At 68.5% G+C, this 57,671-nt stretch carries 49 protein-coding genes (2 of these 49 cut by a window edge); 17 read left to right on the top strand and 32 right to left on the bottom strand.

The features are described from left to right. From U5A56_RS18055 to U5A56_RS18030, 6 genes are all read right to left on the bottom strand, one after another. On the bottom strand, positions 1-1,993 hold the 5' portion of the coding sequence (locus U5A56_RS18055) for a type II and III secretion system protein family protein (protein WP_321923773.1). It extends 2 nt beyond the left edge of the window; the window shows 1,993 of its 1,995 coding nt (coding positions 1-1,993); it begins with the start codon at positions 1,991-1,993; the stop codon is cut by the window's left edge — 1 of its three bases falls inside, at position 1. A gap of 113 nt (positions 1,994-2,106) precedes the next feature. Continuing rightward, positions 2,107-2,943: a Flp pilus assembly protein CpaB gene (gene cpaB, locus U5A56_RS18050; RefSeq protein WP_321923771.1), complete on the bottom strand. Its 837-nt coding sequence runs from the start codon at positions 2,941-2,943 to the stop codon at positions 2,107-2,109. A gap of 35 nt (positions 2,944-2,978) precedes the next feature. After that, a complete protein-coding gene (locus U5A56_RS18045) occupies positions 2,979-4,379 on the bottom strand; it encodes an ATP-binding protein (RefSeq protein ID WP_321923769.1) in 1,401 nt (466 codons plus the stop codon). A 32-nt stretch (positions 4,380-4,411) separates the two neighbouring features. Beyond that, the gene (locus tag U5A56_RS18040; RefSeq protein WP_321923767.1) at positions 4,412-4,951 is read right to left on the bottom strand and encodes a prepilin peptidase; all 540 of its coding nucleotides are present in this window, start codon (positions 4,949-4,951) and stop codon (positions 4,412-4,414) included. A 31-nt stretch (positions 4,952-4,982) separates the two neighbouring features. After that, positions 4,983-5,189: a Flp family type IVb pilin gene (locus U5A56_RS18035; protein ID WP_044844309.1), complete on the bottom strand. Its 207-nt coding sequence runs from the start codon at positions 5,187-5,189 to the stop codon at positions 4,983-4,985. A gap of 167 nt (positions 5,190-5,356) precedes the next feature. Continuing rightward, positions 5,357-5,539: a Flp family type IVb pilin gene (locus U5A56_RS18030; protein WP_011880534.1), complete on the bottom strand. Its 183-nt coding sequence runs from the start codon at positions 5,537-5,539 to the stop codon at positions 5,357-5,359. A gap of 1,044 nt (positions 5,540-6,583) precedes the next feature. Between U5A56_RS18030 and U5A56_RS18025 the strand changes: the two genes are divergently transcribed. From U5A56_RS18025 to U5A56_RS18010, 4 genes are read left to right on the top strand one after another with little or no spacing between them, the layout of a single operon-like run. After that, positions 6,584-7,819, top strand: a complete 1,236-nt coding sequence (locus tag U5A56_RS18025; RefSeq protein WP_321923897.1) for a glycosyltransferase family 87 protein — start codon at positions 6,584-6,586, stop codon at positions 7,817-7,819. Beyond that, positions 7,819-9,198 (top strand): glycosyltransferase family 87 protein, encoded by a 1,380-nt coding sequence (locus tag U5A56_RS18020; RefSeq protein WP_321923766.1) that lies wholly within the window; start codon positions 7,819-7,821, stop codon positions 9,196-9,198. The genes U5A56_RS18025 and U5A56_RS18020 overlap by 1 nt, the downstream gene beginning before the upstream one ends. A 24-nt stretch (positions 9,199-9,222) precedes the next feature. Continuing rightward, the gene (locus U5A56_RS18015; protein WP_321923764.1) at positions 9,223-10,266 is read left to right on the top strand and encodes a glycosyltransferase family 2 protein; all 1,044 of its coding nucleotides are present in this window, start codon (positions 9,223-9,225) and stop codon (positions 10,264-10,266) included. A 15-nt stretch (positions 10,267-10,281) separates the two neighbouring features. Continuing rightward, positions 10,282-10,665: a GtrA family protein gene (locus tag U5A56_RS18010; RefSeq protein ID WP_124519900.1), complete on the top strand. Its 384-nt coding sequence runs from the start codon at positions 10,282-10,284 to the stop codon at positions 10,663-10,665. A 5-nt stretch (positions 10,666-10,670) separates the two neighbouring features. Here U5A56_RS18010 and U5A56_RS18005 read toward each other — a convergent pair whose 3' ends face one another. Continuing rightward, on the bottom strand, positions 10,671-10,880 hold the full coding sequence (locus U5A56_RS18005) for a hypothetical protein (RefSeq protein WP_321923762.1): 210 nt from the start codon (positions 10,878-10,880) through the stop codon (positions 10,671-10,673). 292 nt (positions 10,881-11,172) lie between these two features. Between U5A56_RS18005 and U5A56_RS18000 the strand changes: the two genes are divergently transcribed. Next, on the top strand, positions 11,173-12,249 hold the full coding sequence (locus U5A56_RS18000; protein ID WP_321923895.1) for an alpha/beta fold hydrolase: 1,077 nt from the start codon (positions 11,173-11,175) through the stop codon (positions 12,247-12,249). 23 nt (positions 12,250-12,272) lie between these two features. Here the strand turns inward: U5A56_RS18000 and U5A56_RS17995 are convergent, their stop codons facing one another. The 4 genes from U5A56_RS17995 to U5A56_RS17980 form a co-directional block, all read right to left on the bottom strand. Continuing rightward, positions 12,273-14,045, bottom strand: coding sequence for a histidine kinase (locus U5A56_RS17995; RefSeq protein WP_321923760.1), 1,773 nt, complete (start codon positions 14,043-14,045; stop codon positions 12,273-12,275). Positions 14,046-14,126: 81 nt separating this feature from the next. After that, on the bottom strand, positions 14,127-15,533 hold the full coding sequence (locus U5A56_RS17990; protein ID WP_321923758.1) for an HD domain-containing phosphohydrolase: 1,407 nt from the start codon (positions 15,531-15,533) through the stop codon (positions 14,127-14,129). 400 nt (positions 15,534-15,933) lie between these two features. After that, the gene (locus U5A56_RS17985; RefSeq protein ID WP_321923756.1) at positions 15,934-16,371 is read right to left on the bottom strand and encodes a hypothetical protein; all 438 of its coding nucleotides are present in this window, start codon (positions 16,369-16,371) and stop codon (positions 15,934-15,936) included. Between the two features lie 69 nt (positions 16,372-16,440). Then, positions 16,441-17,319 (bottom strand): GntR family transcriptional regulator, encoded by an 879-nt coding sequence (locus tag U5A56_RS17980; RefSeq protein WP_321923754.1) that lies wholly within the window; start codon positions 17,317-17,319, stop codon positions 16,441-16,443. Positions 17,320-17,711: 392 nt separating this feature from the next. Between U5A56_RS17980 and U5A56_RS17975 the strand changes: the two genes are divergently transcribed. The 6 genes from U5A56_RS17975 (at position 17,712) to U5A56_RS17950 (ending at position 23,600) form a co-directional block, all read left to right on the top strand. Next, positions 17,712-18,635, top strand: a complete 924-nt coding sequence (locus tag U5A56_RS17975) for an amidohydrolase family protein (protein WP_321923752.1) — start codon at positions 17,712-17,714, stop codon at positions 18,633-18,635. 35 nt (positions 18,636-18,670) lie between these two features. After that, positions 18,671-20,041 carry an NAD-dependent succinate-semialdehyde dehydrogenase gene (locus U5A56_RS17970; protein ID WP_321923750.1) on the top strand — a complete coding sequence of 457 codons (1,371 nt, stop codon included), beginning with the start codon at positions 18,671-18,673 and terminating at the stop codon, positions 20,039-20,041. 27 nt (positions 20,042-20,068) lie between these two features. Then, complete coding sequence (locus tag U5A56_RS17965) at positions 20,069-20,494, top strand: cupin domain-containing protein (protein WP_321923748.1); 426 nt, start codon at positions 20,069-20,071, stop codon at positions 20,492-20,494. Between the two features lie 15 nt (positions 20,495-20,509). After that, complete coding sequence (locus tag U5A56_RS17960; RefSeq protein WP_321923746.1) at positions 20,510-21,583, top strand: isocitrate/isopropylmalate dehydrogenase family protein; 1,074 nt, start codon at positions 20,510-20,512, stop codon at positions 21,581-21,583. A 179-nt stretch (positions 21,584-21,762) separates the two neighbouring features. Then, complete coding sequence (locus tag U5A56_RS17955) at positions 21,763-23,061, top strand: MFS transporter (protein WP_321923893.1); 1,299 nt, start codon at positions 21,763-21,765, stop codon at positions 23,059-23,061. A 245-nt stretch (positions 23,062-23,306) separates the two neighbouring features. Further along, entirely contained in the window at positions 23,307-23,600 is a 294-nt protein-coding gene (locus U5A56_RS17950) for an antibiotic biosynthesis monooxygenase family protein (protein ID WP_044844322.1), read from the top strand. Between the two features lie 97 nt (positions 23,601-23,697). On the opposite strand, the gene U5A56_RS17945 is transcribed toward U5A56_RS17950, so the two are convergent. Genes U5A56_RS17945 through U5A56_RS17935 form a run of 3 tightly spaced genes read right to left on the bottom strand, consistent with a single transcriptional unit; the run spans position 23,698 to position 27,425 of the window. Continuing rightward, positions 23,698-24,924, bottom strand: coding sequence for a porin (locus U5A56_RS17945; protein ID WP_321923744.1), 1,227 nt, complete (start codon positions 24,922-24,924; stop codon positions 23,698-23,700). 60 nt (positions 24,925-24,984) lie between these two features. After that, positions 24,985-26,310 carry an MFS transporter gene (locus U5A56_RS17940; RefSeq protein WP_321923742.1) on the bottom strand — a complete coding sequence of 442 codons (1,326 nt, stop codon included), beginning with the start codon at positions 26,308-26,310 and terminating at the stop codon, positions 24,985-24,987. 53 nt (positions 26,311-26,363) lie between these two features. Next, entirely contained in the window at positions 26,364-27,425 is a 1,062-nt protein-coding gene (locus U5A56_RS17935; RefSeq protein ID WP_321821360.1) for a lactonase family protein, read from the bottom strand. A 238-nt stretch (positions 27,426-27,663) separates the two neighbouring features. On the opposite strand from U5A56_RS17935, the gene acnA reads away from it, so the two are divergent. From acnA to U5A56_RS17920, 3 genes are read left to right on the top strand one after another with little or no spacing between them, the layout of a single operon-like run. Continuing rightward, on the top strand, positions 27,664-30,288 hold the full coding sequence (acnA, locus tag U5A56_RS17930) for an aconitate hydratase AcnA (RefSeq protein WP_321923740.1): 2,625 nt from the start codon (positions 27,664-27,666) through the stop codon (positions 30,286-30,288). 38 nt (positions 30,289-30,326) lie between these two features. Beyond that, positions 30,327-31,220 carry a GntR family transcriptional regulator gene (locus tag U5A56_RS17925; RefSeq protein ID WP_321923891.1) on the top strand — a complete coding sequence of 298 codons (894 nt, stop codon included), beginning with the start codon at positions 30,327-30,329 and terminating at the stop codon, positions 31,218-31,220. A 43-nt stretch (positions 31,221-31,263) separates the two neighbouring features. Beyond that, positions 31,264-31,998 (top strand): ABC transporter substrate-binding protein, encoded by a 735-nt coding sequence (locus U5A56_RS17920; RefSeq protein ID WP_321923738.1) that lies wholly within the window; start codon positions 31,264-31,266, stop codon positions 31,996-31,998. 168 nt (positions 31,999-32,166) lie between these two features. Here U5A56_RS17920 and U5A56_RS17915 read toward each other — a convergent pair whose 3' ends face one another. From U5A56_RS17915 to U5A56_RS17835, 17 genes are all read right to left on the bottom strand, one after another. Beyond that, entirely contained in the window at positions 32,167-33,795 is a 1,629-nt protein-coding gene (locus U5A56_RS17915; RefSeq protein WP_321923736.1) for a hypothetical protein, read from the bottom strand. Positions 33,796-33,915: 120 nt separating this feature from the next. Continuing rightward, entirely contained in the window at positions 33,916-34,911 is a 996-nt protein-coding gene (locus U5A56_RS17910; RefSeq protein ID WP_321923734.1) for a hypothetical protein, read from the bottom strand. A 3-nt stretch (positions 34,912-34,914) separates the two neighbouring features. Then, entirely contained in the window at positions 34,915-36,216 is a 1,302-nt protein-coding gene (locus tag U5A56_RS17905; protein WP_321923732.1) for a hypothetical protein, read from the bottom strand. A 3-nt stretch (positions 36,217-36,219) separates the two neighbouring features. Then, positions 36,220-37,611: a hypothetical protein gene (locus tag U5A56_RS17900; protein WP_321923730.1), complete on the bottom strand. Its 1,392-nt coding sequence runs from the start codon at positions 37,609-37,611 to the stop codon at positions 36,220-36,222. A gap of 39 nt (positions 37,612-37,650) precedes the next feature. Further along, positions 37,651-38,703 carry a hypothetical protein gene (locus U5A56_RS17895; RefSeq protein ID WP_321923728.1) on the bottom strand — a complete coding sequence of 351 codons (1,053 nt, stop codon included), beginning with the start codon at positions 38,701-38,703 and terminating at the stop codon, positions 37,651-37,653. Positions 38,704-38,753: 50 nt separating this feature from the next. After that, positions 38,754-40,574: a hypothetical protein gene (locus U5A56_RS17890; protein ID WP_321923726.1), complete on the bottom strand. Its 1,821-nt coding sequence runs from the start codon at positions 40,572-40,574 to the stop codon at positions 38,754-38,756. Positions 40,575-40,632: 58 nt separating this feature from the next. Next, the gene (locus U5A56_RS17885; protein WP_321923724.1) at positions 40,633-42,105 is read right to left on the bottom strand and encodes a S8 family peptidase; all 1,473 of its coding nucleotides are present in this window, start codon (positions 42,103-42,105) and stop codon (positions 40,633-40,635) included. Beyond that, entirely contained in the window at positions 42,102-42,923 is an 822-nt protein-coding gene (locus U5A56_RS17880) for a hypothetical protein (protein WP_321821352.1), read from the bottom strand. Before U5A56_RS17880 ends, U5A56_RS17885 begins: the two co-directional genes overlap by 4 nt. After that, complete coding sequence (locus U5A56_RS17875) at positions 42,920-43,183, bottom strand: hypothetical protein (RefSeq protein ID WP_321923722.1); 264 nt, start codon at positions 43,181-43,183, stop codon at positions 42,920-42,922. The genes U5A56_RS17880 and U5A56_RS17875 overlap by 4 nt, the downstream gene beginning before the upstream one ends. Further along, the gene (locus tag U5A56_RS17870; protein ID WP_321923720.1) at positions 43,180-44,304 is read right to left on the bottom strand and encodes a hypothetical protein; all 1,125 of its coding nucleotides are present in this window, start codon (positions 44,302-44,304) and stop codon (positions 43,180-43,182) included. Before U5A56_RS17870 ends, U5A56_RS17875 begins: the two co-directional genes overlap by 4 nt. Positions 44,305-44,373: 69 nt before the next feature. Next, positions 44,374-48,243 (bottom strand): N-acetylmuramoyl-L-alanine amidase, encoded by a 3,870-nt coding sequence (locus U5A56_RS17865; protein ID WP_321923718.1) that lies wholly within the window; start codon positions 48,241-48,243, stop codon positions 44,374-44,376. A gap of 9 nt (positions 48,244-48,252) precedes the next feature. Further along, on the bottom strand, positions 48,253-48,651 hold the full coding sequence (locus tag U5A56_RS17860) for a DUF3467 domain-containing protein (protein ID WP_321923716.1): 399 nt from the start codon (positions 48,649-48,651) through the stop codon (positions 48,253-48,255). Between the two features lie 161 nt (positions 48,652-48,812). Next, positions 48,813-49,775, bottom strand: a complete 963-nt coding sequence (locus U5A56_RS17855) for a sigma-54 dependent transcriptional regulator (protein ID WP_321821348.1) — start codon at positions 49,773-49,775, stop codon at positions 48,813-48,815. A gap of 525 nt (positions 49,776-50,300) precedes the next feature. Beyond that, complete coding sequence (locus U5A56_RS17850) at positions 50,301-51,605, bottom strand: MFS family transporter (protein WP_044846915.1); 1,305 nt, start codon at positions 51,603-51,605, stop codon at positions 50,301-50,303. A 74-nt stretch (positions 51,606-51,679) separates the two neighbouring features. Then, positions 51,680-53,158, bottom strand: coding sequence for an aldehyde dehydrogenase (locus U5A56_RS17845; RefSeq protein ID WP_321821347.1), 1,479 nt, complete (start codon positions 53,156-53,158; stop codon positions 51,680-51,682). Between the two features lie 137 nt (positions 53,159-53,295). Next, positions 53,296-53,889 (bottom strand): thiamine pyrophosphate-dependent enzyme, encoded by a 594-nt coding sequence (locus tag U5A56_RS17840; protein WP_044846917.1) that lies wholly within the window; start codon positions 53,887-53,889, stop codon positions 53,296-53,298. Then, positions 53,889-54,425: a phosphonopyruvate decarboxylase gene (locus tag U5A56_RS17835; RefSeq protein WP_321923715.1), complete on the bottom strand. Its 537-nt coding sequence runs from the start codon at positions 54,423-54,425 to the stop codon at positions 53,889-53,891. Before U5A56_RS17835 ends, U5A56_RS17840 begins: the two co-directional genes overlap by 1 nt. 96 nt (positions 54,426-54,521) lie before the next feature. Between U5A56_RS17835 and U5A56_RS17830 the strand changes: the two genes are divergently transcribed. After that, a complete protein-coding gene (locus tag U5A56_RS17830; protein WP_044846919.1) occupies positions 54,522-55,454 on the top strand; it encodes a LysR substrate-binding domain-containing protein in 933 nt (310 codons plus the stop codon). Positions 55,455-55,472: 18 nt separating this feature from the next. Here the strand turns inward: U5A56_RS17830 and U5A56_RS17825 are convergent, their stop codons facing one another. Further along, a complete protein-coding gene (locus U5A56_RS17825; RefSeq protein ID WP_321821344.1) occupies positions 55,473-56,423 on the bottom strand; it encodes a LysR substrate-binding domain-containing protein in 951 nt (316 codons plus the stop codon). 128 nt (positions 56,424-56,551) lie between these two features. Here U5A56_RS17825 and U5A56_RS17820 point away from each other — a divergent pair, with 128 nt between their 5' ends. Then, complete coding sequence (locus U5A56_RS17820) at positions 56,552-57,415, top strand: MaoC family dehydratase N-terminal domain-containing protein (protein WP_415749169.1); 864 nt, start codon at positions 56,552-56,554, stop codon at positions 57,413-57,415. A 31-nt stretch (positions 57,416-57,446) separates the two neighbouring features. Further along, on the top strand, positions 57,447-57,671 hold the 5' end (the start) of the coding sequence (locus tag U5A56_RS17815) for an acyl-CoA dehydrogenase family protein (RefSeq protein ID WP_124529571.1). The gene runs 933 nt beyond the window's last position; the window shows 225 of its 1,158 coding nt (coding positions 1-225); the start codon lies at positions 57,447-57,449; its stop codon lies beyond the right edge, outside the window.

Raw genomic sequence — 57,671 nt, 5'->3', positions numbered from 1 at the left:
AATGATCGGTGGACTGGGGTTCCGTGCTCGCCCGCGCGACCTGCGCGTGCGCGGCGGCCGGCAAGCTGTGCTTCGAACGCGGCGCAGGTTTTGCCGGCGCGGCGGAGCCAGCGGCCGCGAGACGCGCTGCAGCCGCTTCGATGCGCGCGATCCGCGCCGCGGTGACTGCGGCGGCCGCATCGGCCTGCGGCTGCGACTGCTGTTGCGGCTGCGACTGCGGTTGCTCTTGCGGCTGCGCGGCCGGCGCCGGTTCGGCGCTCACCGCCCCTGCCGCGTCGGCCGCCGCGGCCTTCTCCGGCTCCGCCGGCACCGGTGCCGGTGCATCGGCGGGCTGCGGCGCACGCGGTGCGGGCAGTGCGGCGGCCGGTGCGGCCGGCTCAGCCGATTGCGGCGCCGGAGCAGGTGCGGGAGCCGGCGTCTGCGGTGCATCCATCGCGCCGCTCGCCGGTTGTGCGCCCGCCCGGCGGACACCCTTGCGGCCTTCCATGTTGCCGGTCGCATACACGTCGGCTTCGTTCGGCTTCGAGAAGCTGTCGGTCGGCAGCGGCACGTCGGCGGTCTGCAGCGGCCTCACCAGGTGCGGCGTGATCACGAAGATCAGCTCGGTGCGGTCCTGCTGGAACGACGTGCTGCGGAACAGCGCGCCGAGCACCGGCACCTCGCCGACGCCGGGGATCGCCTTCAGCGCGCCGCTCGCGTTGTCCTTGATCAGCCCGCCGATCGCGAACGATTCGCCGTCGCCCATCTGGACCGTCGTCGACGCGCGCCGCGTCGTGATCAGCGGCAGGATCGACGTGCCGCCGATGTTGGACGCGCTCAGCGTCACGCCCGTCTGCGACAGTTCCGACACTTCCGGCGCGACCTTCAGGCTGATCCGGCCGTTCCCGAGCACCGTCGGCGTGAACTTCAGCGCGACGCCGAATTCCTCTTCCTGCAGCGTGATCGACGACGTGCCGTTGCCGCTGCTCTGCGGCACCGGGATGAAGATCTTGCCGCCGGCGAGGAACGTCGCCTCCTGGCCGCTGATCGTCACGAGATTCGGCTCCGCGAGGATCTTGACGAGGTTGTCGGTGTTCTGCACGTCGGCCGCGATGCTGAACGGCCTGTTGTTCGCCTTGTTGAACACCGCGCCGCTTGCGACGCCCGCGAGCAGGTTGCTGACGAGCGCGCCGCTCCACGAGCCGAAGCCGCCCTGGATGTTGAACGCGCTGCCCATCTGGTTGATCAGCGTCTTCGACACTTCGGCGACCTTCACCTCGAGCATCACCTGCTGCGGCGACGTGACGGCCAGCATGTTCAGCACGCCGGCGCCCTTGCCGCTGCCGTCGCCGGCGCTGTCGCTGTACGCACGGGCGATCTGCACCGCCTGCTGCGCGGCCTGCGAGTTCGATACGTTGCCCGCCAGCACGATCGTGCCGGCGGCGGTCGATACATGAATGTCGCGCTCGTTCGGCATCAGCTGCATCAGCGACGCCTGCAGGCCGCCGGCATCCGCGCCGACCGCCACGTCGATCACGCGGCACGCACCGCTGCGACCCTGCACGATCATGTTAGTCGTGCCGACCGACAGCCCAAGGATGTACAGCGTCTGCGGCGACACCATCGTCGCCTGCGCGACGGCCGGGTTGCCGATGGTCCGGTTGCGGACCGGCTCCGGCATCGGCACCAGCAGCGACTTGCCGAGCGGCACGCTGACGCTGGTCGACTCGCGTACCGCACCCACGCAGTTCGGCCCGCGCAGCGGCCCCGCCGCCGCGGCGGGCGCGGCGGCCGGCGTCGGCGTCATGCTGATGGTCATCTGCATCGGCCCCTTGGCGGCGGCCGCCGGCGCGGCGGCACCGCCCTTCATCAGCGCGGCCGATTCGGCGCCTTCCTGGGCCAGCGCGCTGTATACGGTCAGCGTTCCCGTACAGAGGATCGCGGCCATCATCGCGCCCCGTGCGATACGCGTGCGCACCGGGCCGGTACCTGAATGTTGCGGATTGATCTTCATTTCGTCTGATCCCCCGAGTGACCGGCGAGGCGCCGGTTGTCGACTTTCAAGGCCGCCGTGCCCTGACGGCGGCCGATCTGGTTAATCTGTTTATCTGGATGTGTTCTACGAATTCAGAAACATTCGACGCTGCCGTGTACCCCGGTCAGCACGCCGACGCAATCGCGGCGCGCTCCCGGTGCCGCATGGGATGCGACACGCACGCGCACGGTCTTCACCGGCGCGGGTGCGGGCACTTCGGGTACCGGCGCCTTGCCGAGCAGCGTGATCTTGGTCGCGCCGTCGGTGGTCAGCGTCTTCTGGTCGACCTGGTTGCGCAGCACGAGCGACAGCGTGCCGACGCTGCGCGCGAGATCGAGGCGTTCGGCCTGGTCGGGCGTGACTTCGAGCGTCACCGCGTTGACGACCTTCGGTGCGGTGTCGTCGCGGCTGACCTGCTGCGCGACGGCCAGCACGAGGATGTGCTCGAGCACGATCTTGGAGATGCTCTGCCCGTCGGTCTTGCCTTGCTGTTCCTGCGTGTTGACGATCACGTCGACGTAGTTGCCCGGCAGCGCGAAGCCCGCGACGCCGACCACGTCGTTCACCCGCACGGTAATCGCGCGGCTGCCGTCGGCGATCACCGCGGACAGCCCGCCCTTCGTGCCGACCGGCGCGAGCTTCGACTCGATCACCGGCTCGCCGCGGGCGAGGCTCGTGCGCACGACGCGCCCTTCGAGTTCCTTCGTGTCGGTAAACGCGCCGGTCGGCACGCTGCCCGACGGCCAGCTCACCATGTGGATCTGGTTCGGCCCGAGCGGCTCGCCCAGGTTCAGGTCGGTGGTCGCCACCGCGACCGACGTGATCGAGCTGCTGGAGGTATTCATCAACCAGCGGGACGCGAACACGACCGCGGCAAGCCCCGCGACCATCGCGACGATCAGCATCATGAGCGCTCGACTGTTTTTCATGGCAATGCTCCTCAACGAATCGTGAAAGAAACGGCTCAACCGGTTACGTGCGTGCGACCGCCGTGGTCGACAGGCGGCAGATACACGCCGTCGCGCTCGGGCGCCGTGCCGAAATAGCTGGCCCATGCGTCGTGCAGCGCGTCGTGCGTCACTTCGAGCGGATCGCCGCGATACCGCGCGCCGGCGGCGACGAGGCGCAGCAGATCCATCGGGAAGCATGCGAGATAGGCCTTGCCGGTCGGCAGGTGCAGCCGGTGCAGCAGATAGTCGAATGCGTCCTGCGTCGATACCAGGCCGAGCGACGCGCATGCGGCGTCGAACACCGCGCGATAGTGGTCGATCGACAACGCGCCGACGTGAAGCTTGGAACCGAGCCGGCGCAGGAACGCGTCGTCGGCGAACTGCTCCGGCGCCAGGTTGCTCGAGAACACCGGCCAGACGTCGAACGGCAGCACGAAGCGGTTGCCGGACTCGAGCGTCAGGAAATCGACACCGCGATCGAGCGGGCGCAGCCAGCGGTTGAGCAGGTCGCGCGGCTCGACACGCTGGCGGCCGAGATCGTCGATGATGTACATGCCCATGTTCGCCTTCATGTGCGGCGGCGCCTGGTAAAAGCCCGCCGCGTCATCGCGACGCAGGTCGAGCTCGTCGAGCGTCAGCTCGCCGCCGGACATCACGACCGGCCGCTCGCACAGGCGCCAGCGGCGATCGACCGATTGGCCGTCCGCTTGCGCTGCCGCATCGACATGCACGAGCGGGTCGTAGATCTGGATCACTTCGCCGGCAGCGCAAATGGCATACGGCACCGGCACGTGGCCGCCCATCAGCGCGCCGAGCCGCTCCGCGAGGAAGGTCTTGCCGCTGCCGGCCGGGCCGTAGATCAGAAGCGGACGGCCGGAGTTCAGCGAGGCGGCCGCCGAATCGAGGATCACCGTATCCATGACGACGCCTTCGAAGATGGCCCACACGTCGTTCTGGGCCACGCGCAACTTGCGCACCGAATGGGCGGACACGCAGTCGAGATATGCGTCGAGCGTCACCGGCGCAGGCCCGCTGTAGCTGTTGCGCGTGCGCTCTTCGAGCGCGGCCACGCGGCCCGCCTCGGTCAGGCGGAACGTCACGTCGAGGTCCGTCTTGCCGCGATGGGTCAGTTCGACCAGATGCTCGCGCACCAGGAACGCGAAGATGTCGTCGAGCACGGCGAGCGGGAGGCAGTGACGCTCGATCAGGTCGCCGTAGGACGGGCGGCCGAGCACCAGCGTCGACTTCAGCACGAGCCCGGCGATGAACGCCTGGCTCAGTCCGGTTTCCTCGAGCGAGCGCGGTGCCGCCGGCAGTTGCGCGCCCGGCTTCGCGTGCGCCTCCCGCATGGGCGACGGAAGCGGCAGGTGAGCAACCTGCGCGTCGCGTCTCGGTTCGGTGGGGTTCGTGTTCATGTTCGGTCCATCCTCGTTGCAGGTTCGGCGCGCTACGCGCACGATACGAACAGCATGCCCAGCGTGCCGGCGGCAATCGCCACGCCATACGGCAACGCACCGACCGACGCGAACTCCACGGGGCCGTCGGTTGCCCCTGCACGCGCCCCGGACGCGCGACGCGCGAACAGCGCCGCGACGTTCGCCCACATCTGGCGCATGCGTCCGCGCAGCAGCGCGAAACCGATCGCGCCGATCCCGCCGGCCAGAAAGGCGGCCAGCACGATGTAGAACGTCATCTGTGCGCCGACCCACGCGCCGATCGCGAGCATCAGCTTCACGTCGCCTGCAGCCATCCCGCGCAACAGATAGAACGGCAGCAGCAGGCCGAAGCCGGTCGCGGCGCCGGCAAGCCATGCGAGCGCGCCCGCCTGGATGCCGTGCAGCGCGCACTGGGCAATCAGCGCACCGGCCAGCCCGACCGCGACGAGCCGGTTCGGGATGCGTCGGCTCGTGATGTCCGTGCTGGCCGCGACGACGACGAGCAGCGTCACGCACAACGGAACCGGGTAAGGCAGCGCGGCAGGCAACATGGCGAACCTCGACGGGATGTAATGGTCAGGATTACTGACCCAGTGCGGTATTGACTGCCGCGGTCACGATCGACGCGATCGCGTTGTACATGTCTTCAAGCGAACCCTTCAGTACGACCACGCTTCCCAGCACGATGGTGGCGAACACTGCCGCGATCAGCGCATATTCGATCGACGTCACCCCCTGCTCGTCGGCGATCCATCGCGATACCGCTACCGCACATCCCCTGGTCCGCATGACGGCCTCCGATTCGGTTGATCAAGAGAGCGGGGAGACTCGAGCAGTGCACCGGCCGAGTCATCCGCCGTTCGGTTCATTCGACATCTGTTGGTTGGGTGTCCGGCCCTGCTCGAGCGACGGGATGACGACGAACGGGCCGGACCCGCCGTTCGCCGCCCCGCCATTCAGATCGCCGCGTTGAGGTCGTCTGCGATCGTGTTGAACACGGTCTTGAGATCGTTTCCGACCAGCGTCAGTGCTGCAACGAGGCCGACTGCGATCAGCGCGGCGATCAGGCCGTATTCGATGGCCGTCACACCTTGCTCGTCTTGGACGAAACCGCGGACTTTCTGGATGAACGTGGACATGGCTAATCTCCTTTCGCACTACTATTGGAATCCCGTTGTCGAAAAGCGACGCGGGGAGCGGGTACTACCGGCACAACGGCACAACAAATGGATTCGGATGCGGCGCTCAGCGACGGACACGGCAGGGTACGAGCCTGGCCGGGCGAACGATTGTCGGTGGGCTGATGCGTGCGATATGCATGCGCGCTGCGATCTGGCGAATGACGCGATCGAGCAGAACGGCGTAACGACCGTACCGGGCATGAATACGGATTGAACGGATGACGCAAGCGCGTCGATGCTGGTGCGGATATGCTTCGCGGCATGCAAGCCGCGACGTGCTCTGGTCTTTCATTTTTATTCCCCAAATGCTGTCATGTGATTCTTGTTGCGCGGACGATGCCGTCGTCTATTCGCTCGGTCGACGTTTCCGGCGGTTTTCATGGCCTGGGCGGCGTTTTCCCCGACGCGCCCTCGATCCGTTGCTTTCCGCAGGTGATTGAGTCCGGTCTTGTCAGCCTGTTGCTTCAACCGGTCGTTCATCACGTCGTCGACTGTCGTGCGGACCTTGACGCAAAGAGCAGGCCAGCCGGAAGGAAATCCAGACGCAGCAAGGGTTCCGGCGATTCACCCGTGAGTCGGGTTTCGGCGCGCTGCACAAAATGTTTCAGATTTGATATACGCACGCAGGCCGGCCCGGGATGCCGGCGGGGCGCCGCCGTGCTGTGCAAGGGCACCCAAAAATTTTCTCGGGATTTTCCCGAATCCGTGTAGCCCGTCGCCCGACGCGAATTCGGCATACCGCCGGACCGGCGAAAAACACGGAATGTTTCAAGCGAGAAACATCATTTGCGCCGGTACGGTTTTCTCAGACGTGAAAACCCGGTTTTCCGCGCTGTCGCTGCCGAATCGATAACTCACGATTCAGCCCGCGGTTTGCGTCACGCGATTTTTTCTCCAACAATGCATTCACCGGACAGCGCCATCGAATGCGATTCGATCCGGATACACGACAACACAAAAAGGCTGCGGCAGAGAAGCAGCCTTCACCGCAAACGGGGCATCATGTACACAGCCAATCGTGGAGTGCGCTATCGCGCCAAACGCTGTGCTCAATGGCTGACAGCCGACCGGATCATTCCGTACAGCTGCATCATGCTGATGCTGTGTGTTGGATTCCTGATCACCTGGGGCTTCGTGACGGATGCCTTCACGTCACAGACCACCGCACGACCGGGTGTCGACTTCTCCGTCTTCTGGACCGCGTCGCAGCTCGTGCTGCAAGGCCATGCCGCCGCGATCTACGATCCGGTCTTCTTCTCCCATGCCGAGGTAGCGCAATTCGGTGCCTACATAGGTCACCAGTCGCTGCCCTGGCTTTATCCGCCGACGATGCTGCTGCTCATCGCGCCGGTTGCCCTCGTGCCTTTCCTGCCCGCGTATTTCCTCTTTTTTGCGGGCAGTCTTTTATGCTATGCGTATGCGGTCCTGAGACTGTCGGGTCTGCGTGCGCACCTGCCCGCTCCGCGCGCCGCCGCGCTCGTCGTACTCGCCTACTCGGGCGTGTTCGCGTCCGTCCTGTACGGGCAGAACAGCATCCTGACCGCCGGCATCGCCGCATTCGCGCTGCATTTCCTCGGCCGACGACCGATCGTCGCCGGCGTGCTGATCGGGCTGCTCGCCATCAAGCCGCAACTGGCGGTGGTGTTTCCGTTCGTGCTGGTCGCGACGCGCTCGTGGCGCACCTTCGCGTCGGCAGCGATCACCACGGTGCTGTTCACCGTGGCCGGCATTGCGCTGACCGGCACCAGTTCCCTGCACGGCCTGGCTCAGGCGATGTCGATCGTGCGCGGCATGCATTTCACCCTTCCTGCCTACTGGTTCGTTTCGCCCACGACGTTCGCGGCGCTGCGGCTCGCGGGCGCATCGATTCCGGTCTCGCTCGCCGCCCAGGCCGCCGTGGGGCTGCTCGCAATCGCCGCCGCCGTCCAGGTCTGGCGTCGCACGGCCGACATTCGGCTGCGCGGCGCGGCGCTGGTGATCGCCACGCTGTTGACGACCCCCTATCTGTGGCATTACGAACTCGCGTGGCTCGGCATCGCGTTCTTCTGCGTGATCGCCCACGGGCTCGACGAAGGCTGGCTGCCGGGAGACCAGATCGTGATCGTGCTCGCGTGGCTGCTGCCGATATTCGAGATATTCAACCGGATCACGAAGCTGCCGCAGATCGGCCCGGTCGTGCTGCTCGCCGTCCTGTTCGTCGTCGTGCGCCGCTCGACCCTTCCATCGGGGAATGCGTGATGAGATCGCCGCGCTCCCTGCTGCACGTCGATTCGGTGCTCGACGCACACCCGGAACTGCCGATCGCCGGCCCGCGCCGGTTCCCGCATTGGCTCAATCGTGATCGGGTACGCCTCTTTGCGGCAGCGGTACTGCTGACCGAGTTGCTGTTCCTCTGCGTCTACCTCGCACGCGTGCATGGGTCGCATACGTCCGTGCCCGGGCCGCTCGCGCAGGATCTCGCGCCGATCTGGAGCGCGGCACGGCTCGCCGCGCACGGCCATGCGATCGACGCGTGGCATTTCTCGTCGCTCTTCGCGATCGAGAAACTCGCGATTCCGGCGATCAACGCTGCGGACGGCTCGCTGCCGTGGCTCTATCCGCCGACCATGCTGCTGTTCGTGCTGCCGCTCGGCTGGCTGCCGTACATGTTTGCGCTCGTGCTGTGGATCGGCGTCACCTACATGCTGTTCGCAGTGACGATCCGCGCGACCGTGCAGCGCGATGCGGCGCTGCTCTGCGCGCTCGCCTTCCCCGGCGCGTTTCTCACGGTGATCGTCGGGCAGACGAGCCTCCTGACCGCGACACTCGCCGGCTGCGGGATGCTGATGCTGAATCGTCGTCCCGTCATCGCCGGCATCTGCTTCGGGTTGCTGACGATGAAGCCGCAAATGGCGATCCTGTTCCCGCTCGCGCTGCTGTGCGCCGCTCAATGGCGCGCGCTGGCCGCGTGGGCGGCAACGATCGCCGGCGGCTTCGCGCTGTCGACGCTCGCGTTCGGCCTCGGCGCGTGGTTCGCATTCGCACACGGAATTCACGACGCAGCACAGCTCGTCGGCGCCGGCCACGCGCGGCTCGCGCGCATGCCGACCGTCTTCGCGCTCGCCACCCTCGCCGGCTGGCCCGTCTACGTCGCGCGCGGCCTGCAGCTGCTGTCGGCCGCGGCCGCCGCGATCGCCGTGGTGTACGCATGGCGCGGCGCGTGTTCGTACGCGCTGCGTGCCGCGACGCTCGCCTGCGCCTGCCTGATCGTCAGCCCCTATCTGTACGACTACGACCTGACCTGGTACGGGCTCGTGATCGCATGGTACGCACGCTATGCGTGGACGCACGGCTGGCGGCGCTTCGATCGCGAATGGCTGCTGCTGATGTGGGTGATGCCGCTCGCCGGCCTCGTGCTGGTCCCGCATCTGTCGTTCCAGTTCATGCCGCTGGTCACGCTGGCCTCGCTGGCGTTGCTCGTCAGCCGGATTGCACAAGAAAGGCACGACGTGCCGTCGATGCCCGACGCACACGACAACTCGACCGAGACCGGCTTCCCGCACCCGGTCCGCTCACACCACCGCCCGGCGCACGGACTGCGCCGCAGCGGCCGCCCGACCTTCGGCGTCGGCCGCTGACACGTCGTCACAGGGGAACCCATCATGCGCGAACCGCTCTATACACCGCTCGTCTCGCTGGTCGTACCGTTCTACAACGAAGGCGAAGCCGTCGAACGCTTCTTCGACGTCGTGATCCCGCTGATGGCCGGCCTCGACGCGATCCGCTTCGAGATCGTCTGCGTAAACGACGGCAGCCGCGACGACACGCTCGACCGCCTGATCCGGGTCAGCATGGGCGATCGCCGCGTGCGCGTCATCGATCTCACCCGCAACTTCGGCAAGGAAGCGGCACTGACCGCCGGCCTCGACGAAGCCGACGGCGACGCGGTGATCCCGCTCGACGCCGACCTGCAGGATCCGCCGAGCCTGATTCCGGTGATGCTCGAGCACTGGCGCGACGGCGCGGAAGTCGTCGCCGCGAAGCGCAGCAACCGCGCGTGCGATTCGTTCGCGAAGCGCACCGCCGCCGCGATCTACTACCGCGTGCACAACGTGCTGTCGGACGTGAAGCTGCCGGAGAACGTCGGCGACTTCCGGCTGATGGACCGCAAGGTCGTGAACGCGCTGCGCAGCCTGCCCGAGCGGCATCGCTTCATGAAGGGGCTGTTCGCATGGGTCGGCTACCGGACCGTGATCGTCGAGTACCAGCGCGATCCGCGCAGCGCCGGGCATTCGAAGTTCTCCGGATGGAAGCTGTGGAATTTCGCGATCGAAGGGATCACGAGTTTCAGCACCGTGCCGCTGCGTAGCTGGACCTACATCGGCCTCGGCATCGCCGCGCTCGCATTCCTGTACGGCGCGTTCATCGTGGGCCGCACGCTGCTGTTCGGCAATCCGGTGCACGGCTACGCGTCGCTGCTGTCGGTCATACTGTTCATCGGCGGCATCGAGCTCGTCGGCATCGGCGTGGTCGGCGAGTACATCGGGCGCATCTACGACGAGTCGAAGCAACGTCCCGTCTACCTGATTCGCCGCCGCTACCAGGCACACGGCAAGGTGATCGAACTGCCGGTCGTGCGCGATACGCGCCGCGCGGCCGCACGCCGCCGCGTCCAGCCGGCCCGCATGCGGGTCGGCGCCCGCTGATCGGTGCAGCCTGCAATGTTCGCACTGCTCTACGCCGAGCGCGTGCGGCTGGCGCGCTTCGGCCTGTCCGGGCTCTGCTCGACCGCGCTGCACGTGCTGATCGCGTCCGCGCTGTACGCGCTGTTCGATGCGACGCAAGTGATCGCGAACGCCGTCGCGTTCGTCGGCGCGACGGCGTTCTCGTATCTCGCGAATACGCTGTGGAGCTTCTCGTCGACGGTGCATTCGCGCAACCTGGTGCGCTATCTGACCGTGGCGCTGGCCGGCTTCGCCGAAACGATGGCGCTCGCGCGCGCCGCCGAACTGCTCGACGTACCGCGCGGCTGGGCCATCGTCGCGATCGCGCTGCTGATCCCGCCGACGATGTTCGTGCTGCACCGGGTGTGGACGTATCGGTAAATCCTTCACGCCGGCATTGCGACATGCGATTGCGGCGATTGCAAACGCGCCATCGATACAAGGTCCGCCGGCGCGGCCGGCTGTATGCCGTCGTGGCATCGCCGCCCCATTCCACGCAGCGCGACGAACGCATCCGCATCGGATTGCGTCGTCGGGGAGAAGGCCCGGTTCATCGCGAAGCCGGTCGCCGGATGCGCATGGACGATGTCGAGCATGGCGTTCGGGACGGCCCGCGGTAGGGTCGAAGCATTCATCGATCCGTCACGGAACCATCGCACTCGAGGCGAGCGATGCCTGCTAGCATGGCGCGTGGCCTGTCCGAATCGCGATGCCACCGGCAACATGTCGCGCGGCGCGGGTCGCGCCGTCGCCTCCGTGTCGGTCATGCCGCAGCACGTCGACGCGGACGCTTCCCGCGGCACGCATCGTGCGCGGCCATCATTCGCCCTCCACCCGACGGCCGGCTTCGCCGCATGCTGTCGCGCGCCGCCGGCACGAGATCCGTCCATGCCCAGGAAAAAATCCAGCCTCTGGCTACGGCCTTTCGACCTGTTGACCGCCGCGACGCGCGCGCGGCCCAAAAGGAAGACCGCCAAGCCGGCGCCATCGGCGAAGCGCCCCGCCACCGCACGCACCACGCGTCACGCCCGCGCGCCCGCGCCCGCCGCCCGCACATCGCCGCGCCAGGCACCCGGCACGTGGCTGCGCTCGTTTCATTCCGCGCGCCCCGCCGCCGGCCAGCTCGTCAACCATCTTGCGTACGCGCTGTACCTGCCCGCCGCACCGGCGACGACCGACGGCCTGCCCGTCGTCGTCATGCTGCACGGCTGCAAGCAGACCGCCGAGTCGTTCGCCGCTGGCACCCGTATTTGCCGCGTCGCGGAGCGCGCCGGATTTGCCGTGCTGTTTCCCGAACAGGCGAAGACCGCCCACGCCCATCGCTGCTGGAACTGGCATGGCGATGCGTCGCAGTCGGAGGCCCCGGCGATCGCATCGCTCGTCGACGCGATCGTGCGGGAGCGCGGGTTCGATCGCGACCGCGTCTATCTGGCCGGCATCTCGGCCGGCGCCGGGCTGGCCGCGCGTCTGGCGCTCGAATTTCCCGATCGCTTCGCGGCCGTCGGCCTGCACTCCGGTCCGGCCATCGCGCCGCCGTTGTCGACGATGGCCGCGATGAGCCTGATGCGCCGCGGTCTGCGCGACGATCCGATACGCGTCGTCGATGCCTGCGTCGATGGGCGCGCTTATCCGGGCATGCCGGCACTCGTCGTGCACGGGGGACTCGATACGGTCGTCGCCGAGCAAAATGCGCTGCAGCTGGGTGTCGCGTTCGCGCGGATCAATCGGCTCGTCGACGAACAGGGTGCGCTGCGCGTCGGCGAGCAACATACGTACGCGCACGACGATGCGGATTACACCGACTATCTGCGCGGCGGCACGCTGATCGTGCGGGTCTGCATCGTGCGCCGCCTGGCGCACGCGTGGAGCGGCGGCGATCCGCGCGAAGCATTCCACTCCGCGACCGGGCCGGACGCGACCGCGATGTTCTGGAATTTCTTTCGAAGGCGGCGGCGCAAGCGGTAGCGGAGCGACGCGTCGCCTGTCATTCACGCGCGTTGCCCGACTGCCGCCGCCGCGTCCGCATGGCCCTGCGCGCGCCGGATCGGCAGTCGAACGCGGAACGTCGTGCCGCGCCCCGGCTCGCTCGTCACGTCGATTGTGCCGCGATGACGCTCGACGATCCCGTGCGACACCGACAACCCGAGCCCCGTTCCCTGCCCGACCGGCTTCGTCGTGAAGAACGGATCGAAGATCCGCCGGACGATATCGGGCGTCATGCCGGTTCCGGTATCGCTGATCGCGATCGACACCTGCTCGCCGTCGCTCGACGTGCGGATCGTGATCACGCCGCGCGTCGGCATCGCATGCGCCGCGTTGACGAGCAGGTTCATGAACACCTGGTTCAGCTGCGATGGAAGACATTCGACCAGCGGCAGGTCGCCGTACTCGCGCACGATGTCGGCCTTGTACTTGAGTTCGTTGTGGACGACGTTGAGCGTGCTTTCGAGGCCCGCGTGGATATCGGCCACGCTCCACTCGCCGCTGCCCGGCCGCGAGAAATCGCGCAAGTCCTGCACGATCCGGCGCACGCGCACCGCGCCGTCGATCGATTCGTCGATCAGCGTCACGATCTCGTCGCGCACGTAGTCCAGGTCGGCCGCGCCGCGCAGCGCCGTCAGCGCGTCGCGCGCCGCGGGTTCCAGCTGCGGCAGCGCGGCTTCGTGCGCGGCGATCACGTCGAGCAGGCTGCGCACCCATGTCCTCAGCGTATTCAGGTTCGCGCTGATGAAGCCGATCGGATTGTTGATCTCGTGCGCGACGCCGGCCGCGAGCTGGCCGATCGACGCGAGTTTTTCCGATTGCAGCAGCTGCACGTGGGTTTCCTCGAGCGCGCGCAGCAGGCGCCGCTGTTCGTCCTTCTCCTGTTCGAGCCGACTCTGCGCCGCGCGGCGCTCGTCGATCTCGCTCGCCATGTTCTCGCGCGTGCGTTGCAGCATCGCCGTCGTCTGCTCGTAGCGCCGCAACGCCGTTTCGAGTTCGGCGGTACGCAATCGCACCAGCCGTTCGAGCGTGTCCGTCATGCCGCGCAGAAAGGTTGTGCGCGCATCGAAGCGGCAGACGAGCAGCGTGACGATCAGCGTCGCCGTCGTGAACAGCGCGATGGTCGTCGCGAGCCACGGCGCGTCGATGCCGTTCGCGGCGCCGCAGCGCGCGTCCGGCGCGAAATGCGCGGCCGCCATCGCCGTGTAGTGCATGCCCGTGATCGCGATGCCCATGATCAGCGCGGCACCGATGCGTTGCGCGGTCGCGTGGCGCGCCTGTTGCGCGCGCAACGTCTGCGCCATCCAGAGTGCCGCGGTCGACGCGATCACGGCCACGCCGATCGATGCCGCGAACAGCCCGGGCTCGTAGCGAATGTCCGGCGCCATGCGCATCGCGGCCATGCCCGTGTAATGCATCCCGACGATCCCTGCGCCCATCAGCGCGCCGCCCGCGAGCAGGTGCCGGCGGCTCAACCGCGCACGCGTGACGACGTTCAGCGCGAAATACGACACGAGCACCGCGATCGCAAGCGACGCGCCGGTATCCGGCAGCGCATAACCGAGCGGAATCGGCAGCGACAGCGCCAGCATCCCGACGAAGTGCATCGACCAGATTCCGGTGCCCATCGCGGCCGCGCCGCCGGCCAGCCACGCGCGCTTGAGCCGCGGGTCGTCGAGCAGCGAAATGAACGCGGCCAGGTCGAGCGCCGTATAGGAGGCCAGTGTCGCGATGACGAGCGACAGCAGAACCAGCAGCAGGTTATAGGTGCCATGCATGATCGGCGTCCCGGTCGAAATGAACGCGGTGCCGCGGCGCGCGGCCGCGCGCCCGCCGCGGCGGAGCGGCTCCGTGCAGCGTCACGCGGGCGGCGCGGCGGCGCTCGCCTGCGTCGACGCGGCCGCGCCGGTCTGCACGAGAATGTCGAACGACGTGCCCTCGCGTGCTTCGAAGCGCCGCACGAGCTCGATCTGGTGCGCCGACATCACGCTGCCCTTCGTCATCAGCAGCACGCCGCGATGCGTGCGCAGATCGTCGGCGAGCTGCATCCCTTCGCGCAGTTGTTCGGACCGGATCTCCGCGACGGACGCGGCGATGCGCAGGCTCGCCGGATCCCGCACCAGCTCGATGAAGCGCGCGACGAGCAGCGGGTCGTAACGCACGCCGGCCTGCGAATGCAGCACGTCGATCGCCTGTTCGACCGAATGCGGCGAGCCGATCTCGCCGTTTCGCAACCCCTCGAAATCGCGCGCGATCGCGACGATCCGCGAGCCGAGCGGGATCGCGTCGCCCGCCAGCCCGTCGGGCGTGCCGCGGCCGTTGAAGCGCTCGTACTGGTGCAGCACGATCGATGCGACCTTGTGCAGCTGCGCGACCGGCGTGAGCACCATCTGCGCGCGCAGCGGATGCTGCTGGAACAGGCTGTGTTCGTCGGTCGTCATCTTGACGAGCGGCTTGTGCAGCAGTTCGTCGGGCAGCGACAGTTTGCCGATGCCGTGCAGCAGTCCCGCGTAATACACGTCCTGCGCGTGCAGGCTGCTCATCCCGGCCGACAGCGCGAGACGGCGCGCGATTTCGCCCACGCGCATCGCATGGCCGCTCGCCGATCCGCAGCGCATCTCGATCATGCTCGCGCACACCTGGACCATCGCGGTGAAACTGCTTTTCAGGTCGTGCTGCGCGGCTTCGAGAAACAGCACGGTTTGCCCGAGCTCCTCGGTGCGCGCGCGCACCTGCGTTTCGAGTTCCGTGTTGAAGCGGCGCAGCGCTTCGTTCTGCGCTTCGGTCAGCGCGGCCAGTCGCGCTGCTTCGCCGCGCAGGCGCCGCTGCTCGAGCGCCTGCTCGATAGTCATCAGCAGATCGTGATCGTCCCACGGCTTGTTCAGGTAGCGATACACGCCGCCTTCGTTGACGGCCGCCACGATCGATGCGATGTCGGAATAGCCGGTCAGCAGGATGCGCATCGTGTCCGGATACAGCGTACGGGCGCGGGCGAGAAACGCCGCGCCGCTCATGTTCGGCATGCGCATGTCGGACACGATCAGGTCGACTTCGGTCGACGCGAGGATCTCGAGCGCGGCTTCGCCGCTTTCGGCGGTCAGGATTTGGTAGCGCGCGGGCCGCAGCACGCGCCGCAGCGCGGACAGGACGCCGGGCTCGTCGTCGACCAGCAGGATCGAGGGGGCGGCGGCGGGGTTGTCGGATGCGGCTTCGGCGATCGGTTCGGGTGGTGCAGCGTTCGTTCCGGTTGTCGCGGATGTCGTCATGGATGGCCTCGGATTAATTGTCTTCACCACCTCTGTGACATCGGCCGGCGTTGCGTATTCCATATTGGGGAAAACGCTGATTCGCCCCGTTTTGCGCGTCGTGCACCGCTCACCGTCGGCCAGGAACGCACGATACTCGCGACGCGAAATGGGAGCACGCGTTCGATCGGCAGCAGATGCAGGCGGCACTTCACGGCCGTTGCCCGGACCATGATCAGGACGACGAATCGGATGCAGCGGCCCCCTGTCGTCCGAAGCGACACGCGACGGCGGCTGCATTGCGCCGCCGGTCGGGCGCCAGGCCGCGCGATCGAGCAGACAGCGTCGAAGCATGTACCCGACCACGCCCGACGCGCGGCGCGACTTCACCGGGACGTCGGACACGAACGGCAGCGCAACGTCAGGGCGCCTCGATCCCTTCCGCACGCGTTGCCAGGAATCGCAGGTACTTGTCGTCCTCGTCCTCGAACAACTCCGGTCCGCCGCCCATATACGCGCGCATCAACTCGTCCGCGGCACGATCGAGATCACCGAGCTCGAACGCGCACTGACCGAGTCTCAGGTGCAGAAACGGATTGCCGACAGCTTCAGGGAAATGCATCGCGTGGGCGAGACTGTCACGTCCGGCCGCGTAATCGCCCTGATGGAAGTACGTGTCGCCGATGGCGGCCATCAGCCAGGTTCCGGCTTCCCAGTTGGTCCTGGGTGCAGGAAGCAGGTCGAACGCTTCCCGGTATTTCGCCAGCGCGCCTGCGTAGTCGGCGGCTTCCGTCAATGCATCGCCCGCCTCGCTGAGCGCGCCGATACGTTCATACAGCGCGTCGTCCAGTTCTGCCATGTCGAACCCTGTCTCCGGAAATGAATGATCGCGTGGCGAACGCTCGATCGCGACGCCCGAGCGCACGAGTCAATCGCTCGTCTTCTCCCGCACCGCATTGTGCAAGTGCAGCTTCATGAAATCGGCCGCCGCCTCGCGCTGGTCGGTAATCAGCAGATCGATCAACGTCAGGTGTTCGCGACACCGGCGCTCCGCCTGGTCGCGATCGATCGCTTTCCGATACTCCATCAGGCGGCGCAGCCGGTCGAGACGGCGCAGGCCGTCGAGAATGAACACGTTGCCCGAACACGCAGCGATCGTCTCATGCAGGCGGCTGTTCGCATCGAACAGCGCAGCCGGCGACGCCGTGCGCGCGCCGCCGTTCGCGAGCGCCTCCTGCTCGGCGCGACAGCGCAACAGCGCATCGCGGTCGAGCCGGAAGGTCGGCTCGAGGATCCCTGCGGCCTCGATCAGCAGCCGGTAACGGTAGCCCTGCCGATACGTCTCAGCGGACGTCAGCACGGACTGGAACATCCAGCCGTGCCCCGGCCGTCGTTCGATCCACCCTTCCTGCACCATCCGTCGCAGGATCGCGTTCAACTGCGCGCGCGTCACGCCGTAACGGCGCATCAACTCGTTCTCGGTCACGCGATCGGGGAGCTTGCCGGCGAGCCGGTCCTCCGCGATCGACAGATAGGTGTCTTCGTCCGCCACGGTGTCCGCCAGTTCGGCGGAATCGGCCCGGTCGAGCGGCGCCGCCCGATCCGCGACCGCATAGCCGCCGTCGGGATGCGGCGTGACGACCGCGCGCGCGGCGAGCCGCTTCAGCGCCTCACGCACCGGCGAGCGCGACACGTTGAACTGCTCCGCCAGCGAGCGTTCCGGCAAACGCGTGCCGGGCGCCATGCCGGAGCTGGAAATGTGCTGATGAATGTTCGACGCGAGCACGTCGGCGAGAGCGCGGGTCATGGCGGCGGATCGGATCACGAAAGACGACCGCATCGTATCACAACCGCACTTTGGTCCTATGCAACCTCACCAAACCACATATCGGATCCAATCAAACCGCTTCGAAACCGGCTTCCAGTCGATTCAAACCACTCAAAACACCGCAATTTCCACATTTACATCGAATCCACACAGAAATTAGCGTTTACCCTCGTTGGTACTTTGAAGCTTCAAAAAACTCTTTACTTGGTCTTTTGAGTTCGTAAAATACCGCTCATTCCACCGGCACATCGATCAAGGAGACCCATGTGCAGCGCAGGCATCTACTCGGCGCAAGTCTCGCGGCCATCGGCGGCCTTGCGCTGTCACGCGCGGATTCGGCCGCTTCTTCATCCGATCGCATGGAGGCAGCGATGAACGTCGAACCGCAGGACGATCCGACTCGCCCGCTCGCGGCATTGCCGCCAGGAAGTTGCGACTGCCACGTGCATCTGTTCGACGCGGCGCGCTTTCCGTTCGCGCCGAACCGCTCATACACGCCGGGGCGCGCCTGCGTCGCCGATCTGCTCGCGTTCGAAGCGCGGCTCGGGATCGAGCGGATCGTGCTGGTCCAGCCGAGCGTGTACGGCACCGACAACGCGGCCATGCTCACAGGCCTGCAGGAACTCGGGCTGCATCGCGCCCGCGGCGTCGCGGTCATCGATCCGCAGCGCGCGACGCATGCGGAATTGCAGACGCTGCACGACCAGGGCGTGCGCGGCATCCGGCTGAACCTGCAGGTGCGCGGCGAGCGCGACCTGTCCATCGCGTCCGCCCAACTGCGGCGCGCATCCGACGCGGTCGCGCCGCTCGGATGGGCAGTCCAGATCTATGCGGACCTGGACGTCGTCGCGGGCCTTGCATCGAACATCGCCGGGCTCGACACCCCAGTCGTACTCGACCACTTCGCAGGCGCGCGCGCCGACAAGCTGGCCGACCAGGCGACCGCGTTCGCGACCGTCATCGATCTCGTGAAGCACGGCAACGCGTACGTGAAGCTGTCGGCGCCGTACCGCGCGTCGCGCCAGACGCCGCGGTTCGACGACCTCGCGCCCATCGCGCGCGCGCTGATCGATGCCCGAGCCGACCGCGTGTTGTGGGCGTCGGACTGGCCGCACACCGGCAGCGCCGGCAACCGCGACGGCGATCTCTCGCGCATCGAGCCGTTCCGCCGCGAAGATGCCGGCGGTGCGCTGAACCAGCTGCTGGGATGGGCGAACGACGCGGCGCTGCGTCAGCGAATCCTCGTCGACAACCCCGCGCGCCTCTATCGATTCGCCGAACGACCGGCCGCCTGAACCCTTCCTTCCCCACGAACACGGACACGAACACCATGTTTCGCACCCTGAATCCCGCCACGGAAACCATCGTGGCCACCTTCGACGCCGATTCCCCCGCGCGGGTCGAGCAGGCGCTGGCCGACGCGAGCGTCGCGCAGCGTCGCTGGGCGCGCGAGCCGCTCGCCGTGCGTGCGGCGGCCGTCGCGCGCATCGGCGACGTGCTGCTCCGCCGCAAAGCCGAGCTGGCCGCCTTGATCACGCTGGAAATGGGCAAGCCGATCGCCGAAGCGGAAGCCGAAGTCGAGAAGTCCGCATGGACGTGCCACTTCTATGCGGAGCACGCGGCGCAGTATCTCGGCGACGAAGCGGTCGCGAGCAACGCGAGCGAGAGCTTCGTCGTGTACGACCCGCTCGGCGTCGTGCTCGCGATCATGCCGTGGAACTACCCGCTGTGGCAGTTCATCCGCTTCGCGGCGCCCGCCCTGTGCGCGGGCAACGGCGCGATCCTCAAGCACGCGGGCAACGTGCCGCAATGCGCGCTGGCGATCAATTCGGTGTTTGCCGACACCGACGTGCCGGCCGGCCTCGTCGCGTCGCTGCTGATCGAGCCCGACCACGTCGCGCAACTGATCGGCGATCCGCGCATCGCGGCGGTCACGCTGACGGGCTCGACCGCGGTCGGCAAGCTGGTCGCGTCGCAGGCCGGGCGCGCGATGAAGAAGCAGGTGCTCGAACTCGGCGGCTCCGATCCGTTCATCGTGCTCGCCGACGCCGACGTCGACGCCGCCGCGAAGGCCGCCGTGAAGGCGCGCTTCTCGAACACCGGCCAGAGCTGCATTTCGTCGAAGCGCTTCATCGTCGACGAGCAGGTCGCGGACCGCTTCGTCGACCTGTTCTGCGCAGGCGTCGCGCAACTGAATGTCGGCGATCCGACGCAGCGCGACACCACGATCGGCCCGATGGCCCGCGCGAACCTGCGCGACGAACTGCATCGGCAGGTCGAGCGCACCGTCGAGGCCGGTGCGGTGCTGAAGGCGGGCGGCGAACCGCTGCCCGGCCCTGGCTTTTTCTATGCGCCGACGGTGCTCGACCACGTCGCGCCGGACATGGCCGCCGCATGCGAGGAGACGTTCGGCCCGGTGGCCGCGATCCTGCGTGTCGACGACATCGAGCAGGCGATCTCGCTCGCGAACGCGACGGAATTCGGGCTCGGCGCGGCACTGTGGACCGCCGACCTCGACGCCGCGCGCCAGCTCGTGCGCCGGATCGAAGCGGGCGCGGTGTTCGTCAACGGGCTGGTCGCGTCGGATGCGCGGCTGCCGTTCGGCGGGATCAAGCAGTCCGGCTACGGCCGCGAGCTCGGCGCCGCCGGCATTCGCGAATTCACCAACGTCAAGACGGTCTGGTTCGGTCCGGCCCGCTGATCTCACGATTCGATTCAGGAGTCCTTCATGACCATCATGACCCCTTCCGGCGCAGCGCTGCTGCAGCCCGACAGCCTGCCGGCCTACGATCGCGGCGGCGGCGCGAGCACCACACCGCTCGTCGGCAAGTCCGTCGGCTCGGACAGCTTCATCACCGGCTACACGTCGTTCGCGCCGGGCGTCGAAATCCCGTTTCACAGCCACAACTGCCAGGAAAGCGTCGTGCTCGTCGAAGGCGACGCGATCCTCGACATCGACGGGCTCGAATACCGGCTCAAACCGCTCGACACCACGTTCATCCCGCCGAACGTGCCGCACCGCTTCCGCAACGTGTCGAAGACGGCGCCGATGAAGATCCTGTGGATCTACGCCCGCACCGATGCCACGCGCACGCTCGCCGACAGCGGCGAGACGCGCTCCGTATCGGCCGAACACCAGACCTCTTCGAAATAACCCGAGCGAACCATCATGCGCATTCTCGTTCTCCCCGGCGACGGCATCGGCCCCGAAATCATCGCGGCGTCGATCGGCGTCCTCGAACAGGCCGACCGCCTGTTCGATCTCGGCCTGCAATACGACCATGAAGACGTCGGCTTCGCGAGCCTCGACCAGCACGGCACCACGCTGCGCCCCGACGTGCTGGAAAAGGCGCGAGGCTACGACGGCCTGATCCTCGGTACGATCTCGCACGCGGACTATCCGCCGCCCGCCCAAGGCGGGCGCAACGTGTCGGCCGCGTTCCGCTGCGAGCTCGACCTGTACGCGAACGTGCGCCCGTCGCGCACGCGGCCGTTCCTCACGTCCAACATGCGCGAAGGCAAGCAGATGGACCTCGTGATCATGCGCGAGGCGACCGAAGGCTTCTATCCGGATCGCAACATGCATCTCGGCTGGGGCGAGATGATGCCGTCACCGGACATGGCACTGTCGGTGCGCAAGATCACGCGCCATTGCAGCGAACGGATCGCGCGCCGCGCGTTCGAGCTCGCGATGAAGCGCAGGAAGAAGGTGACGGCGATCCACAAGGCGAACAGCTTCCACATGACCGACGGGCTGTTCCTCGAAGCCGTACGTCACGTCGCGAAGGACTTCCCCGACGTCGAGCTCGACGACCTGCTGGTCGACGCGTCGACCGCGCATCTCGTGCGCGCGCCGGAGCGTTTCGACGTGCTCGTCGCGACCAACTTCTACGGCGACATCATCAGCGATCTCGCCGCGGAACTGTCCGGCAGCCTCGGCCTCGGCGGCTCGATCATGGCCGGCGACACGCTGTGCTGCGCGCAGGCGCAGCACGGTTCGGCACCCGACATCCAGAACCAGGACAAGGCGAACCCGACGTCGATGATCCTGTCGGTCGGCATGCTGATGCGCTGGATCGGCGAGCACCGCAGCAAGCCGGCCTTCATCGCCGCAGCCGACGCGATCGACGCGGCCGTCGATGCGGTGCTCGCGAATCCCGACACGCGCACCGCGGATCTCGGCGGCACGATGGGCTGCAAGGCGTTCGGCAAGCAGGTGGCCGACGCGCTGCGCGCCGCCTGAGCCGACCGCACGCCGAGCGGGCGGCGCGCTGCCGCCGCCCTGGCAGGACAACAAACCGGAGACACATTCGACGATCGCCGCGACCGGGCCGACGCGCATGCCGTGGAGCACCTCGCCCGGCGGCGCTGCTGCCCGCCCGCGCCGGGATCGTCGAAGAATCGATCATGCATTACGAATCAATGACGATGGGCACGGCATCCGTTCCCGACGCGAACCGGCAAGCGATCCGGCAGCGCGCGCTGCGCAAGAACGCATGGCGCCTGCTGCCGCTGCTGACGCTCGCGTTCGTATTCAACTACATCGACCGGACGAGCGTCGGCTTCGCCGCGCTGACGATGAACCAGGACATCGGCCTCACGCCCGCGCAGTTCGGCTGGGGTGCGGGCATCCTGTTCACCGGCTACTGCCTGTTCGAGATTCCGAGCAACCTCGCGCTGTACCGCTACGGCGCACGCCGCTGGCTGGCCCGGATCATGATCACGTGGGGCATCGCGGCGACCGCGACGTCGCTCGCGCACGGGCCGGCCAGCTTCTACGTGCTGCGCCTGCTGCTCGGCATCGCAGAGGCCGGCTTCTTCCCGGGCGTGACGTTCTTCCTCGCGTGCTGGTTCCCCGCGCAGTACCGCGTGCGCGTGCTCGCGATGTTCATGCTCGGCGTGCCGCTGTCGTCGGTCGTCGGCGGCCCGATGTCCGCGGCGCTGCTCGGCCTGAACGGTGTCGCCGGGCTGCACGGCTGGCAATGGATGTTCATCGTGCAGGGGCTGCCCGCGGTCCTGATCGGGATCGCGGTGCTCGTCTGGCTGCGCGACGATCCGAAGGACGCGTACTGGCTCACGCCCGAAGAGCGCGGCGAGCTCGTCGCAATGCTCGCGGAGGAACCGCGCGAGAAGCCGAAGAAGGCGCTGTTCGCCGCGCTGAAGGACGGCCGCGTGCTGCTTCTCGCGGCGATCCAGTTCGGCTTCGTGCTCGGTTCATACGGCGTCGGCATCTGGCTGCCGATCATCCTGAAAGGACACGGCCTCGACCTTGTGTCGATCGGGTTGCTGTCGACCGTGCCGTATCTCGCGGCGGTGGTCGGGATGCTGGTCTGGGCGCGCGCGGTGGACCGCAGCGGCCGCAAGATCTTCCATCTGTGCAGCGCGTGCCTGCTGGGCGGGCTCGGCCTCGCGCTGTCCGCGGTCGCGCACGGCGTGGTGCCGGAGATGATCGGGCTGACGCTCGCGGTGGTCGCGGTCAGCTCGGCTCGCGCGATCTTCTGGACGATTCCGACGCGCTTCCTGACCGGCGTCGCGGCGGCCGGCGGCCTCGCGTTCATCAACTCGATCGGCACGCTCGGCGGCTTCGCCGGCCCCTACCTCGTCGGCTTCCTGAAGCAGTCGACCGGCTCCTTCTCGGCCGGGATCTGGGCGATGGCGGCAATTCTCGCGGTGTCGGCCACGCTCACCGTGTCGCTGAAGCTGCTCATCAGGAAGGCGTGACGCGTCGTTCGGCGTCGCGGGCATGCGGCCACCGCGACGCCGACTTCCGGTATCGTTGACGGATGCGCCGTCCGCGGCGCACGGCGCGTCACGATCCGTTCGCAGCATTGAAACGCGTATCGAGCAGGCTTGACGTCCTCCCCGCGTCAAGGCGGGGATTCCGTCGACAGCATTCCTTTCACTTCCCGCCAACCGCCCGAAGGACGTTTCCTTCGGAAACGGCGGATTTCCCGGAGCACATTCTGATGATTCTTGAAATGGCATCGCTCGAAATCGATCCGTCGCAGGCCGAGCCATTCGAGGCGGCGGTTCGCCAGGCCCTCCCGCTGTTCGCCCGCGCTCGCGGCTGCGGCGGCGCCGAGCTGCATCGCGTGATCGAGCGCAGCGGCGGCTACCTGCTCGTCGTCAAGTGGGACAGCGTCGACGACCACATGGTGCATTTCCGGCAGTCGGACGACTTCCAGGCGTGGCGTCAGCTGGCGGGCCCGTTCTTCAAGAGCCCGCCGCAGGTCGTGCATACGGAAGTTGCGGTGAAATAATCGCCACCGTCAAAACGGGTCGGGCAAACGCCCGACCCGTGTCACCCGCGCGCTGCCGCAACCCCGGCTGCACGCGCCGCTCCAGTCGCCGCTCCGTTCAGAACCGGTGACGCAACCCGATCCGCAATGAAACCTGCCTGTCGGTCGCGGACGGCGTCAACCCGGTGATCTGCGCAACCGCCGGCTGTCCGAGCGAATCCGTCCCGCTCGCCTTCTCGAACACGGCCACCGTATAAACGTCCATGCGCTTCGACAGGAAATAATCGACACCCGCGCTGAACAGGTGGTAGTTCGCGCCGCCCTTGCCGCCGGCACCGCCGTTCCTCGTATAGTCGTAGGCGACACCGGCCAGCAGCGACGGCGTGAACTGGTATTTCGTGTTGATCTCGACGTTGTTGAACGCCGCGGTGCCCGCGTAGCGCAGCGCATTCGGCCCCGACGCAGAGCCCAGCCCCGCGAAGCGCGTATTCGAATACGCGAGATTGACGCTGAGTGCGGCAAGCGTCACACCGGCGCCCACGCCGGCGATTTCGAGCCGGTTCGCGGACGCATAGCCGGCGAACACGGGATTGCTCTCCGGCGCGGTCGCGCTGCCTGCGCTGCCGAGGTTGTTGCTCGTCGCCGGGCCGGCATTCGGATTCGCGCCGAAGAACGACGTGTTGGGGTTCCGGACGTTCAGGTAGCCCGCGCCGATCGAAAACGGCCCCGCCGCATACGACGCACCAGCGCCCCAGATCCAGTTGGTCGAGAACGATCCGGCCGTGCCGCCGAGATTCATCAGCGCTTCGACCGTCAGCCCGCGATAGCTTGCGCTGCGAAACTTGATCGAATTGTTGATGCGCCGCGTGTTCAATGCATTGTCGAGGTCGCCCGGATGCGAGGTCATGTAGCCGCCCCACTGCGGCGCAGCGAGAAACGGCCCGTAAAAGTCGACGACAGGATCGTACTGGCGCCCGAGCGTGACCGTGCCGACCGGATGGCTCAGGCCGACATACGCCTGCCGGCCGAACATCGCGCCACCCTGGTTCAGCACGCCGTTGTTGCTGTAGAAACCGCTCTCCAGCACGAACAGCGCCTTGAGACCGCCGCCGAGATCCTCGCTGCCCTTGAGCCCCCAGCGGCTCCCCTGCAGGCCGGCCGACCCGCCTTCGATCATCGCGATCTGACGGCCGCCCACCGGGCCGGCCGCCGTCCGCGCCGTCTGCACGTTGCTGGTGTAGTTGATGCCGCTGTCGATGATCCCGTACAGCGTCACGCTGCTTTGCGCCAGTGCGATCGCCGGCACTGAATTCAGTACAACCAAACAAACTGAAAGCTTCTTCATCGATCGATCTCCTTCATTTGTTATATGCCCCGGCTCGCCGCCGAATTGCGCGTCATCGTTTCAATGGGTCGGGTTCACCACATCCGACGGTGTGTCGGTGGCCGGTTCTTCGTGAACCCGAATGAAGAACGTCATCAGGAACGACACGACGAGCAGCGCCGCGAGAAACAGCAGCCCCGGCGTCGCGCTCTGCCCCGCGCCCTTGACGAAGCCGATCATGAACGGCCCGACGAAACCGCCGAGGTTGCCGATCGAGTTGATCACCGCGATCGACACGGCCGCCGTCGAGCGGCTGAGGAACAGCGTCGGCAGCGCCCAGAACGGCGACTTGAACGCATAGAGCCCCGCGAGGCTCACGCAGATCATTGCGATCGACACGTACGGGTTCGTCGACAGCCCCGCGCCGAGCAGCGCCGCGGCCGCCACCGCCAGCGGGATCGCCGAATGCAGGCGCCGCTCGCGGCGCCGGTCCGAGCGGCGCGACCACATCACCATCGCGATCGTCGCGACCACGTACGGCACCGTCGCGATGAGCCCGATCTCGGTATGCGTGAGCGTCGACGCGAAACCCTTGATGATCTGCGGCATCCAGTAGCCGACGCCGAGGCTGCCGCACTGGTACACGAAGTAGATGAACGACAGGTACAGCACCTTCGGGTTCGTCATCGTCTTCAGCGAGCTCAGGTGCTGCGCACGCGGCCGCGCCTTGCGGTCGTTGTCGAGCTCGTTCAGCAGCCACGCACGCTCGGCCGGCGTGAGCCACTTCGCGTCGCCGGGGCGGTCGGTCAGGTACAGGAAGCATAGGACGCCGCCGATCAGCGCGGGCGCGCCTTCGAGCACCAGCATCCAGCGCCAGCCGCTCCACTGGAACCAGTGGACGTGATCCATGATCCACGTCGACAGCGGCGCGCCGATGATGTACGACACCGGGATCGCAGCCGTGAACAGCGCGACGGTCGTCGCGAGCTCCTTCGCGCGGAACCAGTAGGTCAGGTACACGATGATGCCGGGGAAGAAGCCCGCTTCGGCCACGCCGAGCAGGAACCGCAGCACGTAGAGCTGCGTCGCGTCCTGCACGAACGCGGAGACCACCGACACGACGCCCCACGTCACGAGGATCCGCGCGATCCACACGCGGGCGCCGAACTTGTTGAGCATCACGTTGCTGGGCACTTCGAACAGGAAGTAGCCGATGAAGAAGATGCCCGACGCGAAGCCGAACGCCTCGCTCGACAGCGCGAGTTCCTTGTTCATCTGCAATGCCGCGTAGCCGATGTTCGCGCGGTCGAGATACGACACGATGTAGAGGACGAACACGAACGGGATGATGCGCCACGCGATCTTGCGCACCAGCGCGCGTTCGTCGATAGGGGTGTGTTGATTCATGAATGTGCGCCGGCGGACCTGCCGCCGGCTGTCTCCTGATGGGGCGGGAAGGATTACGCGCGATGTGCCGAGAACACCATGCAGACCGGGCTGCCCGACGCGACCGAAAAGCCGGTCGGCTTGAGGCGCCCCGTCGCGGCATCGATCGCGAACGCGACGATGCTGTCGCTGTCCTCGTTCAGCGCGTACATGAAGCGGCCGTCCGGCGTGCCCGTCATGAAGCGCGGCGTGCGGCCGCCAGCCGGCTCGGCCGCGACGAACGCGAGATGGCCGCTGGCCGGATCGATGCGGAACACGGCGATGCTGTCGTCGCCGCGATTCGACGCATAGACGAAACGCCCCGCCGGATCGACTTCGATTTCCGATGCGCGGCTGTTGCCGGTGTACGTATCGGGCAGCGACGACACGATCTGCACCGGCGTCAGCGCGCCGTTCGACGACGTGTATCGATAGGTCGTGACGGTCGAGTCGAGTTCGTTGACGACATACGCGAGCGCGCCGTTCGGATGGAACGCGACGTGCCGCGGGCCGGCCGTCTCGCGCGTGACGACGAACGCCGGCTCGGCCGGCGTGAGCCGCCCGTCCCGGAAGCGGAACGTGAACACGCGGTCGAGGCCCTTGTCCGGCACGATCACGAATTGCCCGCTCGGGTCGAACGGATTGAAATGCGGCTTCGCCTGCTTCTGCTCGACGCGGTGCGGGCCGATCGGGCCGTCGAGCGCGACAAGCTGCGTGACTGCCTGCAGCGTGCCGTCCGCGGCGATCGGCAGCACCGCGACGCTCGCGCCGATGTGATTCGACACGACCACGTAGCGGCCGGTCGGGTCGATCGCGAGATGCACGGGGTTCTTGCCCTGCGTGCTCTGCCGGTTCAGGAACGTGAGCTTGCCGGTGGCCCGGTCGACCCTGAATGCGCTGATGTCGCTGAGGTCGCCGTGCACGGTGTACAGGTGTTCGCCGTTCGCGCTCAGCGCGAGGAACGACGGATTCACCAGATCCTTCACGAGCTGCACGAACTCGAGCGCGCCCGTCCCGGCGTCGACGTGATAGACGCTGATCCCGTCGCCGCGGGCGTTTCGTTCGCGCGTGGTGCGCGATCCGACGTAAGCAAACATGGGTGTTCTTCCTTTCAAAGCCTGCGGTGATTCGTCTGCAAAAACCGGCCGGGCGGCCGCGCCGAGGATCGCGAGCGCGCCGAGCGCCGCCGTGTGCCCGATCACGCGGCGGCGCAGCGGATCCGGTCCTGTTCCATCCGGGTCGTGGCCCGTTTTCGTCACGGTCGTCTCCTCAATGTTGGTATGTCGGGTTAGCACTAGATTGCATTTTTACTTGTTAAAGTGCAAAAATACAGTCATGGAAAACACCAACTCCCCCTCGCAAGCCCGGTTGACGGTTGATGGCGCGACGTACCGCTTCGTCGATCTCCCCTGCCAGTTCGGCGCCACGCTGCGCGCCTTGCCCGTGGTGCTGCGCCTGCTGCTCGAAAACGTGATCCGCAACACCGACGGCGACGAGCGGCGCCAGGCGGTCGACGCGATCCTCGACTGGACGCGCCGCGCCACGAGCGAAGCCGAAATCGCGTTCCAGCCGAACCGCGTGCTGATGCACGACACGACCAGCACGCCGGCGCTCGTCGATATCGCCGGCATGCGCGACGCGCTCGCCGAAGCGGGCGCGGACCCGGCGTCGCTGAACCCGGTGCTGCCCGTCGATTCGTCGGTCGACCACTCGCTCGCCGTCGAATACTTCGCGCGGCCGGACGCGGCGCCCGAGAACCTGAAGCTCGAACTGCGCCGCAACGCCGAGCGCTACCGGTTCCTGCGCTGGGCGTCGAAGTCGCTGACGGGCGTGCGCATCCATCCGCCCGGCACGGGGATCATGCACACGATCAACCTCGAGCAGCTGGCGACGGTGGTCACGACGCTCGAGCGCGACGGTGAGCGCTGGGCCGTGCCCGACACGCTGATCGGCACCGACAGCCACACGCCGATGATCAACGGCATCGGCGTGCTCGGCTGGGGCGTCGGCGGCCTGGAGGCGCAGACGGTGATGTTCGGGATGCCGGTGATGCAGCGCATTCCCGACGTGATCGGCGTGCGGCTGACCGGCGCGTTGCGCGCGGGCGTGCTCGCGACCGATCTCGCGCTGACCGTCACGCAGCGACTGCGCGCGATCGGCGTGTCGGGGGAGTTCGTCGAGTTCTTCGGGCCGGGCGTGGCGACGCTGCGCGCCGGCGAGCGCGCGGTCGTCGCGAACATGGCGCCCGAATACGGCGCGACGACCGGCTTCTTCCCGGTCGACGGCAACACGCTCGACTACCTGCGCGCGACCGGTCGCAGCGCAGCGGCGGTCCGGCTCGTCGAAGCGTTCACGCGGCACGCGGGCCTGTGGTTCGACCCGGCGGCCGAGCCGCGCTACACGCGCACGATCGACATCGATCTCGCGACCATCGGCATGCACATCGCCGGGCCGCGCCGCCCGCAGGATTTGCTCGATCATGCGCAGACGGCCGCCGCGCTCGCGCCGCTCGGGTTCCAACCGGCGCATCCGCATCCGACGATGCCGAAGCATCCGGTCGCGATCGCCGCGATCACGAGCTGCACGAACACGTCCGATCCCGCGCTGCTGATCGCGGCCGGCCTCGTCGCGCGCAACGCGCGTGCGCTCGGGCTGAAGGTACCCGCCTGGGTGAAGACGTCGCTCGGTCCCGGCTCGCCAGCGGCGGCCGCGTATCTCGAACGGGCCGGGCTGGTCGACGACCTGTCGGCGGTCGGCTTCGACATCGTCGGATACGGCTGCACGACCTGCATCGGCAACTCGGGGCCGCTGACCGCGCCGATCCGCGCGGCGCTCGCCGACGCGGCGATCCGGCCGGTCGCGATGCTGTCCGGGAACCGCAATTTCCCGGGACGCATCCACCCGGATCTCGACCTCGGCTTCATCATGTCGCCGCCGCTCGTGATCGCGTTCGCACTGGCCGGCGATGCGGAGATCGACGTGAGCCGCGATCCGCTGCAGCACACCGCCGACGGCCGCCCCGTGTATCTGCACGATCTGTGGCCCACGCGCGAAGCGGTCGACGAACTGACCGCCGCGGCCGCCGATCCGCACGACTATCCGCGCGCGTTCGCGCATGCGAGCGCAAATCCGGCCTGGCACGACCTCGACGCGCCCGACGGCGCGCAATTCCCGTGGGATCCGGCGTCGACCGCGCTGCGCCGGCCGCCGTTCGCGGCGGCGTCGCAGGGCAGCCAGCTCGGCACGTACCGCGCGTATCCGCTGCTCGTGCTCGGCGACGACGTGACGACCGATCACATCTCGCCCGCGAGCGCGATTCCGAAGGACAGCTTCGTCGCCGATTTCCTGGTCTCGCGCGGCGACGATCGCGACGACCTGAACGTGTTCGCGTCGCGCCGCGGCAACTGGGAAGTGATGGTGCGCGCCGCGTTCTACAACCGCACGCTCGTGAACCGGCTGCGCGACGGCATGCCGGTCGCGCATACGCTGCACGTGCCGAGCGGCGCCGTGCTGCCGATCTTCGAGGCGGCCGCGCGCTACGCACGGGACGGCGATCCGGTCGTGCTCGTCGCGGGCGAGCGCTACGGCACCGGTTCGTCGCGCGACTGGGCCGCGAAGGGCCAGCGGCTGCTCGGCATCCGCGCGGTGCTGGCGGCCAGCTTCGAGCGCATCCACCGTTCGAACCTGATCGGGATGGGCATCCTGCCGCTGCGCTTCGCCGCAGGCACGCATCCCGACACGCTCGCCCTCCGGCCAGGTGATAAGCTCGAGGTCGACGCGCCGGCCGATGCCCTGACGCCGCGCTGCGCGGTGCCCGTGCGGATCGTGCGTGCCGACGGGCGCGTCGAGCCCGTCGCCGCGACGGCCGCGGTCGAGACCCGTCTCGAATGCGAGCTGCTGCGCTCGGGCGGCGTGATCCCGCTGATATTGCAGAAGAACCTCCCGCCACCGGCGGCTTGACACCGAAGCCGCCGGCGGCGCCCCGAATGCTCAATCCCATGATCGACCGCTCCATTGCGACCCAGATTGTCGAACTGATCAAGACGGAAGGACTCGACGCAGGCACGCACCTGCCCGCGCAGATGCTCGCCGATCGCCTGCGCGTGTCCCGTTCGCCCGTCAACGAGGCGCTCGCGCTGCTGCACGAAAAAGGCATCCTGACACGCGAGCGCAATCGCGGGTTCTTCGTCGCGAAGCCGGTGATCGAGCCGCTGTCGGACGTCGTCGACGAACTTGGGCTCGCCGAAGCGGACGTGGTGACGAGCGTGTATTTCCGGATCGCGGACGATCGCCTGAAAGGCGAACTGCCCGATGAATTTTCCGAGCAACTGATCCGCACGCGCTACGGGCTGACGAATGCGCAGCTCACTGCCGTGCTCGGCCGCATCGCGCAGGAAGGCTGGGCCGAGCGCAAGCCAGGCTACGGCTGGCAGTTCTCGCCGATGCTGACGACGCCGGACAGCCTGCTGAAATCGTACCGGCTGCGCCTCGCGCTCGAACCGGCCGCGCTGCTGGAGCCCGGCTACCGGCTCGAACCGAAGGTGCTGGAGCGGTGTCGCGACGTCGAAAGGCATCTGCTCGCCGGCGGCATCGAGACCGACACCGCCGATCAGTTGCACGAGCGCGGCGTGCGGTTCCACGAATCGCTCGTCGAAGCGTCGGGCAACAGCTTCTTCATCGACACGATCCGGCGCGTGAATCGCGTGCGCCGGCTGCTGTCGTATCGCTCGATGCAGGATCGCGAACGTTACGTCGAACATGCGAAGCAGCATCTGCACGTGCTCGAACTGCTCGAGCGCGAGCGCAACGAAGAAGCGTCGGAAGCATTGCGTCAACACCTGTTGCATACGCTCGATGCGCTGTCGCGCATCAGCGCCATTCTCAAACCCTGAGCGCCGGTGCAGCCGGCGCATCCGATTCCTCGCGAGCCCTTTCATGACCGTCGACCCTTCCGTCCTCTCCGCGTTCACGCCGACCGGCAAGCTGCGCGCGTCGATCAATCTCGGCAACCCGATCCTCGCGAACCGCGACCCGGCGACGGGCGAGCCGTTCGGCGTGTCGATCGACCTCGCGCGCGCGTTCGCCGAGCGGCTATCGGCCGAGCTCGAACTCGTCGTGTTCGATACGGCCGCCAAGTCGGTGCAGGCGCTGACCGAGGAGCGCGCCGATTTCGGCTTCTTCGCGGTCGATCCGCTGCGCGGCGAAACGGTCGCGTTCACCGAGCCCTATGTGCTGATCGAAGGCTTCTATCTCGTGCGCGACGCTTCGCCGATCCGCGGCAACGCAGACGTCGACCAGCCGCACAACCGCGTGGCGGTCGGCAAGGGCAGCGCGTACGACTTGTTCCTCACGCGTGAGCTGAAGGCCGCGCAGATCGTGCGTGCGCCGACGTCGCAGGCCGTCGTGTCGACTTTCGTCGAGCAGCAGCTCGAAGTCGCGGCCGGCGTGAAGCAGCAGCTCGAGGCCGATGCGGCGAAGACGCCGGGCCTGCGCCTGCTCGGCGAGCGTTTCATGGTGATCCGCCAGGCGATGGGCGTGCCGAAGAGCCGCGGCGAAGCGGCCGCGGCGGTGCTCGGCGCATTCGTCGAGGCAATGAAGGCGTCGGGCTTCGTCGCGGAGTCACTGCGGCGGCATGGCATCGTCGGGGCGTCGGTCGCACCGCTGGCCTGATTCGCACACCCGTCAAGTGTTGACGACGACGCCGTCGCGTCAGGTTCGCGCGGCCTGTCGACCACCCGGCGCCACCTGGCACTCGACACTTCGCTCGCGCGGCTGACGTCGTCATCGGCGGGATTCGGCGCGGCACGGTGTTTTGCGAACGACTGCCGGTGCGCACGTTCATGATGCGGCGGGATGTCCCGCTGCTGTTGTGCCGGCGGGAGATCGAGGTGCTGCCGTCGCGGGGTGCGCGGACGATGGCGACGCCGCGGCGCCCGGCCCGGCAGGCGGCTGCGGCGCGGAAGCGGAAGCGGAAGCAGGCGCCGGATTCGGCGGCGACGAGGCGGGTTGGCTCGTGCGGGCACTCCCTGCCGAGCCTGACGCCGCTGATCCAGAAGCTGCTGGTCCTGAGCCCGCTGATCCCGACGCCGCCGACCCCGAACCCACTGCCCCTGAACCCGCCGCTCCCGATCCCGCCGACCCCGAACCCGCCGCTCCCGAACCCACCGCCCCCGAACCCGCCGCTCCCGAACCCGCTGCCCCCGAACCCGCCGCCCCAACTGCCGGCGGCGCACGCAGCCCACCGTCCAGCGCGGTCCTACGGGCGGCCATGTCGGCCTGTTCGGCACTACGCTGGGCGGCGCGATCGGTGGACAGGCGCGCCGCTTCGGCATCCGGATTGATCGTGTTGACGCGGATGCGTTCGACGTCGCCCACGCCCGCCAGCCGGTTCAACGGCACGTAATCCGTACGAAACACCAGTTCGACGCCGCTGCTCAGGTTGAGATCGGCGTGCGAGCTTTCGGTCGTCTGGGTCCGGTCGGTCGACACGTAGCCGATCGTGCTCTGCACATTGGCCTCCGCGCCCCACGGCCCGAAGCGCGCGCCCCCGCTCACGCCCACCGTGTTGCGCGTGTCGAACTGCGAGCCGCGGTCGTTGGCGGCGACACTGCTCGCGTCGATATGGAAATTCATCGCGGCGTTGAGCCGCCCGCTCTCGATGACGATGCGCTGCAAACCCATCTGCACCATCGTCGCGAGCAACTGCTGGCGGTTGCGGGCCAGCACCTGCTGGGCGAGCGGCACCAGGCGCTCGGGATCGGCGGCCGTCACCGCGTCGCCCGGCCCCAATCCCAGCGCGGTGCGCAGCGCCGCTTCCGCCGGCGGGGTCGCGCCCGCGCGCAACGCCAGCCGGGTCGACGCATCGCGCTCGGCCTGCAGTTCCTGCTGGCGCTGGCGACGCTCGTCCGGCGGCAGGCCCGCCAGTTCGTCGGCGTCGTCGGCGGCCTCGTCGTCGCCGGTGACCTCGTAGGCGGTGGGGAAATGCTCGGCCAGCCACTGCCGCGCGCCGGCGATGCCGACGTTGCTGTCCGCGAAGCCTTCGGTGGTCTGCGCGACATTGCGGATCAGGTCGACGAACGCGGTCAGCTGCTGCTGGTTCGAATCGTTCATCGCCTTGAAGACGCCCGTGATCAGCTCGGTCACGAAGCGCGGGAACGACACCGCGTTGAGCACGGCCCGGGTGGTGCCGGCCATCCGGTCGATGGCGGTGCCCGAATACGCCGAGCCCGCGTCCTGCGCGACGGCCAGCGCGGTGCCGGGACGCGCCGCGAGCTCGTCATGATCGACCGCGAGCGAGCCGATCCGTGCCAGTCCGGACGCGAGATCGCGGCGCATGGCCGGATCGAGTGCGCCGAAGCCCTGCTGCGCCGACAGCAGTTCACGGAGACGGTGGCGAACGTCGGGCCGCGGCACCGGCGAACGCGCGAGGTGGGCGGTTGCCGTCATCTCGGCGGCTCCGCCGCGCATCGCGCATTCCGCGTCCCGCAACACGTGAAGCACGGCCAGACGGGCGACGGCACGTCCGCCGCCGTCGGCACCCGGGTTCTGCCGCCCGTCTCGCGACGGCCTGAGCGACGCGGTTCCATGTCAGCTTCCGAGCGCCGCCCACGGGTTCGACGGCGCGGCCGGGCGCGCGGCCGGCGGCACGGCGCGGCCGTCGTCCGGGACGGAAGACACCTGGCCGTCGGGTTTCTCGCCGAGGCTGAGCGTCGCCTCGATCCAGTCGGCGGCGGAGGCGATCACCGGATTGTCGGTGCGCAGCAGCGGCGACGCGCCGTCCAGCGAATCCGCGACGTCCGCCAGCCATGCGATCACGGTCATCCCGGCTTTGCCGCGCCGGACATAGGCGGCAGGCTGGGCCGGCGGCAGCCGCGAAAGCCGGCCGATGCCGGCCACCACGCCCCAGATGTCGCGCGCGGCGAAGCCGTGACGCAGGTCGGCATGGCCGAGGATCGCGAACGCGTCCCTGAGCATGCCGACGATCTCGCCGGCCATGAACGCGGTCACGCCGGTACAGGCGGCGCCGAGATTCTGCGCGAGCGCGCGCGCGGCGTTGCGGACTCGCGCCTGGCGCCCGGGATCCCCGCCCGGGTCGGCACCGGGCGTCTCGTCGAGCTTGTAGAGCGCCTCGCAAAGCACGAGCATGCATTCCTCGAACTGGACGTTGCGCTCGGCATCCGCGGCCGCCGGGCCGTACGCGGTGCCGAACAAGCGTGCATAGAACGCCGCACGCTCGCCGGCCGCGAGCTTCTCGGCGCGGTGACGCCACCAGTTGGCGACCAGCGGCTCCGCGCCGCCGAGATCGACGCCGACGGCGCCGCTCGCCGACAGTCCGGCGAGCGCCTCGACGGCGGGGATCACGCCCGCGGGCTCGAGGTCGGCCGCCAGATAGAGCGACGCGAGCGCCCGCAGCTGCGCCTTGTCGACGCGCGCGGCAACGGGATCGGGAATCGCGATGTCGCCGAGCTCGTCGAGCGCGAACGCGAGGCCGTGCGCGGTCGCGCGCTCGACGAGCCGCTCCCCCGACCGGATGGCCGCCGCGAGCCCGGCATCCGCCGGCGGGACGATGAGCATGCGCGCCATGATTCAGTGCTGCCCGGCCGGCACGCCGGCGGCGGGGGCCGGCTTGTTGGGGTTGTACGGCGTCGAGTTGCCCTGGATCACCGACATCATCTCGGGCGTCGCCATCTTGTCGAGCGGCAGGTAGTCGCTCTTGAAGTTGACGCGGACCTCGCCCGACAGCTTCGCCTTCACCTCGGCCTTCGATTCGCTCGTGTCGTCGAGCGCCGACCCGACCGTGGCCACGTGTTCCTGCTGCCCCTCGAACGCGGCGTCGGCCGAATACGGCGTGTACCAGCTGCCGTAATGGGCATTGAGCGATTCCTTGTATTTCTGGCTCTCGCGGTCGTGCATCGACGCGGTGTAGGTGCGTTTCGCCGTGTCGCTGGCGCGCATGTCGAACACCACCTTGGCGTTGATCGACCCGTCGGTGACGACGATGCGGTTGATGCCGAGCATGACCATCGACGACAGCAGCTGCTGGCGCTGCTTCGCCATCTGCAGCCGCGCGGCGGTGACGAGGCGCAGTTCCGACTTGTCGTCGGACAGGTCGGTCACGGGCGGCTCGAGGTTGTAGTTCCGGCTGATCTCGGCAAGCCGCTGCTGCGCGTTGTCGCCCTGCGCCACCAGCCGCGTCGGGGCCGCCGCCGCGGCCGCGCCGGCGCTGTCCGCGTCGAACGCGTCGGCGCCGTCCTGCGCTTGCACCGACAGCACGTCGGGGAACGAATCGGCGAGATAGTCGCGGCCGGCGCCCTCGCTGATGTTGTCGCTCATGAACTGGGCGGTGGTCTTGGCGACATTGGCGATCAGCTCGCCGTACGCGCGCATCTGCTCGATCGAGCTTTCGACGATCGCCTGGAACACGTTCTTGATCAGGCCTCCTACGAATTTCGGGAAATCGACCTTCTGCACCATCTGGCCGAACTGCTCGACGCCCTGCTTCACCGCGCCGGCCTGGAAGTCCTTGCCGGCGAAGCCGGGATCCTGCGCGAGCTGGCGCTTGGTCGCGGTGACGGGATCGTCGGCCAGCGCCGCGGCGGCCGGCGCCGGACCCGGCTGCGCGAGCGGGTGCGCGAGACCGGTGGTCGGCAGTTCGCCGTTCGCCTCGCGCTCGGCGATTTCGGCGTGCACGCCGTTCGGGTCGGCCAGGTAGGCGAGCACCCGCACCGTATCGGCGGCGATGCGGCGGCGCTCGTCGTCGGGCAGGTCGAGGAATGACGGAATCGCGGTCAGCAGGCGGCGCACCTCGGGCCGCGTCGCGTCGAACGCGGCGGCGCTCGTGGGCGGCCGCACCGGGTGGAGCGCGTCGGGGGGAGCGGGCAGGCGCATGGCTCAGTTTCCCCTGGCCGCAGCCGGTGCCGGCGCGGCGGCCGGCGCCGCCGCCGGGGCTGAAGCCGCAGCGGGGGCGGACGCGGCCGGCGGCGTTTTCGGGCTCGGCAGCACGTTCGGATCGGCGGGCGTCGCGTTGCCGGTGATGGTGGCGATCATCTGCGGCGTCGCCATCTTGTCGAGCGGCAGGTAGTCGCTCTTGAAATTGACGTCGACCGCGCCGGACAGCTGGATCTTGGTCTGCATCGCCGCGTTGCTGGTTTCCGACGCGGCCGTCGACGCGGTGATGATCGGCTTGTTCTCGTATTCGTAGTCGCCCTTCGCGTAGTAGTCGGCGCTGTACTGGCGGCCGTTGTCCTTGTCGTTGCTGGAGTCGTACTTGCCGCCGCGATCGTAGGTGCCCTTGCCGGCGTAGGTCGACTGGACGTTGCCGTCCTTGTCGCGGGCGAGGTCGACCGCGGTGGCGCTGCGTTGCTTGGAAAGCGTGTCCTGCGCGCGCACGTCGTAGATGATCTTCGCGGAGATCTTGCCGTCGGTGACGACGATGCGGTTGATGCCCATCAGCACGATCGACGCCAGCATCTGCTGGCGCTGCTTGGCGAGCTGCATCTTGAAGCGGTTGACGATCGCCAGCTCGGAGGCCTCGTCCGACAGGTCGAAGGTATCGCCGTCGCCCATCTGCAGGCGCGCGCGCACGGTCTTCGACGCTTCGTCCGGGTCGACCCCGTCGCGCACCTGCACGCGCGGGCTCGGCGTGTCGCCGCTGTCGTCCATGCCGATCTCGAACAGGTCGGGAAACTGGCCGACCATATGATCGCGCGCCTGGTTCTCCGTCACATGTTCGTCGGCGAACTGGCCGAGCGATTTCGCCACCTGCGCGATCATTTCCTGATACGCCTTCATCTGCTCGATCGAGCTGTGCGTGATCGACTGGAACACGCCGCTGATCAGGCTCGCGACGAAGGTCGGGAACTTGACCTGGTTCAGCAGCTCGCCCGCAACCGCCGGGCCCTCGTGCGCGGCCGCCGCGGTGAACTTGGACTTGCCGATGCTGTCGACGGCCTGGTTGTGCGTCGAGAAATCCGCCTCGTGCGCGGCATGATCCGTGTTGTCGTCGAGCGCGCGCGCCGGCGCGGTGCCGACCCCGCCCGGAATCTCGTGGCCGGCGAACCCTTCGGGCCGCGCGAGGTAATCGGCGATCAACGCGGTGTTGCGCGCGATGTCGCGGCGATCGGCGTCGGGCATCGCGTTGAACGCCTGCGACCGGGTCAACATCTGCGCGACGCCTTGGCGCACCTCGTCGGCGGGCACCGGCGGCGTGTGACGCGGAGCGGCCGCCGCGGCGCGCGGCGGCGGCGGCGCGATCGGCGTGGAACGGGCAGCTTGCGGGAACATGGCGACCTCGCGGGAAACGCGTGACGAAGCGATTCGGATTCAGTTGGCCTGGGCGGGCGCGTCCACAGGCAGTTCGAACTCGATGGGGCGCAGGTAGAGACTCACGCGTGCCGGGCAGGCCGCGTCCGTGCGCAGGCTGATGATCGAGAAGCGGCCCGGCCAGTGCGCGTCCTCCGGCGTAAACGCCCCCATCCAGCGCTCGAGCGCCTGCAATCCGCGCGGACGCTCGGCGAGCCCCATCGTCAGCAGGCTGAGGAACGCGGGCGGCACGTCGGGGATCGCCGACAGCAGCACGTAGAGTTCGAAATCCGGCCCGTCCGGGCCGAGCCCGAACGCGAGCAACGCGCCGTGCGGCGGCAGGTCGAAGCGCCCGCCGAGCACCAGCCCCAGGAGCTGCATGATGCCGGGCAGCCGATGGCCGATGCCGAGCGCATCCATGACCGGCTGCAGATCGGCGAGCCGCAGCGCGCGGGTACACGCGAACGTGAGCCGCTGGCCGCCGAGATCGCGCTGGGCCGCCATCGTGGTGAAGAGCGGCTTGAGCCCCGGCACCATCTGCAGCGCGGCCTGGACGATGCCGGACAGGTCGCGGGGCAGGTTCTCGATCGTGCCGGCGTCGCCGGGCAGCTCGTAGTACACCTTGGACGCATAGAGCCCGTCGCGGTCATAGCTGGAGCCGAAGAACGCGCCGTAGTCGAGGTTGCCGCCGGGCCGCGCGAAGCCCCGGAACGGCTCGCTCGCCTGGTCGAACCAGTGCAGCGCCTCGCGGCCGATGAAGTCGCGGATCAGCTTGCGCATTTCACGGGTCGACTCGTCGCGCCGGTCGATCGCCGACGCCTCCGGCGGCAAGGGCTCGATCGTGAAGCGCAGCTTGCCCGGCTGGCTTTCCGAGAAGCTGGGCTCGAACGGCACCGCCATCGGCATCAGCGCGTTGTCGCGGAACCGCAGATCGTCGGCGCCGTCGCCGAAGGTGCGCAGGAACAGGTCGCGCGACGGCGCGAATGGATCGGCGGTGCCGAGGCTTCGCGCGGCGCTTTTCAGGCGGCGTTCGACCCGGGCGACGACCGGTTCGCGGATTGAGGTCAGGGGCATGGCTCGGCTCCGGCAGGGTTCGAAAATGGCGCGGCACACGCGACGCCGCTTCAGTGCGGACGGTTCGAGTAGTAGCTCGCGCCGTTGTGCGTGCCGACACCGTAGCCCGCCTTCACCGGCACGCCCGCGCCGAGGCCGACGCCGGCGCCGATGTCGCCGACGCCGTCCAGCATCTCGCGCGCCATCGCCGGGATCGGCACCGGCTTCGAGGTCATCTGCGGCGCCTCGCGCGGCTGCGAGAACTGCTCGATCTGCGTATCGGTGGTCGCGGTATCGGCCAGCCACAGCTCGCATGCGTTGACCAGGTCGTAGTCGGTAGGGTCGACGGTCGACTTGTGGTTCGACGAGACGTCCGGGTTGGCGATCTGGTCGATGCTGAGCAGCGGGCCGGTCGCCTTGTTGACGCGATCGACGTTGTTGGCCAGCCACGCGGTGATGATCGTGCCGCAGGTCGCGAGCGTGCGATAGCGCGAGCTGGTGCGCGCGCCGCCCAGGTCGTAGGTCGCGACCTGGTCGATCACCTGCCACATGTCCTTCGCGCCATAGCAGCCGCGGATCTCGGGGTCCTGCAGCAGGTCGATCATGAACTTGACCTGCGACTGGATCTCGCGCGCCGCGTAATGCGCCATGCCGTAGCCGTGCAGCGACAGGTTGCCGGCGAGATCGCGGGCGGCCTTGCGCACCTGCTGGTGGTTGATCGGGTTCGGCACGCTCGCGCGCAGCAGCGAGTCGACCTCGGTCTGTCGCACGAACGACGACACCGACGACACGAAGCGGATCCACAGGTCGTTGAACTCGCGATTGCCGGCCGTGTTCGGATCGCCGCCCGGCACGCCGAGCGTGATGGCCGCGAAGTTCTTGCGCTCCTGCTCGGAGATGCGGTTCGGCGTTTCGCGCCAGTAGCGATAGAGCAGCTTGCCGGCATTGCCCGGGCCGATCGGCAGCGTGCCGTGCTGGAACTGCTCGACGATGCGGTCGACCACCTGGAACACCTTGAGCTCGTCGAACATCGCGGCGACGATCATCGGGCCCATCACGCGCACGTTGTCGGCGACGATGTTCGCGTCTTCCAGATCCTCGAGGTTCGGCAGGTCGATGCCGAGATCGGCGATCGCGTCCTCGCCGCCGATGTTCTGGACGGTGTTCAGCTCCTCGTTGATGCGGCGGCGCAGCTGCGGCTCGTCGGCCTGGATCTTGCGGGCCTGCAGGCCGCGCATCACGCGCGCGAATTCGGTGGTGACCACGCCCGGCTGCTCGCCGCCGCGGCCGTCGGGATCGCCCTCGATGCACAGCAGCGCCAGCACCCGCTGCGCGAGCCCACCGTACGAATTGGCCTCGCCCACCGCCGCGAAGAACTGGCGGGTAAAGGCGTTCATCAGCACGTTGTCGCCGTCCGGCACGGTCTTGCCGCCGTCGACCTTCACGGGCGGCGGCGTGGCCCCGTCCACCGTGAGGATGCCCAGCACCAGCGCGACGAGCGTGATCGACACGGCCTCCGGGTCCGAGCCGTTCGCGCCATTGGCGCCATTGGTGCCATTGGCACCGTTGGCGCCGCTCACGTCGCCCGCGTCGAACACCAGCTGGCCGTTGACTTCGGAGAGCAACGGCGGATTCACCAGCGACTTGCTGGCGAGCAGTTCGCGGGTGGCGACGAACAGCGGATCGCACACCTGCGGCACGCCGTCGGACGGCTTCGTGTCGTAGACGACCGCGAGGATGGCCTTGCACAGCGCGAGCTGCTCCCGCTCGGCGGCGACCGGCGGCCGCTTCAGCGACTCGAGCCGGTTGACGATATCGACCAGCCCGTCGCGTGCCCGGGTCTCGAGGTCGACGAGGTCGAGGAAGCGGACTTGATTGTTGACATGAAACATTTAACTTCTCCTTGAAATCCGGTCGGTTCGGGGGAGTGAGCGGAATCCCGTGCGCCAGTCAGCCGTCGTCGGCACGGCCGTCCTTGCCCGTGCAACCGTCGTCGCCCGCCGCTTCGTACGCGTCGATGCGGCCGGACAGCGCCTGCAGCGCCGCCGCCGCGTCGAGAATGCCGGCGCCGCAGCCGTCGGCCGCGCCGGGCGCGAACGGGCGCGCGGTGGCGACGACCAGGTCGCGTACCGTCGCGCCGTCGAGCGGATAGGCGCGGCGCTGCGCGTACGCGACGAGCAGCGCCGCGGCGCCTGCGACGAACGGCGCGGCGAAACTGGTGCCGGTCGCGAGCTGATAGGCCTCGATCGCGCTCGTCAGCACCCGTTCGCCCGGCGCGCACAGCGCGACGTGCGGGCCGCGCGTCGAGAACGGGGTCGGCCGGCCGTCGTCGCCGACGGCGCCGACCGCGATCACCTGCGGATAGGCGGCGGGCCAGTAGCGGGTCACGGCGCCGTTGTTGCCGCTCGCGGCCACGAGAATGCAGCCGCGCGCGGCGGCATACGCGACCGTGTCGGCGTGCGGTTTCGGGCGGTTGGCGGCGATCGTCGCGTCGTCGGTGCCGAAGCTCATGTTGATCACCTTCGCGCCGAGGTCGACCGCGAGCTTGAGCGCGCGATCGAGGTCGGCGATCGCGCCGAGCCCGATCGCATGCGCCTTGCCCGGCAGGCGGGCGGCCGCCAGCGCGCGCATCGGCAGGATGCGGCAGTCGCCGCCGAGCCCGCGCGGCATCGCCACGCCTTCGGCGGCGATGATGCCCGCGCAGCCCATGCCGTGACCGACGAAGCGGTCCTCGGGAAAATCGCCGCGATGGCCGTGACCGCTCAGCAGCTGCACGCCGGGCGACAAGTCACCGGGCTCGAGACGCACCGTATCGGCGCCCGCGCGGAAGGCATGCGCGAATTCGGGATGCTGGCGCGCGATGCCGCTATCGATCAGACCGACCGTGACGCCGCTGTCGCCCGGCTCGATCGCGTGCGCGGCGGCCATGCGCACCAGCGCGCGCGCATCCTGCGCAACCCGCGCGGCCGGCGGCACGGGCGCCAAGCGGCCGGGCGCGTCCATCGGGACCGTCGCCACGTAGTTGGGCGTCACGCTTTCCACGGTCGCGAGCTGGGCGAGCGAGTCGCACAGCGCACCGATCGGCGTGCCCGCCGGCACGCGCAGCAGCAGCGTGCGGGCCATGCCGGTCGTCTGTTCGATCGCGTCGTAGCCGAGGTGCGCGTGCCCGGGCACCCAGCGCCCGGCCGCCGCGCTGAACGGGCGCACCGCGAGAAAGCGGCCGGCGAACGCAACCAGGATGCGGTCGACCGGGCCGCCGTCGATGCATTGCGCGGCGGCCAGCGCGCCGCGCGTCACGTCGCGGATCGACGGCACGTGCTCGGGCGCTTCGCCGAGCGCCAGCTTGACGAGCAGGCTGGTCGGCAGGCTGAACTGACGCTCGCCGGGCGATGCCCACGGCGTGCCGAGTGCATGGATCGTCATGGCCGCGCCTCCTCCTGGCCGGGCACGGCGGCCAGGGTCATGGGCCTGGCCGCGGGCGCCGACGGCGGCGCGAATGCGCTCAGGTCGAACGCCAGCGCGGCGGCATGGCGGCTCGTCGGCGAGACGGCGAGTTCGCCGGCCCACTGGTCGCGGCCGGGCGCGAGCAGCAGCTCGTCGTCCGCCGATTGCAGCACCGCGACCGGGCGATTGCCGATCCGCACCAGCGGCGCGTGCGTGCCGTTGACGAGATTGCGCCCGATCACGCGCAGCAGCGGCGCCGCATCGGGCTGCGCGTCGGTGGCGGGCGCCACCGGCTCGATCCGCTCGACGCTCGGCGCGGACGCTCGGTCGAGCGCCCGGCGCAGCCGGTCCACGGACAGGTTGGTGACGCGGCCGATCGCATGCACCATGTCGCGCTGCTCGGCCTGCCGAAATTGCCGGACCGTGCGCACGCCGGCCCATTCCAGCCGCTTGCGGTCCTCGGCCGAGAGCTCGTCGCCCAGCGCGTCGAGCGGCTGGTCCTTGCTGTCCTCGGACAGCGCGATCGCGTTCTCCTCGATCGCCGGCCGCGTGATGGTCGTGAAGACGAGATGGAACGTGCTGCTGTCGGTGTCGCCCGGGCCGGCGGGACGAATCCACACCTCGCTTTCGACGAATTCGACATGGGCGCGCAGATCGAGGTTGACGTCCTTGATCGCGAAGGTCAGCGGCAGGTTGAGGTTGCGCGCCTTGATCGCCATCGCCGCCTGCGCGTTGTCGAGCTGGCTCTGCACGGCCTGGATGAAATCCTCGAGGCGCAGGCTGGCGTTGCTGTTCATCGCACCGCTCCGTCGACCGGCACGGCTTCGAGGACGATCGCGAGCCGCGCCGGCTCCGCATCGAAGGCCGTGCGGGTCAGGAACTGTGGCAGGTCGCCGACCAGCTCGATGCCGTCGGCGCCCTGCGCGATGCGCAGGTCGAGCGGCAGTTCCATCGCCATCGAGCGCACCCGCAGCCCTTGCGCCGCGCCCGCGGCCAGCTGTCCGGCAACGTCGGCGAACGCGCCCAGCGTCTCGCCCAGCGGCCGCGGCGCAATCATGTGGGTTCTCCTCGTGCGGATGCGGGTGCGGGTGCCGCCGGCGCCGCCGGTGCCGACGAAGCCGATGAGGCCGACGGGGCGGCGGACGCGGCCGGCAGCGCAGGCGCGGCGGCGGGCGCCTGCGTCGCGGCGGGAACGGGCGCCGCCACCGGCGCCGCAGGCTGGGCGGCCGTCGCCGCCGGCGGCGCGATCCGCGCCGCCGGCCGGCTGTGCCGCTCCAGCAGATTGCGCGACGCCTCGTCGACGAAACGGTCGAGCGGCAGCGTCTCCGATGCGAAATTGATGCTCACCTTTCCGGTCAGCGTCGCCTTGAGATCGGTGTCGGTTTGCGCATTGACCGCAACGGTCGAGACCGTGGTGACGACATCGCCCGACGTTCCCCGTCCGCCCCAGGTCGTCTGCCCCGACGACGGGTCGTTCGACGTCGCATACTGCACGGCGGCGCGATCGCGCGCCTTGGCCTGGAAATTGAGGCTCGCCGCGATCGTCCCGTCCTTGACCACGACCCGCTGCATGCCCAGCAGCACCATCGTCGACAGCGTCGACAATCGATGCTGCGCGACGCGCTCGCGGGCGCGGGGCAGCACCACCGATTCGAGCGTCTGGGTATCGAACGCGCTCTCGGCCGCACCGAAATCGGCGAGCCACGCGGGCGCGGGGGCCGCGTCGTCGTCGCCGGGCCGGACGACCGGCGCGAGGCGGTAATCGCCGCCGTCCTGCGTCAGCGTCACGTCGTGCGGATACTGCTCGACCAGCCACGCGCGCGCCTGCCCGTCGGTCACGTTCTCCTGCGTGAACTGGTCCAGCGGCTTGGCCACCGCGCCGACCAGGTCGGCGAAACTCTCGACCTGCTTGATCGAGCTGTCGACGATCGCGTCGTAGGTGCCATGCACCAGGCTCGCGACGAAGGTCGGAAAGTCGATCGCATCGGCGAGCGCCGCCGCACGTCGGCCGATGGCGTCCGTCGCCTTCTCCTTGGCGGGCGCCGACCCGCCCGGGGCCGCGGGCACCGCGCCGCCGGCCGGCATCGCTTGCGGCAATGCGCCGTCCTGCCTGCCCGGGTCGCCCGATCCGGACCCGTCGACGATCTCGCGGCCGAACGCGTCGCGAGCAAGAGCCACCGCGGGCGTGAGCGCGCCGCGGGGTGGCGGAGGGGGAATGTGGCGGGCCATCGCGCGTGTCCCTCGGGGTCAGGCGGGTTGCAGTTCGCGCGGCGCCGGCTGCGTGCCGCTGGCCGGAAGCGGCGGCGCGCCGTCGGCGCCGTGCACGATCTGGAAGCGGCCGTCGCCGTTCAGCGTCACCTCCGTCACGCCAACCTGGTCCTCCTCGCCGGCATGCCGGAACGTGGTGGCGATGCGCAGCTTGACGCTCGCCCGTTCGGCGGTGCCGGAACCGTGGCCGATATCCGCGCGCACGAACGCGCTCCAGCCGTCGAGCATCTGGCCGTGGTCCGCGGCAATCGTCACGTCGCCGACCGCGCCGCCCTGCCACGCCCAGTCGATCGACACCGGCGCCGACGTGCGGCCGCTCGGCCCTTCGATGTACGGCCAGTCGTCGAGGGTGATGCGCTGGCCGGCCATGCGCGGCTGCCCGGCGCCGCCCGCCAGCGCATTGGCGGGCTGGACCAGCCCGGCGAGCTGCGCGAGATCGTAGCTGCGCCCGTCGCGGCTCTCGGTGCGCCGGGTCAGGCTCACGCCGAAGCCGAACTCGCCGCCCGCTGCCGGCGGCTCGACGCCGAGCGCGTAGCCCGCGCCCGCCGCGCTGCCGCGATTGATCGTGTGGCCGAACGTGCCGCCCGAATGCATCAGCTGGATCACGCCGATGCCGGCCGCCGCCTCGTATTCCGACACGAAATCCTCGTAGGTCATGATGTAGCGGCTGCCGGTCGAGTGGGTCGGCGGCAGGGTCCGTGCGCCGGGATGACCCGGCGTGCCGACCACGCGGTCCAGCGGATCGGTGATCCGCACGAAATACGCGTCGCCGCTGCGATACATGCCCGTCACCACCACCGCATGGAAGAAGTTGACCGGCGCGCGCACGACTTCGGCGACCCAGATCGGCCCGTTCGCTTCCAGCAGCCGCCGAAAGCCTTCGGGCGCGAAGCACGCATTGGGTTCGACCGTGAGCGTCGACACCCCGGCGAACCCCGCCACCTCGGCCGGCGCCAGGCCATCGCGCATCTGGCGCTCGAGGCTGATGCAGCGCGCGAGCAGCGTCGGGTCGACGCTCTGGTTGTCGCGCCAGCCGATCACCATCGACGCGGCCGTCGCCCAGCAGCCCATGTCGGTGGGCTGCGGGGTCAGTTGCACCTCGTCCCAGTTCACCGACCAGTCGTCGGCGCCCAGCGCGCGCGCGGCGCCCGCGGCGACCGACAGCGCCTGGCTCGTGCCGAAGAAGCCGCGGCTCGGGATCGGCGCCTTCAGATGGCCGACATACGCGAGCGTTCCGGGGGCCATCGTGCCGGTCGACAGGCTGGCGAGATCGCCCGGCGGCACCCAGTGCGGCGGCACGCTGACGATCGGCCTGCCCGCGTCCTGGAACGACTGGGCGACCAGCTGCGAGCAGAAGAAGTTGTCGGTGTCGGCGCCTTCGCCGAGCTCGATGCGGCCGACGAAGCGGCGGCAGCGCTCCGCCGCGTCGCCCGACAGCAGGTCGCACGCGTGGCGGTCGATCAGGTAGCTGCCGCAGCGGACCAGCCCGACGTAGTTGAAACCGCGATCGAGGTAGCGCGCGGCGGCATCGGCAACCTGCTGCCGCTGCGTATCGGTCAGGCCCGGCACCCGGAACGCGACCGCGAGGCGCGCGTCGGCCAGCGCGTCCGCGAGCGGGCGCAACTGGACCCCGCCGGGAATCGCCTCGATCACCTGCCCGCCCTGGCCGACGTAGAGCATCGCGTGGCTGACCTCCGCACCCGAGCCGGCACGAATGACGCCGGAGCCCGGATTGCCGGTGGTGCTGAGAATGATGTCGCCGATCTCCAGCGCGTCGGTGCCGATCGACAGGCCGCCGACGCCGGGATCGAGCGGAATGTCGTCGCCGAGGCCGCGCGCGGCGAGGCCCAGCGCCTGGCCGGCCGACTGCGGCTGGCAGGTGCGGCTGGTGACCAGCCGCATGAAGTAGTCCCAGTCCCAGTTGCCGTCGGGGCACGCGGTATGGCCGGTCGAGGTGTCGGCCTCGCGATGGCCCATGATCGTCGTGCGATTGACCGGCAGCTGATACTTGTCGCACAGCGACGCGACCAGCGCCGCCGAGGTTTCGTACTGGAGCTGGGTCGGCGCCAGCGCATCGAAATGCTGGACCGTGCCGTTGCGACGCGGGTAGTCGGCGCCGCCGCGCTTCACCGCGATGTGTTCGATGCCGATGCTGCGCTGGTTCGAGCCCTTGCAGTGCCACGCCGTGTCGGCCTCGGAGACGAACTGGACAACTTCGCCCTCCTGCCCGACCAGGTAATGCGAACTCACCTTCGACGACGCATTGGTGAAGGTATTCACCACCTGCTGGACGGTGGGGACGTCGGCGATGTGGATGATGATGCGGTCGATCGTCTTGCTGCCGCGCCCCTCGTCGAAATTCGGGCTGGCCGCGGTGCGCGTGACGAGACTGTTCTCGCGCGCGCCCAGCGCCAGCGCACTGGCCGTCGCGGACGGCTCGGCGGCCGCCGCATCGTCGTCGCTGTACGGCGGCGTATCGATGCCGTAGGCCTCCGGGTCGGCGCTCAGGCCGCGCGCCCACGCGAGCGACGACGACGAGGTGGCGATCGTGCCCGCCGCGGCGCGCGAGACGCCGACGAAGACGCTCACCGGGCTGCCGACGCTGACGCCGGCCGACAGCGTGACGCCGACGAATTCGCCGCGGGCGTTGAACAGCGCCGAGATGCCGCCGGCCGGGGCTTCGCCGACCATCACGCCGACCGTCGTGCCGGTGCCCGCGAAATCGTCGATATGGCCGCGCAGCAGGCTGATCTGGCCGGTGAGGCTCGCCGACACGATGTAGCCGAAGTCGAGCTCGCCCGACACGAAGACGCCGATGTCGTCGCCATTGGCGTCGAAGATGAGGCCGACCGCGCCCGCGCCCCCGGATTCCAGCCCGGCGCCCGCACCCGCGCCGATCGAGACCGACAGGCCGTTGCGCATCGCGACCGGCAGCAGCAGCATCAGCGACGCGGTGGCCGGATTCGCGCTCAGTATCGCGCGCAGCGCGGCCCGCTCGACGGTCGAGAGCTTGCGCGGCCGCGGCCAGGTGAAGCCGCGGCGTTCGCCCGCGAGGCGGAACCCGGCATCGTCGCTCATCCCCTGCGACACGGGTGCCGGTGCGATGGCGGGTGCCGGTGCGACGGCGGGTGCCGATGCGATGGCGGGTGCCGGTGCGACGGCGGGTGCCGATGCGACGGCGGGTGCCGGTCGCGCGGCCGATGCCGACGCCGGCGCGGCGGGCGTCGCGGCGCCCGGCGTTGCGGCATTGAGCGGCGGAAGCGGGCCGAAGCCGTCGTCGTAATGGACGTCGTGGTGCGGCGCAGCGCCCTCGACGGCCGGCTGCGGCGCGGCGGGGGCGGCGCCCGGCGCGCCCGGTGCGGCCGGCGCCGGCACGGCGGTCGCGCCCGGCCGCGTGGCGTCGCCCGCCCAGTTCAACAGCGGACTCCTGACGGCGGCGGTGCCGCGCGTCGGAAACACGCGAACCCGGCGCAATCCCCGGTCGCTGAGCCCCGACAGCGACACGTACGGACTGTCGGCATTCGGCAGGACGTCGACGGTCCACGCATCGGCAGCGGGCGACGCCGCGGTGGCGAGGCCGAACCACAGCCGGCTCGCGCCCGCGAAGCGCGCCAGCACGGCAGGCGGCACCATGAACACCGCTTCGCCGCGCGGGATCGCCAGCAGGCCGTCCTCGCGGCTGGTATAGAACGTCGACGACGTGCGCCCGTCCTTGCGCGTGAACAGCGCGGGATCGGTGGCGATCACCAGTTCCGCGACGCACGGCGCGTGGCCGACGCGAATCGTGAAGCCCAGCATCGGGAAACGGTCGGTCAGGACCATGCGGTTGGGATGGAGTTGCGCTGCCATGTCGTGTCCTCAGCTCTGGTTTTGATCGGGCTCGTCGCGACGGCCGCCGAGCATCGGCTTGCTGCGCGCATCGATCGCGCGCCGTTCGAATTCCTGCGGGGGAAGCATCTCCAGATCCGGTTCCGGGTCGCCGATGTCGGGGATTTCGTGGTGTGTCGCTTCGAACTGGGCGATCGCGCGCGCCAGCAGTTGCGCGAGCAGCTTCGCGTGCACCGGGCTGATCGCGACGCGACTCATCAACTGGACGTTGCCGGACTGCGGCTCGACCTGCCCGGCATCGATCAGGAACTCGAACGCGTTGTGCCCGACCTCGAAATAGTTCGCATAACTGGCGAGCAGCGGCCGTGGCTGGCCGGCCGGCTGGGCCGGCTCCGGCGGGGCGTCCTGGCTTGGCTCGATGACGTGCACGACGGCCTCCTTGCATGGCGACGGGCGGTCTGTCCGTTCTGCTTCGCAAGGAGCGGGCCAACGCGGGTGCGCCGGCGCAAGCGCATGATTTGCCGTGGAATTTCCCGGCCGGTGCGGGATTCGGGAACGCTGCCGGGCTGTACCATGTGACAGCCCGGCTGTCACACCGATGCAGTGTTGCCGGCGTCCAGGTTGTACTTGGCCAGCTTGCGGTACAGCGTCATGCGCGACCAGTTCATCTGGCGCGCTGCTTCCATCTTGTTCCAGTTGGTCTGGCGCAGGACCGAGACCAGCCGCTCGCGCTCATGTTCACCGGCGGAAAAGTCCTGCAGGAACAGCCGGCGAAACGCCGGCGGCAGGTCGCCCAGCCCGAACGGGCGCCCTTCCGGCGCATCGATGAACAGTGCCTCGACCAGGTTGCGCAACTCGCGCACGTTGCCCGGCCACCGGTAATGCCGCATGCACTCGAGCAGGGCGGGATCGGGCCGCCCCACCCGCATCGCCCGCTGCAGGTTGTGTTCGGCGACGAAGTGATCGACGATCGGCGCGATGTCCTCCGGCCGTTCGCGCAGCGGCGGTATCTCGATGCGCGCGACGTTCAGGCGATAGAACAGGTCGGCACGGAAACGGCGTTCCGCGACCAGGTCCTCCAGGCGTTCGTTGCTCGCCGCCACGATCCGGACGTCGACCGGGCGCCGGCGCAGCGAGCCGACCGGCATCACCGTGCGATCCTCGAGCAGGCGCAGCAGCTTCGCCTGGACGGCGAGCGGCATCTCGCTGACTTCGTCGAGGAACAGCGTGCCGCCGTCGGCCTCGACGAAGCGGCCGGGAAACGCGTGCTGGGCGCTGGTGAACGCGCCGCGCTCGTGGCCGAACATCTCGGATTCAAACAGGCTGTCGGGCACGGCGGCGCAGTTCACCGCGATGAACGGCTTGTCGGTCCGGGTGCTGAGCCGATGGACGGCGCTGGCGACGCGCTCCTTGCCGGTGCCGGTTTCGCCGGTCACGAGCACCGTCGTATCGGTGCGCGCGACCTTCGCCAGATAGCGGCGCAGGTCGGTCATCGCCGGGCTCGAGCCGTGCAGCCCGAGTGACGTCGCGTGAATGCCTCCGGTCGTGCTCATGCGCGCGCCGCCCGGCTAGCGAACCGTTGACGGATGATGCGCAGCCCCGATGTTCATCGCCACTTCCCCCCCGCTGGATGTTGAGGAACAAGACAACCATCCTCGATGGCGATTGTTGGCACGCGTTTAATTAGTACTGTGATGCGTGTTGAATGGAGAGCCGCGTGTCACGGCGCCGGCCGATAACCAGTGTAGTTTCAATATGGAGATTCGTACAACCTGCCGACTACGCAATAACAAATATGTCATTTCACGCATTTTCATCAATTCATCCGCAATCGGGATGACGAACGGAAAGCCCGTCGCGGAATTCGGAGAATGCGTGTCGTTCACGAAGCGGGATCGGTGACTTCGCCAGTCGCGTACGTCGGTTGCGGTGAGGATGTGGCGCACGTGTCTGATGCGCGCGGAGACGGCGAGCCGCGTCGGGTTTCCGTGCCGCTCGATCGGCATGAACTGCCCGAGCGTCGAAACTCGAACCCGCAGCCTGCCGCCTCGCTGACGCATTCGCGCACGCTGCCATCGTCAATCGCGCAGATAGCCGTCGGTCGCCGAGTCCCGCATCCGGAACGACGCGAGCGCGGCAATCGCCCCCAGTGCACTCACGTACCAAAAGAATGCGGATTCGATACCGGCTGCCTTCAACGAAAGCGCCGCATACTCCGCCGACCCGCCGAATGCCGCATTGGCAATCGCGTAAGGCAACCCGACACCGAGCGTCCGCACTTCCGCCGGAAACATCTCGGCTTTCACGAGACCGCTGATCGAGGTGTACAGGCTCACGACCGCCAGCGCGGCGAGAATCAGGACGAAAGCCCACAGTGGATCGTGGACGGACTTCAGCGCCACCATCACCGGAACCGTGCCGACCGTTGCACCGACGCCGAACATCAGCATCGACGCCCGGCGCCCGATCCGGTCGGACAGCGCGCCGAACGCCGGCTGCATCACCATGAACACGACGAGCGCGGCGGTCATGATTGCACTCGCGGTCTTCGCCTGCATTCCGACGGTGTTGACGAGGTACTTCTGCATGTAAGTCGTAAACGTGTAGAACACCAGCGAGCCACCGGCAGTGAAACCCAGTACCGTTACCACGGCCCGGCCGTGCCCGCGCAGTCCTTTCAGCGTGCCCGCATCGGCCCGGTTGCGCGCATGCGCGGTCGTGGTCTCGTCGAGCGAACGACGCAACCTCATCGCGACAACCGCGCCGAGTGCACCCAGCGCAAACGGAATGCGCCAACCCCATGCGATCAGCTGATCGTGCGAAAGCCACTGCTGAAGCGCGACTACCACGACCAGGGCGAGCACCTGCCCGCCGATCACGGTCACGTACTGGAACGACGCGAAAAAGCCGCGCCGTCCCGGCTCGGCGATCTCGCTCATGTAGGTCGCGCTGGTGCCATATTCCCCGCCGACCGATAGCCCCTGCATGCAACGCGCGGCGAGCAGCAGCGCCGGAGCGAGCGCGCCGACTTGCGCGTACGTCGGCAGCACGGCGATCGCCAGCGACCCGCCGCACATCATCAGCACCGACAGGACCATCGCCCGCTTGCGGCCATGGCGATCGCCGATGCGCCCGAACAGCCAGCCGCCGACCGGGCGCATCAGAAAGCCGGTCGCGAACACGCCGGCCACATTGAGCAGCTGCGTCGTCCTGTCACCGGCAGGAAAGAACGCATGCGCAAAGTACAACGAGCAGAACGAATAGACGAAGAAATCGAACCACTCGACCAGGTTGCCCGACGAAGCGCCGACGATCGCCCGAATGCGTCGCCGGGAATCCGCCGGCGCGCCGACCGCGTTCGGCCGCAGGGTATTGGTTTCCATTGCTTGGTGTCTCCAGATCCATGTTGTCCCGCGGTCCGGTCTGATGCCGCGTCGGGAGGATTTGCGTACCGCTGCTAGCGCATCACGAACGGATTCCCCGTCGGCGCGCCCGTGTTGATCCACACGCACTTCGTCTGCAGGTATTCGTCGATCGCGCCGATGCCGTTCTCACGTCCGAGCCCCGAATCCTTGTAACCGCCGAACGGCGACATGAAGCTCACCGCGCGATACGTGTTCACCCACACGGTGCCCGACTCGATGCGCTCGGCCATCCGGAACGCGCGGCCGATGTCGCGCGTCCACACGCCCGCGCCGAGCCCGAAGCGCACGTCGTTCGCGAGCGCGACGGCCTCCTCTTCCGTATCGAAGCGGATCACCGACAGCACCGGCCCGAATACCTCTTCCTGCGCGATGCGCATGTCGTTGCGCACGCCGGTGAAGATCGTCGGCTCGACGAACCAGCCGTTGCCGCATTCGACACGCGCCGCCGCGTGGCCGCCGAGCGCAAGCTGCGCACCTTCGTTGCGTGCAATGTCGATGTAGCTCAGCACCTTGTCGTATTGCGCCCGCGTCGTGACGGGGCCGACCTGCGTGCCCGCATCCATCGGGTCGCCCATCCGCGCGGTGCGTGCGAGCGCGACCACGCGTTCGACGACCTCGTCGTGGACTCGCGCTTGCACGAGCAGCCGCGAGCCCGCGATGCAGGTCTGGCCGGTCGCGGCGAAGATGCCCGATACCGCGCCGTTCACCGCATCGTCGAGATTCGCGTCGTCGAACACGATGTTTGGCGACTTGCCGCCGAGTTCGAGGCTCACGTGCTTGAAGTCGCGCGCGGCCTGCTCGTTGATGCGGCGCCCGGTCGAATCGGCGCCGGTGAACGTCACCTTGCGCACCAGCGGATGCGCGACCAGCGCACTGCCGACTTCGTTGCCGAAGCCGGTCACGACGTTGACCACGCCGCGCGGAAAGCCGACCTCGTGCAGCAACTCGACGAACTCGAGCGTCGACGCCGACGTGAACTCGGACGGCTTGATCACCGCCGTACAGCCGGCCGCGAGCGCGGGCGCGAGCTTCCACGCGAGCAGCATCAGCGGCGAATTCCACGGCGTGATGATCGCGACCACGCCGAGCGGCTCGCGTCGCGTGAAATTGAAGTAGCCAGGCTTGTCGAGCGGGATCACGTCGCCCTGGATCTTGTCCGCGAGGCCGCCGTAATAGCGATACCACTGCGGCAGATACGTGAGCTGACCGCGCATCTCCGCGTACAGCTTGCCGTTGTCGCGCACCTCGATCGCGGCGAGGCGCTCGGCGTGCTCGGCGATGCGGTCGGCGAGCCGGCACAGCAGCTGGCCGCGCGCGGTCGCGGACATCTCGCGCCATGCGCCGGCGACGAACGCACGATGCGCGGCGCGCACTGCGACATCCGCATCAGCCTCGTTGCCGCGCGCCAGCTCGGCCCACGGCTGGCCGGTAAACGGATTGTCGGTGTTGAACCATTGACGGCTGTCGGGCTCGCGCCGTTCGCCGTCGATCAAGTGAAGGTAGCGTTGCATGTCCGGCTCGCTGAAATCGGTGTGAATCGCCCGGACCGCTACCGGATGCACGCATTCGGCAGCGGTCCCGGCACGGCGGTCGCCGCCGTTCGACGGGAACGACGAGATTGCGTCGAACGACGGCGTGTCAAGCGCACTCAGAACGGCGCGTAACCGAGTGCTTCGCGGAAGCGGTTCTTCACGTACACGCCGTCGCGCGGCGGCAGCGCGCGCGGCGGCTCGTCCGCGCGGATGTGAACCTGGGCAAACACCGGCCCGCTGCGCGCATTCACGCGCTCGACGATCTGCGTGTAGTCGCGCGCGTCGCGTACCGCGAACGAATCGGCGAGCCCGAAGCCCTTCGCGACCGCAACGAGATCGGTGCCGAGGCTCGAATGGCTCTGCTGCATGCCGGTTTCGCCGTAATGACCGTTATCGAGCACGACGATCGTCAGGTTGTTCGGCTGCTTCGCGCCGATCGTCCCGAGCGCGCCGATCCCCATCAGCTGTTCGCCGTCGCCGGTCACGACGATGACCGGCTTCTCCGGCTGCGCGAGCGCGAGGCCGAGACCGAGCGCCGCCGCGCCGCCCATCGCGCCCCACAGATAGAAATTGCCGACGCGATCGCCCGCCGCGAACACGTCATACGAGGCCGAACCGAGGCCGCTGACGACGAGCGCGTCCGGCGCGCCGGCCAGCAGGTTCCGGACGAACGCACGGCGCTCGATGGTCTGGTTTTGTTGCTCGCTCATTATTTCCGCTCCCACTTCTTGCGACCGATCAGGCTCTGCGACAGCAGCACGGCAACCTGCTCGCCGGCTTCGAAGGCGGCGTCGAACCCCGCACTGACGATTTCCTCGACGTCCTCCGGGCGGTCCGCGCGCAGCACCGTGATGCCCATCAGTTCGAGCGCGGCCTGCGTCGTCTTGCCCATCGGACCCTGCCACGGATTGAATTCCGCGTATTCGCCGCGCATCGTCACCAGCGTGAAGAACGGAAAATTGCAACTGCGTAACAGCGAGAACATGTTCACGCAATTGCCAACGCCGCTGCTCTGCATTAGCAGCACCGCGCGCTGGCCGCCGAGCCATGCACCGCTCGTCAGCGCCACGCCTTCCTCCTCGGTGGTCAGCGCGATGGCTGCGATTTCATCGTCCGCGATCGCGCTGCGGATCACCTGCGTATGTCCGGCGTCCGGCACGTAGGCGATCTGCTTCACGCCGCCGCCCTTCAGAACGGAAAAGATGGACGTCTGCCATGCCGGCTCATGTCCCGTTGCGGTACTCATCGGTTGCGCTCCTTCACGAAGTTGTTTCAGGAATCATAAAATGCGATTACTCTCACGCAGAAATAGAGTTTCCTGATACAAGGATCACGATTCGGCATGGACATCAAGCAATTGCGCGCGCTGCTGGCCGTCGCGGAAACCGGCAGCGTCACGCGGGCAGCCGACGTGCTGCACATCGTGCAGCCCGCCGTGTCACGCCAGTTGAAGCTGCTGGAGGAGGACGTCGGGATCGCGCTGTTCGAGCGCGGTCGATACGGGATGGAACTGACGGAATCCGGCGAGATCCTGGTCGAGCATGCGCGGCGCGCGCTGCTCGAGCTCGACCGCGCGCGGGCGGAAATCCAGCCGTCGGACGCGCGGATCTCCGGCATCGTGACGATCGGCCTGCTGCCGAGCACGGCCGACCTGCTGGCCAGCCCGCTGCTGACCGCCGTGAAGGCGCGGCATCCGTCGGTCAGCCTGCGGGTGTCGGTCGGCTACGCCGGCCATTTGCGCGACTGGCTCGAAGCCGGGGAAATCGACGCGACGCTGCTGTACAACCCGAAAGCCACGCCGACCATCCAGGTGCAGCCGCTGCTCGGCGAGAGCCTGTGCGTCGTCGGGCCGCGCTCGTCGGACCTTGCGCCCGACCGGCCGCTCGCGCTCGCGGACATCGCCGCATGGCCGATGATCCTGCCGAGCGCGCCGCACGGCATCCGCAACATGCTGGAGCAGGCGCGCCCGGGCGCCGGCGCGACGCTCGACGTCGTTGCGGAAACGAATGCGATGAGCGTGCAGAAGAGTCTCGTCGCGCGCGGGCACGGCTTCACGATTCTGCCCAGCATCGCGGTCACGGAAGATATCGCGCGGGATGCGCTGCGCGCGGCGCCGCTGTCCGATCCGGGGCTGCAGCGCACGATCGTGCTGGCGTTGCCGAATACACGCCGGATCGCGGCGGCCGTGCGGGCGGTTACCGCGCTGCTCGTCGACGAGATGCGCGCCGCGGTCGAACGCGGCGACTGGCCGTCCGCACACTGGCTCGCTGACTGAACCCGCGAAGGTCGCCCGTCACGACGGCGCGGATTCGCCCTCGCGCAGCGTGATGCCCGTCCACGCGCCGCTTGCGGCCAGTTCGCCGATCAGTTCGACGATCGTCTGCCGCACGGCAAGCGCGGCGGAATTGACGGGAGACGTGTTCGACCAGCACAGGCTCGCGGGCCGGCGGATCTCCGGCTCGACGATCCGGCGCATCTTCGGCCGGCTGGACGGCTCGCGCGACGCCAGCGCGGACGCCGGCAGGATCGTGCACGCGAGGCCCGACTGCGCGAGCGAGATCATGGTCGGCAGCGAGTCGATATCCGCGATGATGTTGAGCGGCACCTCCTCGCGCGCGAACGTGCGTTCGAGCAGCAGGCGCAGCCCGTTCTGCACGCCCGGCGCGACGAGCGGCACGCCGGCGAGCGACGCGAGCGGGCAGGTTCGCGCGCGCGACGGCACCGCGCCGCCCGGCTCGCCGAGCAGATACAGCACCTCGTCGAACAGCGGCATCGCGGTGATGCCGGTCGTGTTGGATTCGCGGAACAGGATCGCGAGGTCGAGCCGCCCGTTCGCCAGCAGCTCGTTGATGAAGCCGCTCATGCTCTCGATGTACTGCAGCCGGATGCCCGGATAACGCGCCCTCACGCGCTCGAACAGCGGCACCGCGAGGATCGACGTCATCGTGGTCGGGAAACCCACCGCGACCGTGCCCGACTCGCTGCCCGCGCCTTCCCGCACTTCCTGGCGCAGTTGCTCCATCTGCCTGAGCACGAGCCGCGCGTGACGGTACAGCGCCTGCCCGGCCGCGGTCGGCTTCACGCCCTGCGGGCTGCGCACCAGCAGCGTGACGCCGATGTCGCCCTCGAGCTTCGCGATCTGCTGGCTCAGCGACGGCTGCGCGACGAACAGCTTTTCGGCCGCCTTCCCGAGGCTCCCGTATTCCACGATGCTGACGAAGTAACGGAGCTGGCGGATGTCCATGGCGGTTCGTTCGATGCGAAAGCCATAGGATACCCCTATGACCGGCACATCCAAACGGTATTTCCGCCGCGCCTGGGCTTCACCTAAAGTCACTTCATGCCAAGTCAGAACAGCCGGCCCGCCCGGCGATGGAGGTGACAGTGAATTCTCCCCGGTCGCATGCCAGCGACGATGTCCAACAGGTCGCGACCGACCTGATCAGCGCCGAACGTGCGGTCGCCTTCGCGGCCACGCTCGACCATCCGGTCGTTCCCGCCGTGGGCGACGCGTTGCTGCCCGCCTGGCACTGGCTGTATTTCTGGTCGATCGCGCAGCAGGCCGAACTCGGCCCGGACGGCCATCCGCGCAAGGGCGGCTTCCTGCCGGACCTCGGGCTGCCGCGGCGCATGTGGGCCGGCGGCCGGCTGACGTTCGAACGCCCGCTGACGATCGGCGCGATCGCGACGCGCACGTCGCGCGTGCTGTCCGTCGAACGCAAGGAAGGCCGCACCGGCACGCTCGGCTTCGTGACCGTCGAGCACGTGATCGAATCCGCGGGTGAAGTCGCGATCCGCGAGGAACACGACATCGTCTATCGCGGCGCGGCCGCGCCCGGCGCCGCCACGCCCCCGCCGAAGGCCGCGCCCGACGCCGCGCAATGGCAGCGCGACATCACGCCGGACGAAGTCATGCTGTTCCGCTATTCCGCACTGACCTTCAACGGCCATCGCATTCACTACGACCGCACCTACGTGCGCGACGTCGAAGGCTATCCGGACCTCGTCGTGCACGGCCCGCTGATCTCGACGCTGCTGCTCGACCTGGTGACGCGCTCGCTGCCCGGCGCGACGATCGTCGAATACGCGTATCGCGCGGTACGGCCGACCTTCCTCGGCAACACCTTCAGCGTGTGCGGCCGTCTCGCCGACGACGGCAAGACCGTCGAGCTCTGGGCAAAAGATCACGACGGCTGGCTGACCATGTCCGCGACCGCGACCGCGACCCTCGCATAGGGCCCATTCCAAGCATTCCCCGATACGAAACATGAATCCTACCGACGCGTACCAAGACATTCGCGAAGCCGTTCGCGACCTGTGCGGCGAATTTTCCGCCGAGTATTTCCGCAAGATCGACGAGGAACGCGGTTATCCCGAAGCGTTCGTCGACGCGCTGACGAAAGCCGGCTGGCTCGCCGCGCTGATTCCGCAGGAATACGGCGGCTCGGGCCTCGGCCTGACCGAGGCATCGGTGATCATGGAGGAGATCAAT

The sequence above is a fragment of the Burkholderia sp. BCC1998 genome (genome assembly GCF_905339875.1).
Taxonomy (GTDB): Bacteria; Pseudomonadota; Gammaproteobacteria; order Burkholderiales; family Burkholderiaceae; genus Burkholderia.
The sequence above is the reverse complement of the archived record's forward strand: the minus strand, read 5'-3'. Positions and strand labels throughout refer to the sequence as shown.

Excerpts from the sequence above, each read along its gene's own strand:
- U5A56_RS18035 (WP_044844309.1), bottom strand. The coding sequence starts at position 5,189 with ATGCGGACCAGGGGATGTGCGGTAGCGGTATCGCGATGGATCGCCGAC.
- U5A56_RS17905 (WP_321923732.1), bottom strand. The coding sequence starts at position 36,216 with ATGCGCCTGCCCGCTCCCCCCGACGCGCTCCACCCGGTGCGGCCGCCC.
- U5A56_RS17925 (WP_321923891.1), top strand. The coding sequence starts at position 30,327 with ATGATCGACCGCTCCATTGCGACCCAGATTGTCGAACTGATCAAGACG.
- U5A56_RS17915 (WP_321923736.1), bottom strand. The coding sequence starts at position 33,795 with ATGCGCGGCGGAGCCGCCGAGATGACGGCAACCGCCCACCTCGCGCGT.
- U5A56_RS17825 (WP_321821344.1), bottom strand. The coding sequence starts at position 56,423 with ATGGACATCCGCCAGCTCCGTTACTTCGTCAGCATCGTGGAATACGGG.
- U5A56_RS17835 (WP_321923715.1), bottom strand. The coding sequence starts at position 54,425 with ATGAGTACCGCAACGGGACATGAGCCGGCATGGCAGACGTCCATCTTT.
- U5A56_RS17995 (WP_321923760.1), bottom strand. The coding sequence starts at position 14,045 with ATGCATGGCACCTATAACCTGCTGCTGGTTCTGCTGTCGCTCGTCATC.
- U5A56_RS18015 (WP_321923764.1), top strand. The coding sequence starts at position 9,223 with ATGCGCGAACCGCTCTATACACCGCTCGTCTCGCTGGTCGTACCGTTC.
- U5A56_RS17935 (WP_321821360.1), bottom strand. The coding sequence starts at position 27,425 with ATGTTTGCTTACGTCGGATCGCGCACCACGCGCGAACGAAACGCCCGC.
- U5A56_RS18030 (WP_011880534.1), bottom strand. The coding sequence starts at position 5,539 with ATGTCCACGTTCATCCAGAAAGTCCGCGGTTTCGTCCAAGACGAGCAA.
- U5A56_RS18025 (WP_321923897.1), top strand. The coding sequence starts at position 6,584 with ATGTACACAGCCAATCGTGGAGTGCGCTATCGCGCCAAACGCTGTGCT.
- U5A56_RS17990 (WP_321923758.1), bottom strand. The coding sequence starts at position 15,533 with ATGACGACATCCGCGACAACCGGAACGAACGCTGCACCACCCGAACCG.
- U5A56_RS17820 (WP_415749169.1), top strand. The coding sequence starts at position 56,552 with ATGGAGGTGACAGTGAATTCTCCCCGGTCGCATGCCAGCGACGATGTC.
- U5A56_RS17850 (WP_044846915.1), bottom strand. The coding sequence starts at position 51,605 with ATGGAAACCAATACCCTGCGGCCGAACGCGGTCGGCGCGCCGGCGGAT.
- U5A56_RS18020 (WP_321923766.1), top strand. The coding sequence starts at position 7,819 with ATGAGATCGCCGCGCTCCCTGCTGCACGTCGATTCGGTGCTCGACGCA.
- U5A56_RS17920 (WP_321923738.1), top strand. The coding sequence starts at position 31,264 with ATGACCGTCGACCCTTCCGTCCTCTCCGCGTTCACGCCGACCGGCAAG.
- U5A56_RS17900 (WP_321923730.1), bottom strand. The coding sequence starts at position 37,611 with ATGTTCCCGCAAGCTGCCCGTTCCACGCCGATCGCGCCGCCGCCGCCG.
- U5A56_RS17970 (WP_321923750.1), top strand. The coding sequence starts at position 18,671 with ATGTTTCGCACCCTGAATCCCGCCACGGAAACCATCGTGGCCACCTTC.
- U5A56_RS17980 (WP_321923754.1), bottom strand. The coding sequence starts at position 17,319 with ATGACCCGCGCTCTCGCCGACGTGCTCGCGTCGAACATTCATCAGCAC.
- U5A56_RS17965 (WP_321923748.1), top strand. The coding sequence starts at position 20,069 with ATGACCATCATGACCCCTTCCGGCGCAGCGCTGCTGCAGCCCGACAGC.
- U5A56_RS17875 (WP_321923722.1), bottom strand. The coding sequence starts at position 43,183 with ATGATTGCGCCGCGGCCGCTGGGCGAGACGCTGGGCGCGTTCGCCGAC.
- U5A56_RS17960 (WP_321923746.1), top strand. The coding sequence starts at position 20,510 with ATGCGCATTCTCGTTCTCCCCGGCGACGGCATCGGCCCCGAAATCATC.
- U5A56_RS17945 (WP_321923744.1), bottom strand. The coding sequence starts at position 24,924 with ATGAAGAAGCTTTCAGTTTGTTTGGTTGTACTGAATTCAGTGCCGGCG.
- U5A56_RS17880 (WP_321821352.1), bottom strand. The coding sequence starts at position 42,923 with ATGAACAGCAACGCCAGCCTGCGCCTCGAGGATTTCATCCAGGCCGTG.
- U5A56_RS18010 (WP_124519900.1), top strand. The coding sequence starts at position 10,282 with ATGTTCGCACTGCTCTACGCCGAGCGCGTGCGGCTGGCGCGCTTCGGC.
- U5A56_RS17855 (WP_321821348.1), bottom strand. The coding sequence starts at position 49,775 with ATGAGCACGACCGGAGGCATTCACGCGACGTCACTCGGGCTGCACGGC.
- U5A56_RS17830 (WP_044846919.1), top strand. The coding sequence starts at position 54,522 with ATGGACATCAAGCAATTGCGCGCGCTGCTGGCCGTCGCGGAAACCGGC.
- U5A56_RS17910 (WP_321923734.1), bottom strand. The coding sequence starts at position 34,911 with ATGGCGCGCATGCTCATCGTCCCGCCGGCGGATGCCGGGCTCGCGGCG.
- acnA (WP_321923740.1), top strand. The coding sequence starts at position 27,664 with ATGGAAAACACCAACTCCCCCTCGCAAGCCCGGTTGACGGTTGATGGC.
- U5A56_RS17845 (WP_321821347.1), bottom strand. The coding sequence starts at position 53,158 with ATGCAACGCTACCTTCACTTGATCGACGGCGAACGGCGCGAGCCCGAC.
- U5A56_RS17895 (WP_321923728.1), bottom strand. The coding sequence starts at position 38,703 with ATGCCCCTGACCTCAATCCGCGAACCGGTCGTCGCCCGGGTCGAACGC.
- cpaB (WP_321923771.1), bottom strand. The coding sequence starts at position 2,943 with ATGAAAAACAGTCGAGCGCTCATGATGCTGATCGTCGCGATGGTCGCG.
- U5A56_RS17885 (WP_321923724.1), bottom strand. The coding sequence starts at position 42,105 with ATGACGATCCATGCACTCGGCACGCCGTGGGCATCGCCCGGCGAGCGT.
- U5A56_RS17890 (WP_321923726.1), bottom strand. The coding sequence starts at position 40,574 with ATGTTTCATGTCAACAATCAAGTCCGCTTCCTCGACCTCGTCGACCTC.
- U5A56_RS17955 (WP_321923893.1), top strand. The coding sequence starts at position 21,763 with ATGACGATGGGCACGGCATCCGTTCCCGACGCGAACCGGCAAGCGATC.
- U5A56_RS17865 (WP_321923718.1), bottom strand. The coding sequence starts at position 48,243 with ATGGCAGCGCAACTCCATCCCAACCGCATGGTCCTGACCGACCGTTTC.
- U5A56_RS18040 (WP_321923767.1), bottom strand. The coding sequence starts at position 4,951 with ATGTTGCCTGCCGCGCTGCCTTACCCGGTTCCGTTGTGCGTGACGCTG.
- U5A56_RS17840 (WP_044846917.1), bottom strand. The coding sequence starts at position 53,889 with ATGAGCGAGCAACAAAACCAGACCATCGAGCGCCGTGCGTTCGTCCGG.
- U5A56_RS18000 (WP_321923895.1), top strand. The coding sequence starts at position 11,173 with ATGCCCAGGAAAAAATCCAGCCTCTGGCTACGGCCTTTCGACCTGTTG.
- U5A56_RS17940 (WP_321923742.1), bottom strand. The coding sequence starts at position 26,310 with ATGAATCAACACACCCCTATCGACGAACGCGCGCTGGTGCGCAAGATC.
- U5A56_RS18005 (WP_321923762.1), bottom strand. The coding sequence starts at position 10,880 with ATGCTCGACATCGTCCATGCGCATCCGGCGACCGGCTTCGCGATGAAC.
- U5A56_RS18045 (WP_321923769.1), bottom strand. The coding sequence starts at position 4,379 with ATGAACACGAACCCCACCGAACCGAGACGCGACGCGCAGGTTGCTCAC.
- U5A56_RS17975 (WP_321923752.1), top strand. The coding sequence starts at position 17,712 with ATGAACGTCGAACCGCAGGACGATCCGACTCGCCCGCTCGCGGCATTG.
- U5A56_RS17950 (WP_044844322.1), top strand. The coding sequence starts at position 23,307 with ATGATTCTTGAAATGGCATCGCTCGAAATCGATCCGTCGCAGGCCGAG.
- U5A56_RS17985 (WP_321923756.1), bottom strand. The coding sequence starts at position 16,371 with ATGGCAGAACTGGACGACGCGCTGTATGAACGTATCGGCGCGCTCAGC.